Source organism: Thermostichus sp. OS-CIW-29 (assembly GCF_054058195.1).
Genome location: NZ_JBSSAB010000007.1, coordinates 1 through 55,838, shown reverse-complemented (window position 1 = coordinate 55,838; position 55,838 = coordinate 1). Strand labels below are relative to the sequence as shown.

Below are 55,838 nucleotides of genomic sequence, written 5' to 3'. Positions count from 1 at the left end.
GGATGGCGGCGTTGACGTGGGTTTTGGTAACTCCGATCACCACCCGCTCCTGGTCATCTACCCCAAAGAAAGCTCTGGGGCGAAACTCAGCAGCGCTGGCAAGGCGGAACGAGTTGATCTCCGCCGGAGAGAGGGCATGGCCATCCTTAACCAGCCACAGACCGGCCACAAACAGATCCGTGACATCCGGCATCAACTGGCGGATGTTCTCCAAGTGGGTCATGGTGTCGGGATCAAAGGGCACAAAGCGGAGGCGATCCCTGCCCAGCAGCACCAGCGGCCGGCCGCGGATTGCCTGGTCATCTTCGGGACGACCGGGGATGAAGGTCTTGTGGTTGGCAGCCATCGCCGGCCCCACCATGACATTGCTGGCAGAGTTGATCCAAGGGATGGAGAAAAAGCTGCCATTGATGCCGGCATCGGCCTGGTAGCGCTGGGCCAGGGTGCTGACCTCGTAGCGCCGCTCCGCATGCACCGTAGCCGCCCGCCCGCCGCGAAGGGTGAGAACACGCACCTGGTTGATCACTTCGTCGGTCAAGGCCAACGGTTGGGTCACATCCAGCCGGTAGTCGGGGCTGCGGTTGAGGCTAAAGGTGCGGGCGCCAATGATGGCCTCGGTGATGCGAAACTGGTTAAAGCGTCGCACCTCCAGCAAGTTGGGCGATTGTCCTGTAAAACCGGGATCCATCGTAAAAGACATCCGGTAACCGGCATCGGCCAGGTATTGCTTCACCCGCTCGTCCCGGTTGCCTTCGGGATAGGCAAAGTAGTGGATGGGGTGGCCCAGCTCCTGCTCCAACTTGGCCTTGCAGTCAAACACCTCTCGCCGCAGACGGGCATCGTCTAGCACCCGCAGGTCAGGAGGATGGTTGACGGTATGGGCGGCAAAGTCGATCAGCCCGCTGGCATCCATCTCCCGCATCTGATCCCAGGTGAAGTGATCCTTGCTGGTGGGCACGCCGACAAAGCCGGTTTGCACAAAGTAGGTGGCGGGGTAGTTGTACTCCTTCAAAAGGGGGTAGGCGTTCTCGTACAGGCCCAGGTAGGCGTCGTCAAAAGTGAGCAAAATGGCTTTTTCGGGCAAGGGATCCCCGTCCCGCAGGTGTTTGTACAGTTGGTCGATGTGGATGGGGGTCAACCCCGCCTGCTTAATGGCCTCAAAGTGTTGCCGCAGCTCCGCCGCCGTAGTGTCGAACCAGACCTGCTTGCGGCCAGCCACCACATCGTGATACATGATGGCGGGCACATAAGAAAGGCTGGCCAAGGGATCCAAAGCAAAGGGATCCCGTTCCAGTTGGGTCTCTAAGGAGATGGGCAAGCGCTGTTGAGCCGCTTTAGCGTGGGCGCGGGGGGCAGCGATCTCCGCTAGAGGTGGCGAGAGCCCCGGCAGGCGGCTGACCCAGTCGGGATGAGCAGTTGCCCAGGCCACCAGGGCCCCAGCCCCAAATCCCAGCAGGATCACCAGCAAGCTTAAGAAGGGGAGTAACCTCGGTCGAGACTTGGCCAGCGGACGTCGAGAGGAAGAGGAAAAGCTTTGTCGTGGAGTGGGCGAGGGGTACGGCTGGGATCCCCTTGCTGACCCAAAGCCTGCATGGCCTTGGGGCATCGACCCTCCCAAGCGCGTCGGCTGTCGTCGAGATGTCATGGCCTCACTCCCCACTCCCAATTGCAAAAGCTCAGCCCTCGCCGGAACGCCTTTTCCTACCCAAAGCCCACCCCCAGGACAGCAGGAAAAGGCAGCCTTCCAGGCAACGGCAAAACCAACGCCAGCCTACCACCCCATCCTCAGGTTGGGGATAGGGGAGAAATCGCCGCATGCTTTCTACAGGGATCCCTCGTTGAAATTGTTTGAACCAGAACGGCCTGGACGGGTGGCGTAAACTACCCGACCCTGACTACTTCGCAGTACAGGGCGGGCTTTCGGTAGCCCTGCAGTTGGCAAGCCAACCACGAACCTCTAGGCTGGTTTACAGCAGCCCCCAAAAGCGCAATCACATTCGCACCATTCAAATCCGCATCCCCTTCCCATCCACAGTGTCCACACTTGAACGACTTACCACTGCGATAGGATTGCGCAGGGTCGGGATGGATGTGCAAACACCGGTGGCAGGTCTGCGACGTGTAGGCAGGCGGCACCAGAATCAAAGCAACCCCCGCACGCAGAGCCTTGTACTCCAAAAATTGACGGAGTTGATAAAACGCCCAGTTGTTGGCCCGTCTACGCTCTGTCTTGCTCCGTGGCTGTTGATTGACCCTTTCCCGGATCCCTGTCAGGTCTTCCAGAGCGATAGCACTGTTGGTAGCTTTTGCCCTGGAGACAATAGCTTTGGAGATGCGATGATTGACCCACGCCTGAAAGCGCCTCTCCTTGCCAGACAGCCGTTGCAACAGTTCTCTGCATCTGCGCCGCGAACTGCGGGTGCCCTTACTGGCTTTGCGTTGGAGTGCCGCCCTCAGCTTGGAGTAGTGGTCTCGGATTCGGTTCAACTGCTGTCCATTCCAGTTATCACCCTCTGACGTATGGGCAATATCCGTCCTTCCCAAGTCCACCCCCAGCACTCTACCCGTGCGTTGCGGTGGGGATGGCTCCGCTTCCACACAGATTTGAATGGAGTAGGAGCCGTCTTTACGCTTGACCAGGGTGGCAGATTTGGGATTGGAGCCCGCCAGCCGTTCTCTCTGGTAGCGGCCAATCGCCAGCTCAAAGCGCTCCCGACCCTCCACCGTGGTCAGCGACACCGACCAGTCTTTCTCGCGGAACGAAAAGATACGAGCGTCGTAGGTAGCGAAGCCACCCTTGAACGCTTTGACGGGGCGGTTTTTCTGTTGGGCAACTTTACGGGCACCGGCCAGCCGTCTGCAGACCTGCTGAGCCAAGTTACTGGACAAGCCGAACCGGGCACGGATTTCGCGGTAACACAGAGATTGAAGTTTAACGGCGTTGGTGACTTTCTCGGGCGTGTTTTGGTTGACCCAGTTCAACGCCTGCACAAAGGCATCCAAGGTCGCGTCCAACTTTGCGGCCTGCGACTGGGACACCTTGAGCTTACAGGAGACGGTCAGGACTTGGGTCATGGTTCTATCGTAACTTCCGCATTCCTCCCGACACTGACCCTACGGGTACAGTGCGGGGCTCCTGCGATTTCTAGCTGAAAGAACCCAGAACCTCCCAGGAAGCCGCCCGCTACTCAAGGGTGCTTAGCAGATTGGACTCGGCAATGCTGACGATCTTGCCTCCCATTTGGGTGATCCGTTTCACTTCTTGGGAAAGGCGGCTGAAGGGCACTTTGTACTCGACAACACTTCTGCGCACACCTCCTCCCACGAGGCCGGATACCTTGATGGCGAAGATTTTATCGCTATTCGGCAGCCCTCCTTCTGAGCTGCTGGCCTGAGCAACCTCTGGTTCTGGGGCCGATGCCACCTGAGGCGCCGTGGCGACGCTCTCCCGCTCCAGGAGTAGCCGCCAGCTGCGGGGATAGGCAGGCGCCAAACGATAGACCACCTTATAGGAGCCGGCTATGTGGTCATCCTCGGCCTCCACCTTCACCACAGTTCCCGCTGGAATGTCCAGCTTGGCCCCCTTAGACATGACTTTAATTCCCGGCCAATTGGTGGGCACATCCGTCAGCAGCTCGACCTCAAAGGCTTGATCCCCCAACAACAACTTGGCCATCTCAACAACTCCGTTTTGCTCAGCACTCAGTGGCGAGAGAGCCGCTCACAGCCACAGCTTTACCGTCAGACATTCTACCGCTGCCAGGTGCCCACCAGAAGCTTCCCGCTGGCATGGGTCAGCTGACGTCCTCCCTTCAACGAATTGAGGGAGATCACTGATGTCCTCCCATTCTAGAATTGGGGTGTTGTAGATTTGTTAAGCAGCTGTAGATTTATTGCGGAGGTAGAGGGAGCGCCATGAACCTGTTGAGCTTGGCCTTGCCGGATCTGTCGGCAGCTTCGGATGGGTTAGCCGCCACCTTGCAGCCCGTAGCCCAGTTTTTTGCCGGCCTTAACTTGCCCCAACCCATTGTGCAATGGGGTCACCCCTTGATGATGGGGATCGTGGTGGTGGTGATGGGCAGCTTTGTCGGCCTGACTGGGTGGCGAGGACGGGCCTTGCGTCTGGCAGCCGCCTCCACAGCGCCAGAGGGATCCCTGCCGGAAGCGGCCCAGAAGCCTCTGCTTGACCACCGCAAATTGGCCCCCTGGATGGCCACCTTCATTGCCTTGGGCTACACTGGCGGCCTTCTTTCTCTGGTGATGCAAGGGAAGCCCCTGTTGAGCAGCCCCCATTTTTGGACGGGATCCCTGGTGTTGCTGTTGTTGGCGGTGAATGGAGCTTTGTCCCTCAGCGGCTTTGGGGGCAACCGCGCTGCTTTGCGCACCACCCATGCCTATGTGGGCAGCCTCATTCTATGTGTACTGTTTGCCCATGCCCTGCTTGGGCTCAAGCTGGGTTTGTCGTTGTGAGTGGCAGTAGGCTTCCCTCTGCCTGGGCAGGAACTAGCGATAAGGCTGCAGGGATTGCAGCAGGTGGAGCACGGTGAAAATGCCGATACCCAGCAGGACGACGGATCCCACCAGGTAGCTGCTGGCATTGGAGCGCTGCTCTTCCAAGAGGGCTTCAGGGGATTTGGGGGCAATCATAAACCTTTCCCCAGAAAGGGGTTTTCGGATCACGGGATCCCCTGCCTCAAAACGCACCTGCCCCATGGTAAACGCCATCGCATCCACCGGAATCACCCATTCCTTATAGATAAAAGCTCGGGTGGAGCGATTTTCTGTTCTCACTCCGGAAAGGTAGCGCTTGAGATTGAAGTTGAACCGGCTGGGCCCTTTTCCTGGAAAAATATGCTCATCCACAACCGACATAGCCTCTATCTCCGCACCTGTGGGATCCACCCTCACCCTTCCAGTTTCGTCTTCGATGAAAAAAGGGATCTGGCGAACCACCGAGTGAAGGGTTTCGTCTCTCGTTCTCGTCTCTCTTTCAAGGAGATATTCCCGACCTGTGCTCGGATCGTAATACACGTTGGCGTAGTGTTTTTGGGGAGAGCTTACTTCGGAAAACGGCGATTTTTGAGGATAGCCTGGAGAGCCAAGCTGCTGGGGGTAGCCAGGGTTGGGCTTTTGTGGAAAAGAATTAGAGTAGTCGGGATCAACCCTTTTCTGAAAAGAACCGGAGTCAGAGTAGCCCAAGCCGGGCTTTTTCCCGACCATCTCCCCCGGATAGGATTTTGCTCGGGATCCCAAGCGTAGAGCGTTCTGATATTCGCCTTCGCTGATCCGTTCGCTATACGCTACATCGCCTCGGCTATTCAAATACCTTCGATAGCATTCGATCTCGTCATACTCCCAAGAGATCTCAGACTTGTAGTAGACGCAAGGCTGTCGCGAAAGTTCCGATACCAAAGGCCGATCGCACACAACCCTGCCGTAAACTTGAGCCAAGTTTGCTCCTTTTGCCTGGGGGTTGGTCTGACCGAGATGGCGAAGCTCGGCTATCTTGAGCAACCGAGTTGCAGAGAGCTGTTGAACCAACCTTTGGGAGCGCAAATACTCAACAAACGAAAACAGAGAGGCAGGAAGACAAAGCAGACCAAGCAGCATCAGCCAGTTCATAAAGGCCTTCCTTTCCGGGGGTGGGAGTGAAGTTGGCCTCATGCTAGCAGTTACCTGTGAAACAGGATTTAAGAGAAGTTTAAGGCAATCCCGAATGCGGGCAGTTCCAAACTTTACCAAGAAGCTAGGCCTGAAGCCCCGCCCTTCCAGGACGGCTTTTGCCCTGTTAGACCTGCGATAAGATACACCCACGCTGGTCAGAGAAGCCAAACTCCTCAACGCCACTCCAGCGCAGTACCAAGCCTTGGATGACAGAGTACACCGGCCAGGTGGTGGGGCTGGATGTGGGCGACAGCAGTGGGCAAGCTGTGCCGTGTCTCCAGTTTTTGCGTCGTGCCGAAAGGAGATTGAAGCAACAGCAAAGAAGACTGAGCAGAAAGTTAGGCCCACGGCCCGCTGGCGTGAATAGGAAGGGGGTAAAACCTCAATACAGCAACTACCACAAGTAGAGGAAGCGGCTTGGCGAGGTACACTTCAACCAAATCAAAGTCTGGCGCCAGCGTAGAGACCGGGTTATTGAGCTAGCCCAGTGTGTGGGAATGTCTCACGACATTGTGGTTTATGAGGACTTGCAGGTGCAGAACTTGGTGAGAAATCACCACTTGGCCAAGTCTTTCACGCTAGCGGCGCGGAGCGCTTGGGGGAACGACTGGGGAGATAGGCACCGCCGTCGTGGAGGGGAAACCTGATACAGCTAAGTGCTGTCGCAGAACCAGGAACCAGAATCCTTGCTCTTTGGGGCGGGGGGCATGTCAATCGCGCAACACGTAGCCTACCCCGCGCACCGTCTGGATAAGGCGCTTCTCCCCTGGGCCTTCGATCTTGAGGCGCAAGTAGCGAATATAGACCTCGATGATATTGGAGTCGCCCGTGAAGTCGCAGCCCCACACATGCTCTAAGATCTGTTGGCGGGTGAGCACCTGACGGGGGTGTTCCATCAAGTAGCGCAACAGGTCGTATTCTTTGGCCGTCAGCTCCACCTGTCGCTCTCCCCGGGTTACCTCCCGCGTTACGGGATCCAGAATCAGATCCATGAACACCAACTGGCCGTCGCGGGATCGCCTTGGCTGCCGCAAATAGATCCGTATCCGAGACAGCAGCTCCTGAATGCTGAAGGGTTTGACCACGTAATCATCCGCCCCGGCATCCAACCCCGCTGCTCGATCCGACACCTCATCTCTGGCGGTCATCAACACCACCGGCACGCGGTTGCCCGTTGAGCGCAGTCGCCGACAAATTTCCAAACCTGAGATGCCGGGCAACATCCAGTCCAACAGCACCAAGTCGGGGTTTTGGTCGCAGGCTGCCCTCAACCCGGCCATGCCATCGCTGGCTACGCTGACTCGATATCCCTCACAGGTCAGCTCCGTTTCCACAAAACGAGCCAGCTTAGCTTCATCTTCGATCACCAGAATGTGGGCAGAAGAGGGTTCAGGCTCTGGCATACGCTCTCTTGCTGAATCCAAGGAAGACGCCGAAAAACTTGCTCATTGCCCCCAAGCATATCTCAACCGTATGGATTGGCAGTCGAGATGACTGAATCCGTCCCAGCCTGCAACAGCCTTGTGGAATTGCCTGGGGTTGATATCAGCAAGTGCTTTGAGTTATTCAAAAGGCATTCATGTACCTTATCACCATGAGTATCCTCAGCCATGACCCTCTCTCCTGTTCGGCTCACCCCGCCCCTACCTCCCATTCGATGGGAAAAACTGCCGGAAGACTTTCCCTTGCCGGATGAGCCTGTGGAAAGCACCTTACAGCCCCTTTTGGCTGCTGCTCTGCGTGAGGCATTGGAACTCGCTCAGATGATCCCTGCCCAGGCTTTGATCGCCTCCAACTTTGGCCTTTGCAGCACTGTCGGGGACAAGGTGGTGGTGAAAGCCCCCGACTGGGTTTATGTGCCCGCAGTACAGCCGATTCCCGAAGGAGAGATCCGCCGCAGCTATACCCCCCACCTAGAAGGGGATCCCCCGGCGATTGTGATGGAATTCATCTCCGAAACCGAGGGCGGCGAGTACTCCATCAATCCCCACTATCCCTATGGAAAATGGTATTTCTACGAGCGCATTTTGCAGGTGCCTGTCTATGTAATCTTTCATCCCAAAACCGGTGAGCTGGATGTCTACCGCCTGGAGAATGGCCGCTATACCCCTGTATCGGCGGATGAAAACCGTCGCTACTGGATCCCGGAGATTGGCTTGTTTTTGGGGGTGTGGCGGGGACAAAAAGCCGAGACCAAAGCCAACTGGTTGCGGTGGTGGACTGCCGATGGGAATTTGCTCCTATGGGGAATCGAACAGGTAGAGCAGGAGCGGCAGCGGGCCGAAGCGGCAGAAGCAGCCCTCGAACAGGCCCGTCTGGAACAGCAGCGCCTAGCCGCGAAATTGCGGGAGTTGGGCGTGGATCCCGAGGCAATAGCCGATTGAGGGCTCTCCTAGTAGGTGCGCCCGCGCCAAGAGCGGGGCCGGCTGAGGGCAGATAGGATTATCCGCAGAACGGCCAAGGGATCCGCCAGAGGCGACATCCAGAACGTCCAAGGGGGATCCTGATAGGAGCCGCGAATGCCCAGCAGTACACCTAAGCGCAGAATCAGTAAGCCTAGGTTAAGCCCCAGCAGCACCTGCTCCGTCAGGGAAAAGGGAAACCCCATCCCGGCTTTGCCCAACAGCCCTACAACCACCGGCCCAGGGATCCCTTGGGTGAGGACGAGGAGAGCTATATCCCCCCACAACTGGGCCACAGGGGTGGCATCTTTCAAATCGAGGGATCGGCCCCACTCTCGCCAAGTTTCGCCAAAAGAAGTGTACATGCGCACCTTGAGCAGGTGCCGACCGTCGTAAAAAGCTACTTTAAAGCCGGCTGCCGCAATCTGCCGCACCAGGGTCACATCGTCACAAAATGAAGCCCGCGCCACTGTGTAGCCATTCATCGCTTCCAGCACCGACCGGCGCACTAGCATACATTGCCCATTGGCCATCGTCCGTTCCGGCAGGGTGGCGGTGTCTCCGGCGGCCCCGTAGCGGTAGATCAGGGTCACCAAAAGAGCCGGCTGCAGCCAGCCTTCCCCCCAGTGCTGCAGGATAAACTGCGGTGCCAGGGTGATCAGATCCAGACCTTGGGCCTGGGCAGTTTCCAGCAGGCGCTCCACCAATCCTGGCTGGGGACGGGTATCGGCATCAATGCCCAGGATCCACTCAGAGGCCGGATCCGACTGGAGAAATCCATAGTGCAAGGCCCAGGGGCGCCCCACCCATCCGTTGGGCAAGGGATCGTCGGTTACCAGACGGAAGCGCGGATCCCGCTTGGCCATCTGCAGCACTTTTTCGGGGGTGCCATCTTGAGAGCGGCTGTCCACCACCAGCACCTCCCGCAGTACGGAGCTCTGTTGGTGCAATCCTTCTAGGCAGGGATCGATGCGCTCGGCTTCGTTGAGGGTGGGCAACAACACGCTGACCAAGCCCGGCTGCAAAGGGATCCCAGGCTGACCGGGAGGCAGAGGGGAAGGGCGCCGCAAAGAGGGCAGCAGCCGCGCCAGCAGCACCGCCAGCATCGGCACTTGCATAACCAATAGGCTCAGGGCGGCAGCATCTCCGGCCCAAGCAGGGATCCCGTTCATGCCAGTTCTAACCTGTAAGGGAAAAGTGTCCAAGAATGCTTGCAAGAGAAGCCCAGGGAGGACAAACTCATACTCATGGTGATTTAGCAATTCAAAATCAGTCTGGTTGCATCGTGCCTGTGCCCATCCCCCCTCAAACCTGCCGGGCTCTTCATGGATGTCTTCATCCGGCTCAGCCACAAGGGATCCCCTGTTACAGTTGTGAAATTGCACAGTGAAAGGCTCAACGCCGCGATTGCCCGCGAGGTACGGAAAGAGCTAAGCCAAATTCTCACCGAGAAACCGGGACATTTCTTGTTGGATCTTAGTCAGGTTAGCCTGATCGACAGCATGGGGTTGTCGGTTCTGGTTTGGGCGCATCGCCATTGCCGCACTTTAGGCTATCAACTCAAGTTCTGCAGCCTGCAGGAGCAGGTCAAGCTGCTCTTCTCCATCACCGGCTTGGATGCCATTTACGAAATCTACCCCTCTGTAGAAAAGGCGCTTGAGTCTTTTCCGTAGCTCTCCCTATCGGGTCAACTGAGAACCGTCAGGGATCAGCTTCTCAACACCTGGATTAGCCTAACGGTTGAAAACCCGCTCAGGGAGTGGGGTTATCGTTTTGCCTCTCGACCGTCTGGGGCCGGTTCACCTGAGCATAAATCTCTGCTTGCTGCTGGATTTGCTCCCGAACTTGGGGCGGGGCCAGCCGGGCTGCTTGCTCAAACAGCTCAGGCGCTTTTGCCCGTAGGTTTTCATCGGTGGCGGAGCTGAGGGCTATGGCTTTGCCCAACACGGGGGTGAAATCACTGGGATCCGCCGCAATCAACTTGTCGTAGAGGACTACAGCTTTCTCAGTCTGGTTGTTGCGGGCGTAGACAAAGGCCAAGCGCAAACGCACATCATTATCTTCCGGCGCTTCTTCAAGATGCTTCTCCAGCAGGGCAATGGCCTCAGAGGTGCGGCCCAGGGTTAGCTGCACATCCACCAACTGCTGCAGCACCTGGCGATCTTTGGGATCCCCCTCGTAAAGGATCTGGAGCTGTTCTAATGCCCCTTCAAAATCCCCCGTATCCTGCTGGATTTCGGCCAAAAAGGCTCTCAGTTGCCGATTTTCGGGCTCCAGTTCCACCAGCTTCTTCAGCGGCTCAATGGCCCCTTGCGGCTCGTTCAATTGCAGTTGGGTGTCGATCAACCCCCGCAGGGCAATGGGGTTATCCGGCTCCCGCTCCAGCACGACGCGATAGCCGTCTGCCTGGGCCCGCAGTTGCTCGGTTACCAGGCTGGCCTCTGGAGATTCGGAAGGCCCGAGGGCCTGGAATAGCGGGCCAAAGGAGAAGCCCAAGAAAGTTACCGTGCCCACCACCAGCAGCAAAATGTTGAGGAGCTTGCGGGCTGGGGATTCTTGGGGTTTGGACTGAGGCATAAAGGGCTCGCGCAGAAGACTCCTCTGTACTCTATCATCGGCGCCGGGGCAGGCTGCGGGGTGAGGTTACCCAATACCCAAAACTTTTGAAAACAGCATCCAAGGGGAGGGCAATGCCGTACTGAATTTAGGTAGTGCTGAATCTTTTTGCCACCCCTCACTCCCTCTTAACCATGCGGATCACCTGTTACCCCGACAACCTCACCTTGGAAGCCAATCCCCTGCTCACGGTTCTGGAAAATCTGCTCAAGGCGGGGGTGCGCCATGTCCATGCCTGTGGGGGCAATGCCGCCTGTTCCACCTGTCGCATTCTGATTTTGGAAGGCAGCCAAAACTGCCGCAGCATGACCCCTGCCGAGAAGAGGTTGGCCCAACGGCTGGATCTTCCCGTGCATATTCGCCTGGCCTGTCAAACCCGCATCACCGGAGATGTCACCCTGCAGCGGCTGGTGATCGATAAAGCAGATGTGGAAGTAGCTCAACATCAATTGCAGGCCCATTCGGTCGGCAGCCAAGTCACCGCCGCCATTCTCAGCGCTTCCCTGCGGGGGACGGCCAACTTCGACGAGGAGAACTTTCCCTACGATGTTGTCTACACCTTGGGTCGCTACTTCGCCCAAATGGGGGCCTTGGTGCAGCAATATGGGGGAGTACTGGCCAACCAGAGCGGGCTGAGAAGTCTGGCTTTGTTTGGTCTCAAACAACCCGAGCTGGCCGTACAGCAGGCACTGCAGGCGGGATTGGCGCTTGGACAGTCGGTGGCGGAGTTGAACAGGTGTTTGCGGCAACTCTCCTACCCGCAGGTTAAGCTCACCCTCGGGATCCACTACGGCCCAGTCCTTTTGCTGCCCCTCGATCCCCAAGATCCGCAGCGGTTGTCCGCCTTCGGGAAGTCGGTTCAGTTTGCCACCTGGCTGGAGTCGGTTGAGGATGTTTCGCAAGGGGGGGAACAGTCTGAGGAACAGAGCTCCCGGTTGCTCATCTCGGCAGCCGTGTATCGAGCCGTGGAAGGGCAACTCCTGCAGGTGGAGCCTCTTTCGGTGAAACCTTTTCCCAACGCCAAACCCATCCGAGTCTATAGGGTGCATCCCAACCCCGTCAGCTTGCCGACTGGCGAGGAGCAAGCTCCAGAAGCAACCAAGCCTGAACCGCTTGGATGGCTGGAAGCGCTCCGGGAATGGCTACAGGCTTGGTCTCGTTTTTGAGGGATCCCTTCAGGCAAAAACGCCATCCCTTTGCTGAACTTGGGCCTGCAAATAGGGGATCCCCATCCGGTGGCAGTAGTCGCCGAAGCTCTCGCCAGGACGGCGCTCCTGCTTGTAGACCTGCAGGAGAACTCTCATCAGCGGCACGATCTGGCTGATGTGTACCCGATCCTGAAACACTTGCGCCAGGCGATCCCCCTGCGGGCTGGCTCCCAGCCAAATCTGGTAGTAGCCATTGGGGGCGGATCCCACCAATCCCAGTTCCGCCAAGTAGGGTCGGGCACAGCCGTTGGGGCAGCCGGTCATGCGCACCAAAAAGGGCGAATCCTGCAGATCCAGCTCCTGCAACAGCCGATCCAACTGGCGAACCAGCCCCGGCAAAGCCCGCTCCGACTCGGTAATCGCCAACCCACAGGTGGGCAGGGCAGGGCAGGCCATCGACAGCCGCACCAGTTGGGGGATCTCTTCCTTGGAAAGCACCCCGTGGGATTTGAGGATCTGGTTGATGGCATCCCGCTGCTGCTCCGCAATGTCGATGAAAAGTAAATCCTGAGTGGGGGTCAGCCGCACGTGCAGAGAAAAGGCTTCCACAATCCGGCGCAGCGCCGTTTTGAGCTGCCGCTCTGGGGTGTCCTGGATGCGGCCATTTTCAATGGAGATGCCCAAAAACCAACGGCCATCCCCCTGCTCGTGCCAGCCTAGGTAGTCGTCGCTGTTGGGGACAAACTTGGGCATGCGCCGGAAGGGCAACAACTTCTCCCCCAGGTACTGCTCGACCACACGGCGAAACTTGCGGATCCCCCAGTCTCTCACCAAGTATTTCAACCGCGCCTGCTTGCGGTCGTGCCGGTTGCCGTAGTCCCGCTGTACCGCCAAAACCGCTTGGCAAACCCGATACACCGATTCCGGCGGGGCAAAGCAGAGCTTTTGGGCCAAAAGGGGCTGGGTTTCTTCCTTGCCGTGGGTACGCCCCATGCCCCCACCCACCACAATGTTGAAGCCCTTCAAGTTGCCCTTGCGATCCGTGAGCACAATCAAGCCCAAGTCCTGGGAGTACACATCTACCGTGTTTTCCCCGGCTACGGCGATGGCGGTTTTAAACTTGCGGGGCAAATAGACGGGGCCATACAGGGGTTCTGGGCCCTCTAACCTCACCCCGTTGCCGACAAACTTCTCGGCTTCCACCACTTCCTCATCCACCGGTGGGATGGGAACCGGCTCCCCATCCACCCAGATCTCGTAGTAGGCAGAGGTCTTCGGAGCCAACAGATCCGCCAGCTTGCGGGCATACTCTTGGGCATAGCGATAGGCAGGGCGATTTTTGTAGGGGGCAACCGGTGCCATCACGTTGCGGTTGACATCGCCGCAGGCGGCCAGGGTGGATCCCATCTGTTTGAGAATGCTGGCTATGGTGGCCTTGAGGTTTTTCTTGAGGATCCCATGCAACTGAAAGGTTTGCCGCGTTGTGGCTCGCAGGGTGCCATTGCCGTACTCATCGGCCAGCCGATCCAGGGTCAAGTAAAGCTGGGGGGGCACGTGTCCCCCTGGGATGCGGGTGCGCAACATGATGGAATAGGCCCGCTCCAATCCTTCCTGCTTCCGTTGCTGCCGCCGATCCCGGTCATCCTGCTGGTAGGCGCCATGGAACTTGAGCACCTGCACCGCCGCCTCGCTGAAATGGGTGGTGTCTTGGGCCAGCTCCTGCTGAAGGGGATCCCGTAGAAAGTGGCTGTCTGCCTTGATCTGCTCCACCTTGGAACGCTTGGCCTCGGATGGGATCATGGGGGGCATTGATAATCTCCAGTAAACCGGTCGGAATACTTGTGAATAACAGGCTATCACCTCCTTTGAAGAGCGTCCAGTTGGAAAAGTCAGCCTCTTATCCGGGTTTTGTCCCAAACCCGCAAAGCTTGTCATTTGAGTCAGCTGGAGATGTCGGCGCTGCTAGCTGGCCAGGGCTAGGCGGGCACCGTACTCCTGCACCGACCACAGTTGCCAGGCACAATTCCCCTGCAGCTCCAAGACCAAGTCGTGGTAGGCCAGGAGGGTGGGGCGATGCCCAACGCTGATGTAGGTGGTGTTCAGGTGTTGCAGTTGCAGGTAGAGCAGTTTTTCGTTGGCCACATCCAGGGCGCTGGTGGCCTCGTCCAAAATGGCGTAGCGGGGCTGGGTGATCAAAATGCGGGCAAAGGCAAGACGCTGCTGTTCCCCTAGGGAGAGAGTGCTGGCCCAGTCTTTCTCCACATCAAAGCCGCCCACCCGCTCCGGCAAGTCTCCCAGGTTCACCTGGGCCAAGACTCGGATGAGATCTTCATCGGTGAGGTCTCGGCGGCGTTTGGGATAGAGCAGTTGATCCCGCAGGGATCCCAGCAGCATGTAGGGCTTCTGGGGCAAAAAGAGCATCTCCTGAGTATCTGGGCGGGCGATGGATCCCTGGCCGTTGGTCCATAGGCCGGCAATGGCCCGTAACAGGGAACTTTTGCCGCTGCCGCTAACACCGACAATCAAAAGCCGTTGGTCGGCTTCCAAGGCGAAGGAGAGATCCCGAACCAGGGTTCGTTCTGAATTGGGGGTGAGCAAAGTGACGTGGTGCAGCGCCAATTGCTGGGCAATGCGAGTTTGAATGTTGCTTTCCCGAGCGCTGGTGTGGCGCAGCGCCGGATCTTCCAGAGACTCGTGAAAGGAGCCTAAGCGGTTGATCCCGGCGGCAAAACTGGAAATGCTTTGAATCTGGTTGGCCACAATGGAGAGGGCGCTCAACACCTGGCTGAAGGCAATGGTGGCTTGGGTAATGGTGCCGAAATCTCGCACGCCGCTGAAGTAAAGGGGGGCGACGATGACATAGGGCACAATGCGGGTGAAATAGTTGTAGGCGTATTGGAAAATATCGATGATGGCCTGCCAGATGATCAGCAAATTAAAATTGCGCAAGGCCGCACCAAAGCGATGCAAAATTTGCCTGAGTTCTTGATCCTCTCCCTGGTAAAAGGCGATGGACTCGGCGTTGTCGCGCACATGCACCAAGCTGTAGCGGAAATCGGCTTCATAGCGCAGTTGATCGAAGTTAATTTTGATCAGCTTGCGACCAGCCAAAATGGCAATGGCGGTACCAATGGTGGCATAGACCACCAGACCCAACGCCAACGGACGAGAAATGCCATAGAGAATGCCGGTGAAGGCGTAGAGGGTGAGAATCGAGTCGAGAATGTCCAACAGGAAGGAGAGGGTGGTGCCGGTAAAGGAGCGGACATCCTCTGATATACGCTGGTCGGGGTTGTCGATTTCGGTGTTGGCGGCGTTGGAATCCAGCTCGTAGTAAGCCCGCTGATTGAAGTAGCGATCCAGAAAATGATCGGTCAGCCATTCTCGCCAAAACAGCCCTAGCTTGAGGCGAGTGTAGCGGTAGATCACCAAAATCGGAATGGCTGAGATAATCAGCACTCCATAAATAATCAAAAATTGCCAGAAAGTGGGCTCTTCTTTTTGCTGCAGAGCTGTGTCGATAAACCGAAAGATAAAGCTGATCATCACGTTCAGCCGGTTTACCGTCAGCGACAGAAACAGCAAAAAGGTGAGCAGCGCCCACTGCAACCAGCGCTGGCGAAGCTGCCGCCACACTGCCCCAAAACAAAGGCTGCTCAGAGCCAAGCTGACCGAGGCCACCCACAGCACTGGCGAGGACAAGTTTCTCTTCGTTTGCGCCACCAATCCGGCTGCCACATTGGTGAAAAACTCCGGGAACAGGGCTTGACCGACCAAAGTCACCCCAATCTCCACAAAGAACATCAGGGCAACCACAAACACCATGGCCGCTGCCAGCAAGCCCAAAAAGATCCAGCCCCCATAGCGTACTCTGGGGTAAAAGTAGGGCTGGGCCACCGTGATAAACCGATCCCACAGTTTGCGGTCAAAGTTAAATTGAGAGGCTTGGGATTCCATTTTTGCGGTCGGCGGAGAGAGCAAGATCGACATCTCTCAGGCTAGCAGGCCACGGCTGCCAATCTGTGTTCAATAGGAGCAAATTCCATTGGGGGTGGAACAGGTTCGGTGTCTCTTCAACCTTGCAACCGGTTTTGCCAAGCCGATTGGGCCGCCAGCCACACCGTCTGAACCGGCACGTGAAACTCCTGGGCGCGGGCCACACAGTCGCGAAACTCCGGCTGAGCGTTGACGATGCGGCCATGGTGGCGGGCCACTTTGATGTCGACCAAGCCGTAAGGGGTTTCCACCCGCTCAATGACCCGCTCCAGTAGGGTGCGCTGCTGTTGGAAGTGGCGAATGCCCAGGGTGGTGGTCTCCCGGAAGATGAGATCTTGACACTCCGGCACCCGATCCGGCGGACAGATGACGGTAAGCAGGATCCCCGGCCGCCCCTGTTTCATGGTGATCGGCTGGGTAAACACGTCCCAGGCCCCGAGGGCCAACAACTGCTCGCAGGTGTAGGCAACCACTTGGGGGTTGAGATCGTCAATTTGGGTCTGCAACACCGATACCGTTTCCGTTAGCTCTCCCCCATCGGCTTCCCCAATCCAGAGACGAAACACGTTGGGAATGGGCAGCTCTTGGGCACCGGCCCCACGCCCCACTTTTTCCACCCGCATCGGCGGACAGGGGCCAAACTCTTCCGCCAACGCCACAGCCAAGGCTGCTCCTGTGGGGGTCACCAGCTCGGCTTCCACCCCGTTGCTGAACACCGGCACGCGGCCCATTTCCCACAACTCGATCACCGCCGGCACCGGCACGGCCAATTTGCCATGCTCTGTGCTCACCCAGCCGCCCCCAACAGGATGGGGGGATGACAACACCCGCTCCACCTGCAGCCAATCCAGGCCAATGCAAGTGCCGACAATATCCACCAAAGCATCCACTGCCCCCACTTCGTGAAAGTGCACTTTTTCCACAGGCATCTGATGGACTTTTGCTTCCGCCTGCGCCAACTTTTCAAACACCGCCAAGCTGCGGGCCTTAATGGCTGGGGAAAGCTGGGATCCCGCGATCAAAGCCTGAATCTCTGCCCAATGCCGAGCAAGGGATCCCCCACTCTGGGATCCCAGTACCTCTACCACAGCTTGCAGAGCAGGCTGCCCACACCGCTGCACCCGGCTCACCTGCAAGCCATATTCCCCCTCGATGCCCAACGCCTGGAGCTGACGGTTGAGGTACTCCAAAGGCACCCCGCAATCCAGCAGGGCTCCTAGACACATATCGCCGGCAATGCCCGCCGCACAGTCGAAGTAGGCTATTTTCATGCTGGAGAACTGGGGGTAGCCGCTGCCGCCAGAATGGACTTGGATCCCTCTTGATTGTAGGCAGCAACCGGCCTGGAAAAGGCGATGGGAGAAGAATCAAGCTTCTCCAGAGTCGGAAGATTCAGAAGATCGGGCAGCAGATTCCCGCCACTGTTGGATGACGTTGCCCAAATTGCGCCGGAATTCTCCAATGCCCAGCAGGGATCCGGGCTGGGGATCCCAGGAAGCTGAGAACACACCGTAGCTGATGCCCAAAAAACCAAGGCCAAACAAGGTCAGCGACTCTGCCAAGGTGAAGTAGGGGGGCAGAGCGACCACATGGTTGGTCAAGAGATAGTAATTCACAAAAAAGCTGCTCAGGCCCAGCCCAGAAGGGATCCCAGAAAACACCAGAATCCGCCGCACCATCCGCCGGCTGACCTCAGGGGGAATCACGGCAACAGGCTCCTTCTTGGCCGGCTTCTTCTCCACCTCAACAGAGGCGGAGGGGGAGCGACGGCGAAAGGTTTTGGACTGGCGGCTGGATTTGCCCACGAAGACAGATCTCCGATAGCGTTTTGGATGGGCTGCCTACTTTTTCACCCGGATGTTCAGCCGTTCGGCCAGCTCCCGGAAGCGGTCAGGAGAATGCTTGGCGATGTAGTTGAGCAAACGCTTGCGACGACCGATCATCATCAGCAGGCCGCGGCGGGAGTTGAAATCCTTCGGGTTTCTCTGAAGGTGCTGAGAGAGCTGGTTGATGCGACTGGTGAGCAGAGCCACCTGAACCTCGGCAGAACCGGTGTCGGTGTCGTGCAGTCGATAGCTCTCAATGATCTGCTGCTTCTCTTGTTGCAATAAGGCCATAAGATCAAGGGACTGGATGCACTGCTTCAAGATAATAACATCGGCTTTTCCTCCCTCGCTATGGCCGAGGAGGGTTATGGAGAGAATGGGATATGACAACAACCTCTGGGGATCCTCCGGCACTGCCCGCTTTGCTGGAGCTGTTGAACTCACAAGACTTGGGAAATCGGCTGCGCGCTGTTAACAAAGCCAGAGAACTGCCTGGGCCAGAAGCCCTGACATTGCTGCAGCGAGCGATTCACGACGAGAATGCCCGCGTCCGTTATGCTGCCATCAGCCAGATGGGCACCCTGTCTGGCGTCGATCCGAACCTACTGTTGCCCATTTTGCAGCGCTCTTTGCGAGAGGATCCGGAGTTCGATGTGCGGGCTGCTGCCGCCGCTGCCCTGGGGGATCTCAAGCAGCCACAGGCCCTGGCCGATCTCCTGGAAGCTTATCGGCGAGAAACGGAGTGGCTGGTACAGTTTAGCATCATCGCTGCCCTGGGAGAGCTGGGGAACCCTGCCGCCTTCGACACTCTGGTGGAAGCTTTGCAGGACAAGAGCGAGCTGATCACCACAGCCGCTGCCGCTGCCTTGGGCGATCTGGGGGATCCGCGGGCCATCCCCTACCTGGATCCCCTCATTGATTCCGACGACTGGCAACTGCGCTACCGCGTCTGCATTGCCCTGGCCAAGTTGGGAACAGAAGCCGCTCGCGCCGGACTGACCCGGCTGGCCCAGGATTCCCAAGAACAGGTGGCCGTACATGCCCGGGCTGCCTTGGGATCCCTGTAGTTCCCTAGCTCATGGCATTGATGATGTAGTCAAAGTAAGGGGCGGCTTCAGCGGCTGCCGCCGGCTCCAACAAGCTGAGGGCAGCTTCCTTCAAAAAGACAATCGCATCGATCATGCCGGCGATGGGTACGTTGAGGGCATTGTACATTTCCCGCACCCCTATCAGGCCAATAGACTCAATCGGCTCTTTGCTGCCGGCAATAATGCCATAGGTCACCAGACGCAGATACCAGTCGTAATCTCGCAAACATTGGTTGTAGCGCTTGTCACCGTAGGCATTGCCACCGGGTTGCACGTACTCGGGCCGCTTGGCGAATAGCTGCTTCTGGGCCTGGTCAATGATGCGCTTTTTGTTTTCTGCTAACACCTGAGCGATTTGCAAGCGCCTCTCGCCGGTGGTCATGTAATTCCTGATGGCTTCCAGTTCGCTAACTGAGAGGTAACGCAGCTGGTCATCCGCGGTCTCGATGATCTGGTTGATCACGCTCACGGTAGGGATTCTCCTGTTTTCTAACTTGCTTTCAATTCGGTTCATCAATTCGCAACCCATCCCCCCAGCCCAAGGTCGGCCCAAGAGATGAGCAGGTAGCTCGGCAAGCCAGCGCCGCCGGCTGCTCCCAGTTTAGGATAGGGCAAACCTTCCCTCAAGCACTTTGGCGTGACTCCATCTCGAGACTGGCCCTAGATCCGGCCTCGCAGCCATTGGGCCATCTCATTGCGGCGTGGGGCAGCCTCCAGACACACCTCTTCGGTAATCCGCCCCTCTTGGTAAAGCCTAAACAGGGATTGATTCATGGTACACATGCCCTCATAGGAGCCGTCGGCGATCAGCTCCTCAATTTCGTCCACCGCCCCCCGCTTGATGTAGTCCCGAATGGCATCGGTGTTGCGCATGATCTCGTGGGCCGCAGCTCGCTTGCCATCGGTGGTGCGCACCAGGGTTTGAGCGATGATCGCCACCAGGGTTTCTGCCAGCTGCAGACGCATCGGCTCCTGTTCTTCCGGCTTGTAAATCCCCAGCAGACGCTCGATGGTGCGGACGGCGCTGTTGGTGTGCAGGGTTCCAAAGACCAAGTGGCCCGTCTGGCCGGCCTTCAGGGCAATATCCACTGTCTCTCGATCCCGCATCTCCCCAATCAGGATGATGTCCGGATCTTCCCGCAGAGAGGCTTTCAGGGCATTGGCAAATTCCAGGGTGTGGATCCCGACCTCCCGCTGCCGCACCATCGATTTCTTGCTCTGGTGGACGAACTCGATGGGATCCTCAATGGAAATGATGTGTTTGGGAAAGTTGGAATTGATGTAGTCCACCATCGCTGCCAAGGTTGTGGACTTACCGGATCCGGTGGGGCCGGTCACCAAAACCAAGCCTTTGTGCTCTTCGGCAATGCGCTTCAAGACTTCCGGCGCCCGCAACTGCTCCAGCGTCAAAATTTTCAACGGGATCAGACGCATCACCATAGCCGGGCCAAGAAGGGAAACAAAGCAGTTGACCCGACACCGCACCAAACCCTCGTACTGGATGGCAGTATCCAGTTCCAAACATTCCTCAAACTGGCGAATTTGGCTCTCCGGCAGGCTTTCCCGCAGCCAGCCATAGAACATCTCGGTGGTGGTGACCGGGTAGTTGGTCAAAAGCATTTGCCCCCGATCCCGAAAGCGGGGCACTTCTCCTACCCCCAAATGAATATCTGAGTAGCCTTTGTCATAGGCTTCCTGCACCAGTTGGCGCAGGGTCAGGCCCGCAGGAGCAGCTGGAGCCACTGGGATCCGACCGGCAGCCGTTGGGCGAGCTGGTGGCGCAAAAGGCGGGGCAGCAGGAGTGGGGACAGGTGGCGACACTGGAGGCCGAGCAGCAGCAGCCGGAGCCGGAGTGGGCGGGGGCATTCGAGGGGGAGCGACAGGATCGGGCACAGGCACAGGCACCTGAGGGGGAGCGACAGCCACACCAGGAGGAAGGGGCCGACCCAGAATGGGGTTGGGGGGGCTTTTGGCGTTGACAGGCCGGGATCCCATCCCTTGGGAAGCTGAACCCAGCACCGGATCCAGTTGCGTTGGGGGCTCCACCGGGGGCGTTTGAGCAGCCGGACGAGGCGGACGCTGCATGACCGGCGGAGCCGGGGGCTGCCAATTGGAGTCCAAATCGGTGGGAAACTGGTTTTCGGGGCTGACCTCGCTCATGACAAGCCTCGCTTCTGGCAGGGTTTGCGTCGATCTTAGGCTAGCATTCCCCGCCTGAGCAGAGGCTTAACCCACTCACCGACAAAGCTCCGGGAAGCTCCCTAAAAATTGGACGGATGGCGAATGAGACTCAGAAACTCTTCGCGGGTACGGGGATCCTCCTGAAACACCCCCACCATCGAGCTGGTGACCGTCCAGGAGCCGGCCTTTTGTACCCCCCGCATCACCATGCACATGTGGGTAGCCTCGATAACCACCCCCACCCCGTAGGGATCCAGCACCTCCATCAAGGCCTCAGCAATTTGCCGTGTCAGGCGTTCCTGAACCTGCAGGCGGCGGGAGTACATCTCGACGATACGGGCAATTTTGCTTAGGCCCACCACCTTTTGCTTGGGGATGTAGGCAACATGGGCTTTGCCGATAAAGGGCAGCAGATGGTGCTCGCACAGGCTAAACAGAGACACATCCCGCAACAGCACCATCTCGTCATGGCCCTCATCAAAGATGGCACTGTTCAGTAGCTCCTCCAAAGACTGCCAATACCCACTGGTCAAAAACTTCAAAGCCGCAACCACTCGTTCCGGGGTTTTTCGCAGCCCCTCCCGTTGGGGATCCTCCCCGATCCCCCGCAGCAGCGTCTCCACCGCCGCCACCATAGCCGGATCTGAGACATCCGAGCTACCCAATTCTTCTTCCGCAAAAGTGGCTCGATCTCGAATCACCCGAGACTTGAAATGGGCTTTGTCATCCATTCGAGATTGCGAGCCAGATCCGGGTTTCGCAAGGGTCATAGCAGGATATTCCTTGGTTAACGAAAGGCTAAGAGAACTCGGTGCATGCAACTCAGCTCAGGTGGCATCCAGTCAAAGGCTGCGATAGCCAGAACCCTCCCAAGTCACGGGCAACCCCAAACCAGCCAGGTCTAAAAGGCTCCCACCGCAGGCATGAAGGTGAGATCTTCCACCACCGCGCCTGTGGGCAACCGAACAATGTAGGTAATCAAATCGGCTACCCATTCCGGCGAGAGCATTTTGGAACGGTCGAAGTTGACCCCTACCGTGCCCGTATCCCAGAGGGACGTGTCCACGGCACCAGGGCACAGGCTGGTGACCCGAATGCCATGCTGTCGCTCCTCTTCGGCCAAAGCTTGAGAAAAGCCCATTAGGCCGAACTTGCTGGCACAGTAAGCTCCCCAGTTGGGAAAAGCTCGCTTGCCCGCAATCGAGATGACGTTGACAATCGTGCCGAAGCGCTGCCGGCGCATTCCGGGAAGTACGGCTTGGGCGCACAGAAAAGCTGCCGTCAAGTTCAAGTCGATCACTCGCTGCCAATCCGACAAAGGTAAGGTGGCCAAAGGGCCAACGTGGGCCATGCCCGCATTATTGACCAAGACATCGCAGACGCCAAATCGATCCAGGAGAGCCTGCAACTGCTGGGGCAGAGCTGCTAAGTCGGCCAAGTCCATGGGAAAAACCGCTGCCTTGCCGCCCTGGGCTTGGATTTGGGCTTGCACCGCCAGCAGATCAGGTTGGGAACGGGCCACCAGAGCTACTGCTATCCCTTGTCGGGCTAGGGCTAGGGCTACAGCTCTGCCGATCCCTCGACTGGCCCCTGTAATCAGAGCACGTTCGGGAAACTTTGTCTCAAAACTCATTTACAACAAGCCTCTGGAGTGCGCCACACAAGCAAGCGCCGCCCAGGCCTGAGAAACTTCGTTAACTAAGTTTAACACTGATTTTCCGCTGCTTCGCTTGGAATCAGGGCGAGGCGTAGAAACCTTATTCTGTCCTGCTCAAGATCTGGCTGCTGGCTGTTGGATCTCGATCCGGTTGGACGGGATCCGGGGACATGGTAGTGTGGTAAAAATAGTGAAAATCTTTTGCAACAAAAACCGTCATGGCTGAGTTCTTGTTTTCTCCAAGTCCCACTGCCGCGCGGGAGGATCCCTCCTACATCCTTCAGCTTGAGGGCATCAGCAAGGGGTTTCCCGGCCAGCGGCAGTTGGTTTTGCGGGAAGTCGAGTTTCGCCTGCCCCAAGGAGACATCCTCAGCATTGTGGGCCCATCAGGTTGTGGGAAAACCACCTTATTGCGCACCATTGCCGGATTTGAGCAGCCGGATAGCGGGCGGATCCTGCTGGGGGGGCAGGTTGTGGCTGGGGAGGGGCAGTGGATCCCACCGGAGCGACGGGGAGTGGGGCTGGTGTTTCAGGATTTTGCCCTGTTTCCCCACTTGAACGTGTTGGCCAATGTGATGTTTGGCCTCCGACCCACTACCCCGTTTGCGTCGGCGGCAGGGGGTGGCAATCGCTCCCCCTCAACTGAGTTGCGAGCTGAGTTGCGAGGCGCTGCCCAACAGGCGCGGGAACGCGCTTACGAGGTGTTGCGGTTGGTGGGCCTGGAAGACTACACCCATCGTTATCCCCACGAGCTTTCGGGCGGGCAGCAGCAGCGGGTGGCTTTGGCGCGGGCTTTGGCCCCCAGGCCTAGCTTGATCCTGTTGGATGAGCCGCTGAGCAATTTGGATGTGCAGGTGCGCTACTACCTGCGGGAAGAAATCCGCAAAATCCTCAAGCAAACCCAGACCTCGGCCATTTTTGTCACCCACGACCAAGAGGAGGCTCTCTGCCTCTCCGACTGGGTGGCGGTGATGCGGGAAGGCCGTATTGAGCAATGGGGATCCCCGGAGGAGGTTTACCGGGAGCCGGCTACTCGCTTCGTGGCAGAGTTTATTACCCAGGCCAACTTTCTGCGCTGTGAGCGGCGGGAGTTTGGTTGGCAGGCTGAAGAGCTGCTGCACATCCCATTCCAGGCTTTGAGGGATCAGCCCGACCCCAGCTTGCGCTGCGCAGAGTTGATGGTTCGACAGGAGGAGTTGCATTTGCATCCTGATCCTCAGGGCGGCATTGTCATTCGGGATCGACAGTTTTTGGGGCGAGAGTACCGCTATTCCCTGATCACAGCAGCCGGCAAAGAATTGCACGCCCTAGCCCGGGAAGCCCTGCCTGTGGGCGCGCGGGTTCACATTGCTGTTGGGCAAGGTCGGCTGTTCCCCCTCGCTGAGGGGTCCTCCGTGGCTGAAAAAGAGCCAAATCGCGCAAAAAGTAAAAGTGTTGCCTGAGTCGGGGTTCTTTTGCACACCCTCGGCAACGCATCTTCCCCCCAGAACACGCAAGCCCTTGCCCCAGACAAGGCTTAGACCGGCAAGACGGTGGTTCATGCCGGCGGCTCCCTCTGGAGCGACAAACTGGGTAGGCTGTTGGTGGAGGATTCAGTGCCAAGCTATGCAGGGATCCCGCATCGTGGCAGGCCCATCGGAGAACCGGATCGCCTTGGCGGAGTTCCGGGTGGGCGTGGATGCGGTCATTTTCTCCATCGACACTGAGCAGAATCGCCTCCTGGTGCTGCTGGTGCGGCGGCGGGAGGATCCCTTCCGCGGTTGCTGGGCCCTGCCAGGAACACTGGTGCGGCGCTCAGAATCCCTAGAAGCAGCGGCCTACCGCATCTTGGCGGAGAAAATTCGTGTTAAAAACCTCTATCTGGAGCAGCTCTACACCTTCGGGGGGCCGGAGCGGGATCCCCGCGAGGCCGAGGATGGCTATGGAGTGCGCTACCTGTCGGTCAGCTACTTTGCCCTGGTGCGGTTCCAGGATGCTGAATTGCTGGCAGACGGAGTGGAGGGCATTGCCTGGTATCCCGCCGACCAAATTCCCTCTTTAGCCTTTGACCACGAAGAGATTTGCCGCTATGCCCGCCGTCGCCTCTGCGCCAAGTTGGAGTACAGCCCGATTGCCTTTGACATTTTGCCCGCCACCTTCACGCTAGGGGAGGTCTATCAGCTCTACGGCACCGTTTTGGGCGAGGGGTTCTCCGACTACTCCAATTTTCGCGCCCGCCTACTGAAACTGGGTATCTTGCAAGATACCGGCCAGAAAAGTTCCCAAGGAACAGGCAGACCGGCAACCCTCTACCGTTTTGATGCGGCTGCTTTCGAGAAAATCCGTCATAAGCCGATGGTGTTTGTCTGAAGGCCGTCTGAGGGATCCCGGCTCGCCAAGGCCAAGCTGGCCAGATCGGTTGGTATAGATTGGCTTTTATTCAAAGGGAGTTCCATTACATGACCACCTAGACAAAGGTTTATGCCTTGATCATGGTCATTTCAAGTTAGGCTGAGACACTTCCCAACTACTCCGCGTCGCTTCCACAACTATCCTCAACCCCTCTTCCAATGGAACAGTTTCATTCCTCGTTAAAATGACTACAGTCGTTTCAGGTTAGGGTGAGACGCCTAGGCTACTGAGAAAAGCTTTCTAGCCCTTTGCATTATTGCTCCGCAACGCTGACGCGACCAAGGTTTTAGGTGTGGGTGCAGTGTCCTAGTTTGAATCAAAGTGACCATATAGGATAGGAGCAGCCTGGTCATGACGCACTCAACTATCCCGGGAACCTTGCCAAGACAAATCTTTTGATGGATGCCGTAGAAGCCTGCTTCAGCACGGCTCAGATGCTTTCGGTGCCGTCCCCAAACTGCCTAGCGCTGCGGTTGGCTGAGCGAAGGTCTCAGGCCGGGATCCCAAGGGACAGTTCCTTTGGCGAACGCTCCGTGTAGTAGCAATGGAACAGGCTGAGGTCACCAGCAGCCTGGGGGCTGTGCTAAGATCAGAGACCGTGACAGGTGTTGTTTCAGGAGTTATCCAGGCATGTCTGCAGCAATAGATATCGCTGATGCCACCTTTGAGGCAGAGGTGCTGCGCAGCGATATTCCAGTTCTGGTTGATTTTTGGGCACCTTGGTGTGGCCCCTGTCGGATGGTGGCTCCTGTGGTTCAGGAGATAGCTGAGCAGTATGTTGGCAAAGTTAAGGTTGTAAAAATCAACACCGACGAGAACCCTCAAACTGCCAGCCAGTACGGTATTCGCAGCATTCCCACCCTGATGTTGTTCAAGGGCGGCCAGAAAGTGGATGTGGTGGTTGGCGCCGTACCCAAGGCAACTCTAACCACGATTTTGGAAAAGCACTTCGACACACCTGCCGAAGCCTGAGGGCTATGCCTTGGGTGTTTCAGAATGTAACTTTTGGGTTCTGGATTAGAACCCAGCTACCATTTTGTGCCGAGAACTGATTAAAGTAATTCCAGAGAACTTTAGGATCCCAGCTTGACCGATTCCGTTTCTTCCCTTCTGCAAGAAGTTTTTTCCAACGCTGAGACCCGCCTAAAGCAGTTGGAGTATCATCCCAACCGGACGGCCTGGCTGCGTATTTTGCAGTCGCTGCAGCGCATGGGATCCCTGGAGCTGAGCCGTTTAGATGCCAAGATCTTGGCGGCTACTCTTGAGGATCTGGAGCAGGGGTTTGCCGCCTTCCAAAACTATGCCCACCAACGCAAGATCACCGTTTTCGGGTCGGCACGACTGGGGCCAGAAAGTCCCGAATATCGCCAGGCCCAGTTGTTCGCCTACTGCATCAGTCAACGGGGATTCATGGTGATGACGGGGGGCGGCGGCGGCATTATGGAAGCCGGCAACCGAGGGGCAGGGCTGGAAAACTCTTTTGGGCTCAATATCCAGCTTCCCTTTGAGCAAATGGCCAATCCCGTTATTGCTGCCAGCGATCGGGTCATCAACTTCAAGTATTTCTTTTCGCGCAAGCTCTTTTTTGTTAAAGAAACCGACGCGCTGGTGCTTTTTCCCGGCGGTTTCGGCACTCAGGATGAAGCCTTTGAATGCCTAACCCTGATGCAAACCGGCAAAACCAAGCTCATGCCCTTGGTGCTGGTGGACAGAACAGGTGGCTGCTACTGGAAAGAATGGGACGAATACGTGCGGGAGCACCTGCTTGGTCGCGGCTTGATCAGCCCAGAAGATCTCTTCCTCTACACCCTAACCGACGACGTGGAAGATGCCTGCCAGCAGATTGTCGATTTTTATCGCGTCTTTCACAGCAATCGCTACGTGCGGGAGCTCCTGGTTTTGCGCTTGAACACCAGACTCTCACCGGAAGCCCTAGACATCTTAAACGAAGAGTTTGCCGATATTCTCGATTCGGGCCGGATCGAGCAAACTGGGGCCTTGCCGGAGGAAGCCGAGGAAGATATTGCCCATCTGCCACGGCTGGTGATGCACTTCAACCAGCGCAACTTCGGACGGCTATGGCAAATGGTGCGCCGGATCAACAAGCTTCACCCGGAACAGCCGGATCCTCTGCAAATGCGCCCTGAACAAAAGTAGATGTATCAGCGCTCTCAGAACCATCCAAGAACCAGCAGCCAATTGTTTTGGTGGTGCTCCCAATGGGCCGGTTGTTTGTCAAAATCTGCGGCATCACCCGTCAGGATCAGGCGGAGGCCATCGCCGCGCTGGGGGTGAGTGCCCTTGGGTTCATCGCGGTGCCCAATACCCCCCGCTATTTGCCCCTCTCGGAAATGGCTCGTTGGGTGGGATCCCTGCCCGGCCCTGTGGAAAAGGTGGGGGTCTTCCTGGATCAGGATCCCCGCGCCATCGCCTCCTGGGTGGAAACGGTGGGCCTCACGGCTGTCCAGTTGCATGGCCAAGAATCCCCGCAAGATTGTCAGCAATTGGGGGAATGGCTTCCCGGGATCCGCCGCATCAAGGCCCTGCGCGTCCGCCAGCCGCAAGATCTGGAAGTGGCCAATCTCTACCGAGACTGTGTGGAGATGCTGCTTTTGGATGCTTATCACCCCCAACAGGCGGGTGGAACGGGGCGAACTCTGAATTGGTCAGAACTTGCCCACCGCTCCCTGCCCTTGCCTTGGCTACTGGCTGGTGGGCTGAACCCGGACAATGTTCTGCAGGCGCTCAGCCACCTGCAGCCAAGCGGCATCGACCTCTCCAGTGGTGTGGAACGTCGGCCAGGCGATAAAGACATCGACAAAGTCCGGCACCTGCTGCAGCAGCTTGGCTCCCAAGGGTGGGAGATTGCTCCTACTCTGCCGCCGATAACGCCAAGCGCAACGGGATGATCATTTGGCTGGGTTCCTACTGCAGCGACTGAATATCCAACCCCGGCTCGAACATCAGCTCTTTCACTTCCCCAAATCGGCCCATCACTCCAAGCTCCCGGTCGTTAAAGGTCACCAACACACCGCCCGCATTGCCGGTACGCAACACGATTGACTGCTCCGCTTCCCAATTCAACTCGGCCCCTGGCTGTAAGGTGGCCTCAAAAACCGTTTGCCCATCGGCGATGACCCGCAACCAGGAAGGGCGCTCCACAACGCGAATATCCAGACGCACCGGCTTGCGCCCCGCCCCCCCTGAGTGAGCTTCCAAGACCTCGGGGAAGACGCCCTGAATGCGCGTCCATTGGTCGAGGGTGGGAAACAGTTGGCGGGCCGTGGGCTGAGCTGCCGACAGAGTGGGATCCGGGGAGTTGGCAGCAGGCGGTTGCTGGCCGGAGCCTTCCCGGCCAACTGTTGGCAGGCTCACCAGCCAACGCCCAAAAGGATTGCCTGTGCCCTCCAAAAGAGCTGATAATCCCCCCACCGTCAGCACAATCAGCACCACATAAGCGGCCCAAAGGTGGAGAGGGCGCAGGGCAAAGGCAGGTTGCTGGCCGACAACAGCAAGAGGAGCTGGCGCGCGGGGGGTTTTGGCCGATAAAAGCGGAGAGGCACGCCGAGAGAGGGTTTCGCCATCCAACCCCAAATAGTCGGCATAGCGCTTGAGAAACCCTTGCACATACACCGGCTCCGGTAACCGGCTCAAGTCAGCTTCCTCCAGCGCCTGCAGATATTGGCAGCGAATGAAGGTATCGTTAGCTACTTCTGTCAACGTCAGTCCCCGTGCCTCCCGTGTTTGCCGCAACAGGGATCCCAGGGCTTCTAAAGAGTGTGCTGGCTCTTGCATCATTTGGCCACCTGCGGAAGAAAGGAGGCTACTGTGAGAGTTTGCACTCAGTTAGAGGCTCTGACGAGCTAATCGCGTGAGCGGGCCGGAGGCCTTAGAGGGCGCTTCCCGATCGCGTAAGCGGGACGGAGTCCTTGCGAGGATAAGCTGCTGTGCCCGGTGAGAGGGGCCAGCAAAGCTTGGAGCTCATGGGGATCCAACTGGCGGAACTGGCCTGCTTTCAGGTTGCCCAAGCCCAGTGGGCCAATGGCTTCCCGATGTAAGCTGAGCACCGGATGCCCAAGACGCTCCGCCACCCGCCGAATTTGCCGGTTGCGTCCCTCAAACAACACCACCCTCAGCCAGGAGCAATTGGGATGCTCCCTTTGCCGGAAATCCGGGGCAGGACAAAACTCCACCTCCGCCGGCAGAGTGGTGTACCCCTCTAAGTCTACTCCGTCTCGCCAATGTTGCAGAGTGGCCTGACTCGGATGCCCTTGTACCTGTACCCGGTAGGTTTTGGGCAGATGATAGCGCGGATGGGTCAGCTTCAAGGTCAAGTCGCCATCATTGGTGAGCAGCAAAGCGCCACTGCTGTCCGCATCCAGCCGGCCCACCGGGTAGAGGCGGGTTTGCCGTTTCCAAGATGGGGGGAGCAGATCCAGCACCGTCTTGCGTCCCCAAGGATCTGCACAGGTTGACAAAACCCCCACTGGCTTGTGCAGGAGCAAAACATGGCGCGCCAGATCCTTGGTCAAAGGGATCACCTGACCATCCACCTCGATGCAATCCCGCTCTGGGTCGGCTTTGGAGCCCAGCTCAGTGACCACCTTCCCATTGACCCGAACGCGCCCGGCCAGGATCCAGGCTTCCACCTGGCGACGCGAGGCCAATCCCTGCTGAGCCAAGAGCTTCTGTAGCCGTTGGGGTTCTGCCATGGGGATTTGAACAGCAAAAGCAGCAACCGAAGCTGGGGGTGCTAGGCGGCAGAGCCTGGGGCCTCCGGCCCGCTTACGTGAACGGGGTTGGAGAGCCGGTCGGACAAATCAGCAGAATTGGAGGGCAACAGCAGCATCTCCGAGTAAACTACCCGACTCCGACCGCTAAAGTGGTACGGAGCGGGCTTTCAGTAGCCCTGAGCCTGCTCTGCTCTACCAGAGAACAAAACAGGCCTGAACCTCTAGGCTGGTTTACGACAGCCCCCAAAAGCGCAATCACATTCGCACCATTCAAATCCGCATCTCCTTCCCATCCACAGTGCCCACACTTGAACGACTTGCCACTGCGGTAGGACTTGCCCTGCTCAGGGTGGATGTGTAAGCACCGGTGACAGGTCTGCGACGTGTAAGCAGGCGGCACAGGAATCAGAGAAACCCCTGCAGCCCTCGCCTTGTATTCCAGAAACTGACGTAGTTGGTAGAACGCCCAACTGTTGGCCCTGCGCCGCTCGGCTTTGCTGCGGGGTTGTTGATTGACTCTTTTCCGGATCCCTGTCAGGTCTTCCAGGGCGATAGCGCTGTTGGTAGCTTTTGCCCTAGAGACAATAGCTTTGGAGATGCGATGATTGACCCACGCCTGAAAACGTCTCTCCTTGCCAGACAGCCGTTGCAGCAGTTCTCTGCATCTGCGCCGCGAACTGCGTGTGCCCTTACTGGCTTTGCGTTGGAGTACCGCCCTCAATCGGGAGTAGTGGTCTCGGACTCGGTTCAACTGCTGTCCATTCCAGTTATCCCCTTCTGACGTATGGGCAATATCCGTCCTCCCCAAGTCCACCCCCAGCACTCTGCCCGTGCGTTGCGGCGGGGATGGCTCCGCTTCCACACAGATCTGAATAGAGTAGGAGCCGTCTTTACGCTTGACCAGGGTGGCAGATTTGGGGTTGGAGCCCGCCAGCCGTTCTCTCTGGTAGCGGCCAATCGCCAGCTCAAAGCGCTCCCGACCCTCCACCGTGGTCAGCGACACCGTCCAGTCTTTCTCGCGGAACGAAAAGATACGAGCGTCGTAGGTAGCGAAGCCCCCTTTGAACGCTTTGACGGGGCGGTTTTTCTGTTGGGCAACTTTACGGGCGCCGGCCAGCCGTCTGCAGACCTGCTGAGCCAAGTTACTGGATAAGCCGAACCGGGCACGGATTTCGCGGTAGCACAGAGACTGGAGCTTAACGGCGTTGGCGACTTTCTCGGGTGTGTTTTGGTTGACCCAGTTCAAGGCTTGGCCAAAAGCCTCCAAAGTCGCGTCCAATTTGGCGGCTTGCGACTGGGACACCTTGAGCTTGCAGGATACGGTCAGGACTTGGGTCATAGTTCTATTGTAACCTCGCATTCCTCCCGGCACTGACCCTACGGGTACAGTGCGGGGCTCCTGCGATTTCTAGCTGAAGGGCAACCTGCAGGCTCGGCCAAGGCCTCCGGCCCGCTCACGCGAAGGGAAGATTTTTGCCTCAAGGCCCCCAGAGCCGCCATGAGCTGCGGCAGAGCCAGCAAAAGGTGCTGAGTGGCCTGTTGGGGTTGCCCTTTCAAGCAGGAAACCAAAGCTTCGGTAACACTCTGGTTTAGGGCCTGCAGAGCTTGGAGTGGAGTAGCACCCCCTAGAGAGGGATCCGGTTGCAGTGGGCTTTGAACATCCATGAAAAGGCAGGAAAGGCATGGACAGCAACCTTACAGCCCTTTCGCAGGTTGACCACAACAACGCCGCTGCCCTTTGGAGCAGAGCGCTCTGGTTTGCGCAAGTGTGCCGCAGACATGGAGTCCTGTACGGATAGACGATCGGGGGAAGGGCTGTATAGCTCCCTTAAGCCTAACAAATCCAAAAACTTCAGGGCCTCCGGCCCGCTTACGCGAACGTCAAAAACTTTTCTTGGATGTTGTCCGCATTGCTGCAAAGCAAAGGCCCCTCTATCTAGTGGCCATCAAGGCAGATCCTTTGCTCTCTCGTGCAAAGCAGGCTGAGCTCCAGCGCGGATCCCTCGAAATGGTGCAACTATTCGCCGCTCGATTCGTTTTCTTCGCCCTCGGCGGTGTCCTCAACCCCAGCTTGGGATCCCTCCGGTTCCTGGGCCTCAGAGGTCTGTCTCAGTTGGTTAAGCAGAGCCAAAACGCGGGATCCCCGCTCCAAAGAGCGATCCTGCAAAAACACCACCGTTGGCACCCGTCGCAGGCTGAGGCGCTGGCCGATTTCCCGCCGCACAAAGGGTGTGGCCGCTGCTAGCCCTTCCATAGCTCGGTGTTGAGCTGTCTCATCCCCATAAATGCTGACGAAGATGCGGGCGTTTTGCAGGTCATTGGAAACCTCGACATCCACAATGCTGACCATCCCTGCCCCAACCCGGTCATCTTTGATCTCCGAGAGCAGGATTTGGCTGACCTCTCGTTTGATCAGCTCTGCTACCCGTGCCACCCGTCGCGCTGTCGCCATTTTTGGATACCTAGGCTAACATCATCCGCAAGCCTGCTCTGGCTGGTGTGGAGCTCAGCCCTTGCCGGCTCGATCCCAAGAACAGTAGCCAATGCTACGAGCATCTCTTCCTTCCACCTTTATCCTGAGTCCATGTCCATCTTGCCTTGAGTATGAATACCTAAAGCCATCGATGGATGGATGGAGACGTGATGATCAAGACGCCAGAGGCGCTGCGGCGCTCCATTGAGCAGTTCATGCTGAATGTGACGGAGCCGCTTGACCCGTTGCTCTCGCTGAAGCTGACTCAGCTTGTGGTGATGTTGGGGGATACAGCTTACGCGATGGGATACAGCGATGGCCAGCAAAAGCCAGAGGAGCGCTGCCGCTATTGTCCCAGTCGGGTGTTCGACAGTCTAGAGCTTTGATAGGGTTCTTCAAGGTTCTTTAGAATGTAGCTTCTGGCCGCCCCGGCTCCCAGCCTTGGGGGGGGGTGAGTTGAAAGAGGCGGTGGCAACCGGCCAAGATGGGATCCCATTGCTTGGCAGCCTATGACTTCCCCCGTTTTGCTTTGGCATCGTCGCGATCTGCGGTTAGGGGACAACACAGCCCTGCATGAGGCAGCCCAGCGCAGCTCCCAGGTGGTGCCTGTCTTCATTTTCGACCCCCAGATCTTAGGGCGGTCGGACATGGCTCCGGCCAGGGTGGCCTTTTTGCTCCAGGCTCTGCAAGAGCTCCAAGAGCGCTACGCCCAGATGGGGATCCCACTGATCTGGCGGCTGGGGGATCCCTCGGTGGAGTTGCGGTGCTTGGCCACAGACCTGGGAGCCAGGGCCGTGTTTTGGAATGCCGATGGGGAGCCGTTCGCCCTACAGCAAGAGAGTCGAGTGCAGGCCAGTTTGGCCGCAGCCGGGATCCAGTCCTTCTCCTACCAAGATATGCTGCTGCACGGGCCGGGGGAAGTGTTGACCCAGGCGGGGGAGCCCTATTCGGTCTTCACTCCCTTCTGGCGCAGGTGGGCGAGCTTGTCCAAGCGGGATCCCTACCCGATTCCCAAAGGGCTACAACCGGTGTCCGGTCTGAAGGCGCAGCCTCTACCGACTTTGGCAGATTTGGGCTTTGTCTGCGACCAGCGGATCCCGGCAGCGGGGGAAGCAGCGGCTCAAGCCCTTTTGGAAGACTTTTGTCAGGGTTTGCGCATTTTGGACTACGAGCGAGCCCGCAACTTCCCGGCTGAGCCGGGCACTTCTCTACTGAGCCCCCACTTGTGCTGGGGAACGATCGGCATTCGCCAGGTGTGGCAAGCCACGCGGGAGGTGGAAGCCGAGGTGCGCAGCCAAGAGGCCGAAAGCAGCTTGCAAACTTGGCGGCAGGAGCTGTGCTGGCGAGAGTTTTACAAGCATGTCTTGGCCCACTGGCCCCACGTGGAAACCGGAGCCTATCGACGAGCCTTCGACGCCCTGGAGTGGGACAATCGGCAGGACTGGTTTCAGGCCTGGTGCACCGGTCAGACGGGCTACCCCATCGTGGATGCGGCCATGCGCCAACTGAACGAAACCGGCTGGATGCACAACCGCTGCCGCATGATTGTAGCCAGCTTCCTGACCAAGGATCTGCTCATCGATTGGCGCTGGGGAGAACGCTACTTTATGCAAAAGCTGGTGGATGGGGATCTGGCGGCCAATAACGGCGGTTGGCAGTGGAGCGCCAGTGTGGGCACGGATCCCAAGCCCCTGCGCATCTTCAACCCGGCCACGCAAGCAGCCCGCTATGACCCGGAAGGAGAGTACATCCGTCGCTATCTGCCGGAGCTGGCACGGCTGGATACGCCGGCTCTGCTGTGGGTGGGAGATGACCCCAAGGGAGCCTGGGCTTTGCGGGAACGGCGAAGTTGTGGCTATCCGGATCCCATTGTGGATCACAAGGTGCAGCAGCAGGCGTTCAAACGGCGCTACCAGGCGGTGCAGCAGGCCTACTCTAGGTCTGTTCGAGACGGTCTCCCCCCTCCTTCCTAGTCCTCTGTGCCGCTGCCCCCTCTCTCGACGACGGCAGACAAAAGGCAAGACAGGTGCCATTTGAAATGACCACAAAGCAGGTCTGTGTAGTTGTAGTCAATTCAGTTGACAATGAGACGGTGTTAAAGGCAAGATGACGTGGGGGTAGACCTCAGGAGGAAGCTTCATGACCTACAGCTTAGACCTGAGAGAGAGAGTCGTAGGGTATGTCCAGGAAGGGGGCAGCCCCACTGCAGCTGCACAGATGTACAAAGTCAGTCGTGCAACGGTTTATCGCTGGCTGAACCGAGAAGACCTGAGGCCGACAAAAGTCAAGACTCGGAAGCGAAAGATAGACTTGGTCGCTTTGCAGCAAGACGTAGAACAGTACCCAGAAGCTCGACTGAAGGATAGAGCCCAGAGGTTTGGCGTCCATCCCAGCGCTATTTACTATGCTCTTAGGAAGATGAAAACAACGCGAAAAAAAAGAGTTAAGGCACCGAGAGCGGGATTGGCAAGAGAGAATTCAAGAGAGAATCAACGACTCTAGGGTCTTGAGGGAGTTGGTTCAGAAGTATGGAAGTGAGAGTTTAGCTTACAATGGGCTCTGCACCGCTGACGCGAATGATGAGAGAATGACGAGACAGGGTTTGGGGAGATACGCACCTGTTTTATGCTTGGCCAAAGAGAGGGGAGAAAGTTTATGGGAAGAGAGAGAGCTGAGTAGCCGGTAGGAAGAAGGAGAGAGGGGGTTTGATAGCCCCGACGCTTTTTCAAGTAGCTCGAATGCGGAAGAACTTGAGGGACACTAAATGCCGAGTTTGGAGAGGACATCTGTATTGACTCTGGGCAATGGGCCGATTCAAAGGCCTAGGGCCTGCTCGGCGAACGGAAGGGAAGGATAAAGGATTTGATGAAAGCGGCAGGGCAGGAGGTGGTTTTTTGCTGAGGCCCTCGCCAGACTTGAATGAGATTGAGGGTGACTTTAGTGCTCTCAAGAGGGCAAGGATGCATGCTGATAGAGGAACTTCTGTGGATGAAGTGATAAGGCCTGCGGTCCGCTGTTGCAGACGGAACTGTTGTACTGGCTAGCGTCTCATTGTTATTTGGATTGACTATGGCGGCTATTCCAGCAGCAGCGAGAGGAGGGCTAGGGATCTTCAGGGCAGTTGCAGCACCTGAACGGGCGAACCAGCAGGGATCTGGGTTGTCCCTACTGGCAGCACAGCCAAGGCATTACAGCCAGCCAGACTGATGAGATTGCCGGAATTGAGGTTGGCGGCGGGCTGAAATTGGATCCCCTCAGGCCTGACCTGCAGCCGTCCCCAGAGATAGTGTTCCCGCTGACCGTCGGCATGCAGATCCACCGGGCTGAAGGCGGAGAGGATCTGCCAGTAGGGGGGCAGGGATCCGCCCATTTTTCGCAGGGCCGGGTGCAAAAAGCGCCAGAAGGTCACCAGGGCAGAGGCAGGGTTGCCCGGCAGGCCAAAGTAGAGCTTGGGGGGGCCGTGGGGATTGGGAAAACGAGCCACCGTCAGGGGTTTGCCCGGCTTGATGGCCACGCTGCGGATGAAAATCTCGCCTCCCAACTCCTCCAGCACCTTTTCCACCAGGTCAAAATCCCCCACCGATACCCCTCCGGAAGAGATCACCCCATCGGCGGAGGCCAGGGCCTGCTGGACGACCTGCCGCAACACCTGGAGCCGATCCGGCACGATGCCTAACTGGATCGGGATCCCACCCGCTGCCTTGACCAGAGCCGCTAAGCCGTACTGGTTGGAATCCACGACCTGCCCCGGCCCCGGCACCTGCTGGATGGGCACTAGCTCATCCCCTGTCGAGAACAGGGCTACCCGGGGCTGACGAAACACCGGCACCATCGCCTGTCGGATGGCGGCCAAAACGGCTAGCTCCGCTCCGCCCAAAGCCTGCCCTGCCGGCAGGAGGGGATCCCCCTGGCGGGCAAAGTCTCCCTGAGGCCGGACAAATTGGCCCCGCTGCGGACGCTGCAAGAGGCGAACGGTTCCTGGCGAAGGTTGCTGCGTGTATTCCTGCATCACCACGGTGTCCGCACCGCCGGGCAAGAGGGAGCCGGTGTAGAGACGCACCGCTTGTCCGGGCTGGAGCTCTCGGGTGGGTGCCTTTCCGGCGGGGAGAGTCTCGATCACCTGCAGCTCACAAGGGATCCCCGCTTGCACATCTTCATGGCGCACGGCATAGCCATCCATACTGGAGGTGGGATGGGCCGGAAAATCCTGGGGGCTATACACAGTTTGGCTGAGAACGCGGCCTTGGGCGGATCCCAGCTCCACCCACTCTGTGCCCAGCGGCTGAACCGCCTGCAAAATCAGGGCTTCTGCTTCGGCCACCGGCAGCATCACGGCTTTTAAACCCCCTTCTCCAACACCTTTCTTCAGCATCCAGAAGTCGGTTCCGCCAAGGCCATTAAATTACAACTTAAACTGCGAACAGCAGCCATGAATTCCGACCTTGGCATGAGAGGTGTATGACCAGGATCCCACCAAGCCCCAGAGCTGGCAAGAAGTCGCAGCAAGTTGCCCATTGGGAGCTGCAGCTCTTTCGAATTCGGGATCCCGGTCTTGTTGGGGAGATGGGGATCCCGGCAGCGTTGCAGCCGGCCACAGGCTATCTGGCTGCCGCGGCTGCGGAAGCTGGATACTGGTCACGTAGCGGGCGTAGCCTTAGAACGACTGAGCCACCAGATAGCTCGAGCGCAGCAAGCGAGGTGTCCATGTTAAGTGCCGCCGTCATCCTCACGATCTTCCTTGGCTTCTGGGGAGTCGTGGTCAAGCGCAACCTATTATTGAAGATCCTATCTATGGATGTTATGAGCACCGGGGTCATCGCCTTCCTCGTGATCTGGGCAGCCCGGAGCGGTGTGTTCACCCCCATCTACAAACCCTGGCGCGAGCTGGACTATGCCGACCCGGTGCCTCAGGGGATCATCCTCACGGCTATCGTCATTGGCCTATCGGTACAAGCCTTGATGTTGGTGGGGGTGATGAAGCTCTCCCGCAATCATCCCACCCTCGAAGTCGAGAGCATCGAACAGGCACTCGCGTCAGGGGCGCGGAGCACTTTTACCGATGACTGAGCTGACGCTGGTGTGGGTGGCATTGCCCTTTCTGCTGGCCTTCACAACCTACTTGATGCCAGCCCTAACCCGTCCCAGCCTGGTGGGGATGGCCGCGCTGACGGTGGTCTATGCGGTGCAGCAGGGGGGCTTGCCCGGCACAACCGCCACACCCCTGGAGCTACAGCTTTTGGATCACTTCGGGGTGACGCTGCGGATCGATGCCAATGGAGCAGCGATGCTCTTGGCTCACGGCCTGGTCACGCTGGGGGTGGCGCTGTATTTGGATAGACGCTTTGCGGGCAGCCGCTTTCTGGCCATGCAGCTACTGATCGTGCACGGTAGCGCCAACGCCGTCATCATCAGTGCTGACCTGATCAGCGTCTACGTTTCCCTGGAGGTGCTCAGCATCGGCGTGTTTTTGCTGCTGACCTATGGGCGGCGGGCTGAGGGCCAACCCACAGTGGAAGAAAATGCTCCGCACCGCGATCGCCAGCTCTGGGTGGGGCTGCGCTACCTTTTCATGAGCAATGTGGCCATGCTCTTCTACCTGATGGGCGCAATCCTGGTCTATGTGCGCACGGGATCCCTGGCGATGAGCAGTTTGGTTATGGCCGACCCCACGGCCTTGGCGCTGATTGCTGTGGGTCTTTTGGCCAAGGGGGCGATCTTCGTTGCCGGCCTGTGGCTGCCCCTCACCTACGTTACCGCGGATCCCGTTGTTGCGGCGGTGCTCAGCGGTTTTACGACCAAAGCAGGAGCCATGGCTTTGGTGCGCTGCAGCGAGGCTTCGCCGGTCTTGGCCCAGGGGTTGCCCTACTTGAGCGCCGGTTCAGCCGTTTTCGGGATCCTACTGGCCCTGATGGCGAGCACGCCCCAGCACCTTCTCGCCTGGAGCTCGGTATCGCAGATGGGATTTGTGATTGCTGCCCCTCAATGGGCAGGTTTGTACGGTCTTGCCCATGGGTTGGCAAAGCCCTTGCTGTTTGTTGGAACAAGCGTGACCCATCCCTGGCGTTGGCCGATGCTGCTCTTGGGGACGGCTTCCCTGGCAGGGGTACCCGGCAGTTTGGGGTATGCGGCCAAGGCCCTCAGCTTGTCTGCTCTGGATCCCTGGCACGAGTGGCTGCTGGTGGGGGTTACCGTCGGCACCACTTGTTTAGGCGTGCGAGTGCTGCGGGCACCTGTTTCTCCAATGAAGGGGGCAACCACCTCTGCAACTCCTTGGCAAGATAAAGTGGCACTGGTGCTTTGGGGTGGGGGCTTGCTCTGGGGCTGGCTACCGGCGGCCTATGGCGCTGACAATCTTCTCAAAGCCCTGCTGAGCCTAGGCGTTGGGATCCCCCTAGGCTGGTTTTGGGAGCGGATCCCTTTGAAGGGAGGGTCGGTGAACGAAGGGCTGGAAGCAGTGGTGGGCGGCTTGAGCATAGTGTTGGTGCTGGTTTGGGCTCTGTTAGCTGTGGGGAACTATGGGACGCTACCCTGAGTTGGGTCTATTGGAGATCGGCCTGCGCCTCTTGATTTGGTTTCTGCTGACGGGCAATCTGAGCTGGGACAATGTGGCCATCGGGGTGGCGGCAACGTTGCTGCTGCCGCGCCAGGCTTCCGCACCGGTGCAATGGCGGGATTGGGGGCGAGTGCTCCAGGAAATTCTTCTCGCCATCCCAAGAGCCTACTGGGAAGCCTTCGAGATGATCCTCAAGCCCCACACTGTTGAGGAAGTTGTATACAAACAAACCCTGCCCAACCGTTCAGCAGGGCTGGTGTTTCTGGATATTTTTTTAATTACCTTCACGCCCAAAACCATCGTGCTCAATTGCAATGCCCAAGGCACTTATGAAGTCCATGTGCTCAAGCCGCGGGAGGACGTGTGAACCTACTGCTGTTTCTCCTGACCCTAACGCTGTGCTTGCCCCTGTACGCCGCTTGGCTGAAGGAAGATATTTGGCAGACGATGCTCGCCTTTGCCAGCTTGGCCACAAAGACGGCCATCCTGATTTTGGTGGTGTCGGTGGTGCGGGATGATTGGATGATCGGGATTGTGGGGGTTTTGATTTTGTCGGTGGGCAATGCGGCCTTAATGCTCTTAGCTCATGTACTGAAACGGCTGGAAATGCTTTAGAAAGGCCCTGGGGGTAGGTATGGAAGTCTGGGTGGAAGGTCTGAGCTATCTGTTGTTTGGGATTGGTGTGCTGTTTTGGTTGTGGGGAACGGCGCCGCTCCTTGGGGATCGCTCGATTTTATTTAAGCTGCACGGCCTTTCGGTGTCGGACACCCTGGGCTCTATGAGCATCATGCTGGGGCTGCTGTTGCGGATCCCACGGGAATGGCCCCTGTTGGTGTTGGCACTGATCTCCCTGGCTATTTGGAATACCATTCTGGGCTATGTGCTGGCGTTTTGCTCGCAGCGCAAGTCCCTATAGGAGGGCAGGATGGAAGAGACCCTGTTGCTGGTGATGGCGTTACTCCTGCCCCTGACGGCAAGCTTGGTGGTGACCCAGACCAATCCCTATCACGCCCTGGTGATGCGAGGGATCCTGGGGACAATTGCCGCCTTGATCTACGCGCTGTTTGGGGCGGCGGATGTGGCTCTGACCGAGGCGCTGGTGGGCACTATGCTTTCCATTACCCTCTACGCCATTGCGGTGCGCTCTTCGCTGAGTATGCGCCTGGGCGTTCTTGAAGGCAGCCCTGTGCTGGAGGCCAGTACCTCAGCAGCACGGCAGTTGTTACAGCAGATGCGCCAAGGGCTACAGCGGTACCACATGCGCTTGGAGTTGGCCGCCTATGGGAGTTCGGAGGCGTTGGTGGCTGCTCTTCGCAGCCGAGAGGTACACACCATTGCCCTTGAGCCCGGTGGAGAAGCAGCAGAGTATCGCCTGGTTACACGCGTACCCCGCCTGCAGGCCATTTTGGCGCAGCAAGCTCTGGCCGCTGAGGTGATGGCGACATGAAGTGGGTGTACGGGATAGCGGTGCTGCTGGCAGCCCTACAGCTCATCGTGGGCGAGGTGGGATCCGTGTCCCCCAATCCCACAGCGGGCGTGGCCTTAGTCGAGGCGGTGGAGATTCTGGCCACCGAAAGCGGTGTGCCCAACGCGGTGACGGGTCTCATTCTGCGCAACCGCCTCTACGATACGGTCTTTGAAGTGGTGGTGTTTTCCACGGCTATTTTGGGCGCCCAATATCTGCTGGCGGATGAGCAGCCGACAGCCAATGTAGCTCAATTTACCGATATTCCCTCGATTGTGTTGGCGCGAGTGGGAGCCACCATTTCGGCTTTGATTGCGGTGGAGCTGGCCATTCGAGGGCACCTGACGCCGGGCGGGGGCTTTGCTGCCGGGGTGGCAGGAGGGACAGCCATTGGCTTGGTGGCGATCACCGCCTCTTCCGCCTGGATGGAGGCCATCTACAAACGGTGGCGGGCTGCGATGTGGGAGAAGCTGTCGGTGGTGACGTTTATCGGGGTGGCCGTGGTGGCTCTGGCCGGCTGGGAATTGCCCAGAGGGGAGTTGGGGGATCTGTTTAGCGGCGGTTGGATCCCGATTCTCAATATTCTGGTGGCGATCAAAGTGGCGCTGGGATCCTGGGCGGCAGTTTTGATCTTTATTCGCTACCGCGGCTTGTTATGAGGGTCTAAATGGGTTAATGAGAGGTACCCCTGTCCCGGCAAAATCACGGACATTGCGAGTAACCAGGGTAAGTCCGTAAACCAAGGCTGTAGCAGCCAGTTGTTTGTCAATCGCATTTTGAGAGTAAACTACCCGACACCCGCGCTACGCGCAGGGTGCGGGCTTTATCCCAATCCCTAGCGGCCCCAGAGGACAGCTAAGTTTCGGAATTTCAGGCGAGTTTACAGTCGCCCCAAGGAGAGAGATTACTTGAGCAGCGTTATGGTCAGCATCCCCTTCCCACCCACAATGTCCACACTTGAACGACTTGCCATTGCGGTAGGATTTACCCCGCTCAGGGTGGATGTGCAGGCATTTATGGCAGGTCTGACTGGTGTAGGCAGGCGGCACCAGCACCACAGGCACTCCAGCAATGGCAGCCTTGTAGGCTACAAACATCCTGAGCTGGCAGAACGCCCAGTTGTTAATCCTGCGCCGCTCAGCCTTACTCCGAATCTTCTGATTCAGGCAATCTCTGATGCCTGTCAAGTCTTCAAAAGCCAGTGCCGCACCAATAGCCTGGGCATCCCTGACCAAGGTTTTGCTGATGTTATGGTTCAGCCATGTCTGGTAGCGCCGTTCTCTCCCAGAGAGCCTTCTCAGCAGCCTCCTAGAGCTGCGAGTGCGTTTGGATTGAACCTTGGCGCGTACACGGCTGAACCGGTCACGGACGGCCTGGATGTGTTCTCCACTCCAAGAGCGTCCGTTGCTAGCGGTGGCGATATCCCGCCTGCCCAAGTCAACTCCGATTACCTTTGGAGTTTTGCCGGTTGGGGGAGTGTCCAGCTCAACAGCGATGTTGATGTAGTAGTCCCCTTGCTTGGTTTTGGACAGGGTTGCACTTGTTGGCTCCTGGCCTCGCAGAAGCGCTATCTGGTAACCACCGATCTTGAGCTTGAGCCAAACCCGTCCGCTCATCAGGGTCACGCCCACGGCCTGGTCGGACTCTCGGTACTTAAAAGTACGCGCGTCCAAAGTCAGACTGGTGGGGCGGAACTTGTGGACTTGCTTCACCGCCTTGGCATTGCTAATCACCCGACGGAGCGCCTGACAGACGTGGTTGGCTTTCAGCCCCGTTGCTGCCCTTACCGGCCGATAGACCAAGTGGTGCAGCTTGGCGGTGTTCCAGCAGTTCTTTTGTTTGGCGGTGTCGAGAATCTGGTTGCAAGCGTTTGCAAAGCCCTGCAAAGTGCGGTCAATTTCTTGACGCAACTCTTGTGGGACTATCAGCTTGCAACGTACAGAGATAGTCTGGCTCATGGGCTTATTGTAGTTCATCCAGACTTTGGCCGGCAAACCTATATAGAGGAGGGCTTTCCTCCCGACACCAAGCCTGCGGCTATGGTGCGGGCCTCCAGCCCGAAAATTTGGTGATCGGCATAGTCATCGACAACCGTTTGCAGCCACCTCTCCAGAAGGTTGGCTTGCAGATGATCGCCGCGATGGCGCATGAGTTCAACGCCTCGGCGGAGTTCGCCCAGCGTGATCACGCTGATGTAGATGCGGGCCTCTTGCTCAATGGCAGTTTGAAGAAATTCTTGAACCCCGGAGTTGGCTTGACTGTGTTTGCGCAGCTCACTGATGACGTTAGTGTCAAGCAAATACGTCATGGGCAGTGTTATCTTGCACCCGCTCAAAGTCTGAATCGTTGCCAACGTTAGGTATCGATCTGAGCACTTCGGCAAAGGACTGTTTCGCAGGCTGGAGTAAGACTTGCTCTAGGATTTTGCGGTGTTCGGCCTCTGCACTAACGCCGTGACGACTAGCCCTTTGTTTGAGAGCTTTGACAATGGCTTCGTCAACATTGCGAACAATTAACGTGGCCATAGAGCGTTTCCTCGATCGGCAGATCCCTGGGCGGCTTTGCTGCGACGATAGCATTGATATCATCTAAAGTTCAAGTTTTCCCGTCTATTGATACTGATGAAGAAGCTGCCCTTTTGCGGGTTGCCCCAGAGAACTCCTGCCTGCCAGGGATCCAAGCTCTGCCTGCTGTGCATAGCCTTTGAAAGCGCAACACTCAAAAAAGAGGGATCCCGATGAGCAACTTGACCTGCAGGTGACCTCTACAATAGAAGGCTGACTCTGCCACCTGGTGGGATCCCTATGCCGCGCCGCACCGATATCCACAAAATCTTGCTCATTGGAGCGGGGCCGATCGTCATTGGCCAAGCCTGCGAATTCGACTACTCGGGCACCCAAGCCTGCAAAGCCCTGCGGGAAGAGGGCTATGAGGTCGTTTTGGTCAACTCTAACCCCGCCACCATCATGACGGATCCCAGTATGGCGGAGCGCACCTACATCGAGCCGGTGACGGTGGACTTTGTGGCCAAAATTATCGAGCGGGAGCGCCCTGATGCTTTGCTGCCCACCATGGGCGGCCAGACGGCCCTCAACGTGGCGGTGCAACTGGCCCAGCAAGGGATCCTGGAGCAGTACGGGGTGGAGTTGATTGGGGCCAAGCGGGAGGCCATTGAAAAAGCCGAAGACCGGGATCTCTTCAAGCAAGCCATGCAGCGGATTGGCTTGGCCGTGCCCCGCTCTGGCCTGGCCCACACCCTGGAAGAAGCCAAGCAGATTGCCCAGGAGATCGGCTATCCCCTCATCATCCGCCCGGCCTACACGCTGGGGGGCACCGGTGGTGGGGTGGCCTACAACCAGGAGGAGTTTGAAGAGATCTGCGCTGCCGGCTTGGAGGCCAGCCCCGTTTCCCAAATCTTGGTGGAGGAATCGGTCATCGGCTGGAAGGAGTTTGAGCTGGAGGTGATGCGGGATCTGGCGGATAACGTGGTGATCATCTGCTCCATAGAAAACATCGACCCGATGGGGGTGCACACTGGCGACTCCATCACCGTGGCCCCGGCCCAAACCCTCACCGACAAGGAATACCAGCGGCTGCGGGACTATGCCATCGCCATCATGCGGGAAATTGGCGTAGAGACCGGGGGATCCAACGTGCAATTTGCCGTCAACCCTGCCAACGGTGAGGTGCGGGTGATCGAGATGAACCCGCGGGTCTCCCGCTCTTCTGCTTTGGCCAGCAAGGCCACCGGCTTTCCCATCGCCAAAATTGCCGCCAAATTGGCAGTGGGCTACACGCTGCCGGAGATCCCCAACGACATCACCCGCAAAACTCCGGCCAGCTTCGAGCCCACCATCGACTATGTGGTCACCAAGATCCCTCGCTTTGCTTTTGAAAAATTCCCCGGCGCAGAGCCGGTTCTCACCACCCAGATGAAATCGGTGGGGGAGGCGATGGCCATTGGCCGCACTTTTCAAGAATCCATCCAGAAGGCCCTGCGTTCTTTGGAAATCGACCGTCCCGGTTTTGGCAGCGATAGGCCGGAGGTTTTCCCCAAGCCGGAGGAAGTGCGGGCCAAGCTGCGCACCCCCAACCCCTTCCGCCTGCTCACCATCCGCACCGCTCTGCTCATGGGCTTTTCTGCCCAGGAGATTGCCCAGCTCACCCACATCGATCCCTGGTTTATCGACAAGCTACAGGAGTTGGTGGAGGTGGAGCAAGCCCTCAAGGGGCGGGAGCTGGGATCCCTGAGCGCTGACGACTTGAGACACCTCAAGCAAATGGGCTTCAGCGACCGACAAATTGCCCACCTCACTGGATCCACGGAACATCAGGTGCGGGCCTGCCGCAAAAGCCTGGGGGTGATCCCCACCTACAAAACTGTAGATACCTGCGCCGCCGAATTTGAGGCTGCTACCCCCTACCAGTACTCTACCTACGAGAGCGAGTCGGAGATTTTCCCGGCCCGCAAAGAGAAGGTGATGATCTTGGGAGGTGGCCCCAACCGCATCGGCCAGGGGATCGAATTCGACTACTGCTGTTGTCATGCTGCCTTTGCCCTCAGCCGCCTGGGTTACGAAGCGATCATGGTCAACTCCAACCCGGAAACCGTTTCCACCGACTACGACACCGCTGATCGCCTCTATTTTGAGCCGCTCACCCATGAAGAGGTGATGAACTTGGTGGATGCTGAGCGGCCGGTCGGCCTGATCGTGCAATTTGGCGGTCAAACCCCGCTCAAGCTGGCGCAGGGGCTGGCGGCAGCCCAGGCTCCCATCTGGGGAACTTCCCCCGATTCCATCGACATTGCTGAGGATCGGGGGCGCTTCGAGCGCATCTTGCGGGAGTTGGATATTCGCCAACCGGCCAACGGCATTGCCCGCAGCGTGGAAGAAAGCTTGGAAATTGCCCGCCGCATCGGCTATCCGGTGGTGGTGCGGCCCAGCTACGTCTTGGGGGGACGAGCCATGGAGATCGTCTATTCCGACCAAGACCTGCAGCGCTACATGCAACTGGCGGTGGCGGTGGATCCGGATCGTCCGGTGCTGGTGGATCAGTTCCTGGAAGAGGCGGTGGAGGTGGATGTGGATGCCATTGCCGACCGCACCGGCGCTGTTACCATCGGCGGCATTCTGGAGCACATCGAGCAGGCCGGGATCCACTCGGGCGATTCGGCCTGTGTATTGCCCAGCCGCACCCTCAGCCCCGAGGTGCTGCGGGTGATCCGCGAGTGGACGGTGAAGTTGGCCCAAGCTCTGAAGGTGGTGGGCCTGATCAACGTGCAATACGCCGTCCAAAAAGGTCAAGTCTATATCCTGGAGGCCAACCCGCGCGCCTCCCGCACCGTCCCCTTTGTCAGCAAGGCCATCGGCCATCCGCTGGCAGACTACGCCGCTCAAGTGATGAGCGGCAAAACTCTGGAAGAGCTGGGCTTTACCCAGGAGGTGATCCCCTCTCACATTGCCGTCAAGGAAGCGGTTTTGCCCTTCCACAAGTTTCCCGGCACCGACACGCTGCTGGGGCCAGAGATGCGCTCCACTGGCGAGGTGATGGGCATTGACACGGACTTTGGCCGCGCTTACGCCAAAGCCCAACTGGCGGCGGGGCAGAATCTGCCTCTCCAGGGGACGGTGTTCATCAGCGTCAGCGACCGGGATAAACAGGCGATCATCCCGGTAGCCCGCGAGTTTGTGGGGCTGGGCTTTCGCCTGTTGGCCACCGAAGGCACCCAAAAAGTTTTAGCCGAGCACGGGATCCCGGTGGATAAAGTCCTCAAGCTGCACGAGGGGCGGCCCCACGTCATCGACGCCATCAAAAACCATCAGATTCAGCTCATTATCAACACTCCTTCCGGTGTCGAGGCGCAGCAAGATGGCCAAAAGATCCGCCGCACTGCCCTGGCTTACAAGATCCCTCTGGTGACCACCTTGGCAGGGGCCAAAGCCACCGCGGCTGCCATCCGTGCTTTGCAGTCGGGATCCCTGCAGGTGAAGTGCTTGCAGGATTTTTTTCCACCCAGGAATGCCCCAAGCAAACTTCTGGAAGCCCCATGAAGAGCCCATAGGGTCTTGCCGGCAGGAGAAAAAGCGGATCCTGAACGACTTCTCTTTCTTGAACCCATTCTTGAGAAACATCTGCTCAAGCTTGGCTGCCATCAACTGCCAGTGACCGACCTTCGCCGGGAAGCTCTCAAAGACCTCCAAATTGCAACATATCGGTGCTGATTTGTATCGACAAATCCATTTTTTTCACATTCCCGTTGCGGAAGTTAGGGATCCCTGTCGGCATCCCTAAAACTGTCTAGCCTGAAAGGAGAGGATGCTTTTAGCGGTCGGCGCAAGAAGACTTTTACCCCGTTCCCGGAAGCCGACGAAGAATGCTCTTGTCTTTACCAGGAGTTGGCCTATGAGTACTGTAGTTCGCCGCTCCTTGGCTGCGCGGCAGCTCTGGAGTTGGAATGGCTTTTGCCAATGGATAACCAGCACCGAAAACCGGCTTTACATCGGCTGGTTTGGCGTATTGATGATCCCGACCTTGTTGGCAGCAGCCTTTTGTTTTGTAATCGCTTTTATTGCTGCTCCGCCGGTGGATGTGGATGGGATCCGCGAGCCGGTGATCGGCTCTTTGATAGGGGGGAACAATCTCATCTCGGCGGCGGTGGTGCCCACGTCGGCGGCCATCGGCTTGCACTTTTATCCCATTTGGGAAGCCGCCTCTTTGGATGAATGGCTCTACAACGGCGGCCCCTACCAACTGATCGTGCTCCATTTCCTGATCGGGGTGTGGTGCTACCTGGGCCGGCAGTGGGAGCTGAGCTATCGCTTGGGCATGCGTCCCTGGATTGCGGTGGCGTTTTCCGCTCCGGCGGCGGCGGCTACGGCAGTGCTCTTGGTCTACCCCATCGGCCAGGGCAGTTTCTCGGAAGGCTTGCCCCTGGGGATCGCCGGCACCTTCTACTTCATGCTGGCTTTCCAGGCGGAGCACAATATCCTCATGCACCCTGCTAGCTGGCTGGGGGTGGCCGGCGTCTTTGGCGGCGCTCTGCTGGCCTCCCTGCACGGCTCCCTGGTGATCTCCAGCCTAATCCGCGAGACCTCGGAAGAAGAGTCACAAAATGCCGGCTACCGCTTCGGGCAGGAGGAAGTCACCTACAACTTCCTGGCCGGGCACTACGCGTTCTTGGGGCGGCTGGGGTTCCCCGGCCTGGGCCTGAGAAACAGCCGTTCCGTCCACTTCTGGATGGCGGCCCTGCCCACGGTGGGGATCTGGGCGGCGGCGATAGGTATCGGCCTGATGGCCTTTAACTTGAACGGCTTTAACTTCAACCAGTCCATCCTGGACAGCCAGGGCCGCTTCATCCCCACCTACGCCGATCTCCTCAACCGCGCCAATCTGGGGATCCAGGTGATGCACGCCCCCAACGCCCATCATTTTCCCTTGCTGCTGGCGGCTCAACCCTAAGGCAGGCTAGGGGCAGTCCAGCCGGAAAGCGCGGTGAATAGCTTGCAAGGCCGGGATCCCTCGATCCCGGCGCACTACACAGCTCACCTTGATCTCCGAGGTGGCGATCATCTCGATGTTGATTCCGGCTTCGGCTAGGGCTGCAAACAGGCGAGCAGCCACGCCAGGGTAGGTTTCCATCTCGGCGCCGACAATGCTGACCTTGGCAATGTCGTGATCTGCGTCAACGCCTGCCGCCTGGAGCTCTTCGGCCACCTGCCGACAGACTGCCTCAGCAGCCATCGCTTGATCCTGAGGCACGGTAAAGGCAATGTCGGTACTGGGGATCCCGTTGTGGTAGCCCCGCTGGCTTTGGATGATGGTGTCCACGATGATCCCGGCAGCCGCCAAGCGCCCAAACAAATGGGCGGCAGTTCCCGGACGATCCGGCACTTTGCGAAGGCCCAGCCGCGATTGCTTCAAATCCAAGGCAACACCGCGTACCGGGTGGCTGTCTTGAGGAGCAGCCGGCATCTTTGCCCGATGCAAGTGGGGGATCACCTGGAACGACTCTCCCAGAGCCAAGGCGGCATCCCCGGCCCGCTCCGCAGCCACCACACAGCTCACCTTGATCTCTGACATGGAGATCATCTGCAAATTGATCCCGGCCTCGGCCAGCACCTGGAACATTTGCGCCGCAATTCCGGGTCGGCCCATCATCCCCACCCCGGCAATGCTGACTTTGGCCACCGCCTCATCCACAATCACCGCTGCACACTGCAGCTCTTGGCCAATCTGCCGGGCAACGGCTGCAGCCTCGGCCACCTGCGACCGACTGACCGTAAAGGCAATGTCATTGGTGGGCTGGGGCACGGATCCCTGCGGCAAGGAGTCCGTCCCGCTGGCGCAAGAGGCTGTGAACTGGAGGGACTGCAAAATCAAATCCACATTCACCCCTGCTGCCGCGATCCCCTGAAAGAGTTGGGCGGCAATGCCAGGGCGATCCGGCACCCCCACCAACACCAACTTGGCCTGATCCCGATCCAGCTCCACCGTATCCACCGCCAGGCCCAGCTCGATACTGCTGTCGGCAGCACGAGGACGGGGGGGAGGAGAAAGAATGAGAGTGCCCTCGCATCCCGCCTGCAATGGCTCCAAGCTGGAGCGCACCCGCAGCTTCACACCGTAGTTGCGGGCAATTTCCACCGAGCGGGGATGCAGCACCTGGGCCCCCAAGCTGGCCAGCTCCAACATTTCATCACTGGTGATCTCCGGCAACAGCCTGGCCTCAGGCACCTTACGCGGATCCGTGGTGAAGATCCCCGGCACATCGGTGTAGATCTCACACAGCTCTGCTCCCAAAGCCACTGCCAAGGCCACCGCCGTGGTGTCGGATCCCCCCCGACCTAGGGTGGTGATCTCCAGCTCCGCCAGGCTGGTGATGCCCTGAAACCCGGCCACCACCACCACCTCTTCCCGCTCCAGGTGCTGCCACAGGCGGTCGGTGTGGATGTGCAAAATGCGGGCCCGGCTGTGATCCCGAGTGGTGACAATGCCCACCTGGGCTGCCGTCAGGGAAAGGGCAGGACACCCCAAGCGTTGCAGCGCCAAGGCCACCAGGGCAATGCTCACCTGCTCACCGGTGGAAAGGAGCATATCCCATTCCCGCAACTGGGCCGGCGTGGTCGGGGATCCCTGCAAGATCTGCTCCCCCAAGCCCACAAGGCGATCGGTTTCATCCCCCATCGCCGAGACCACCACCACCACCCGATGCCCTGCCTTCACCGTGTGGGCCACCCGTTGGGCCACGGCTTGGATACGCTCGACAGAGCCGACAGAGGTACCGCCGTACTTTTGAACGATTAAGCTGCGTTCCATGAGAGAAGAACGAGGTCAGGGGCGGTTTGGATCCTACCCCGGATCTAGGCCAAGCCCAGCCCATTTTGCAAAAACGGCGGCACCGGCAGCAGGATCAGCACCAGCAGCGTGAGCATCCCCAGCCCCAGCAGATCTCGGGCCTCGTCCAGTTCCGTCACATCGTTGAGGGCCGGCTCGTCGGCACTGGAAATCACAAACAGCAGCAGCGCCCAGAGCAACAGCCAAGGCTGCACCGTCAAGGCCAGCAGCAGCACCAACCAGCGGGCTACCCGGCCTACATTCGCTCCCATCTGCTGTCCATACACTGCGTGGACAATGTGCCCTCCATCCAGTTGGCCCACCGGCATGAGGTTAAAGGCAATCACCACCAAGCCCAGCCAGCCGGCAAAGGCCAGCGGGTGCAGCTCGATCACCTGCCCCGGCTGCAACTGATCCCCCAGCACCATGCGGGCCAGAATTGCCAGCAGCACCGATAGGCGCGGGTCAATGCGATGAAAACTAATCGGGGTCGGCTGCCCCTCCGGCACCGCGGGAGGATCTGCAGGCGCTGAAAACAACAGCCCCAGCAACAGCATGCCCAAAGCAACAAGACTCCCTGCCAGCGGCCCAGCGGCGGCGATATCAAACAACACCTTGCGGTTGGGCACCGGCTCTTTCAACTGGATAAACGCCCCAAAAGTCCCTAGGACAAAAGGCACCGGGATGAAATAGGGCAGCGAGGTTTTGATGTGGTGGCGGCGGGCCACCCAGTAACGAGTCCACTCATGGGATCCCAAAATGGCAAGGATCCCGACCGCATAGGGCAATCCTTTCATCAGAGAGGGCAAATGCAGCAGCCGGTCAGGGCTAACCCCAGCCGCGTGGGCCCCAGCACTGAGGGTCGTCCAGAAGGTGAATAGCAACAGCCCCAAAGCCAGCAGCGGCAACTCTCGACTGTCCGCCAGGGAGCGCCGCGCCGCCGGGTTGGGCACCAAGGCAAAAAAGGGCTTACCGGCAAACCCCTCCTGCAGCACCACCAAAAAGCGTTTGCCGAAAGTGGTTTCCACGTTTTGCTGCACCCGCTCATAGGCTTCACTGGGATCCGCCCGCAAGTTGCCCCGGCAGATGATCGCCTGGGGGCGGTACTCCACATTTTGCAAATAAAAGACGTTCCAGGGGAAGCAATGGCTCAGCTTCTCCCGCGGCACTTCGGAGATGGGGGTGTGGGCAAGAGCCAGCGAGACCGGATCTGCGGCGCCGTCTTCCTCCTCTTCCTCTGGCTCAGGTTCCCCAGCCGGCGAGGGATCCGCTTCTGGAGAGGAGTTTTCCACCTCTGGCCGAGGGCCTCCGGTTGAGGGTCGAATACCCCCTCGTCTCACCAAGGTCATGCTGGTAAAGTAGGAGGTGAGAAACAGCAGCAACATCAGCAAGGGAGGCAATTCGTACTGAAACACCTGACGCCCCAGCACCCAAACCAAAGGGGGCAGCATCATCACCAGCCACAGGATCCGCCACGGCACCTTCGAAAGGCGGGCCACACTTTTTTGCAGCAGCAGGTAGGTTGCAGAACCCACCAGCGCCAACAGGATCCAATCTGCCATGAGTTCAAAAAACGGAGGAGAACACCTCTACCAAGCTAGCGGCAAATCCAATCCCCTCGCTACAGCTTGCAGCCGGGATCCCTGAAGAGCCAGTTGAGGCTTGGCCTGCCCATAGACCGCCACCATTCCGGGGCAAACTTTTCATTCGCGCGAGCGGTGCGGAGCACTTTACTTCTTGTCAGCAGTGGGGCGAAAAAGAGGGATCCCCTTGAGGCGTGCTTATGCTGCCGGCGTCCACTGCACAGCTTCGCCCATGGGCCCCAACCTCAACCCAGTATCTATTCTGGCCAAAAGGTATTCCCTGTCATGCCTCGCAGGGTGAAATAAACAAATAGAAGCAACAAAAGGGATCCCAGCGTAACCATAGCCGCCGCTGTTGGACTTTTGCGATACAGGCCGACAAAAGGCTGGAGGCCGGCCCAGATCCCCCCCAGCAAAACGGTAATAAAGTAAGTGGGATAACGGGAGACATTCTCCACAAACTGGTCTTCCAGTCTTCTGGGGGGCTGCGGTTGTGGCATAAGAGGCTGGGGCTCCAACTCCTTTTTTCTCAGTGTGCCATAGGTAGCTGTCAACCATCTGGAGGCTGGCCATCTTCAGGGAACTGGCGGCAACTCAAAAAGTGTAGTCATCTCAAACTAGATTGAGACACTCCCCAAACGCTCCGCGCCGCTGCCGCGACCCCCCAGCTCATCTCTCTGGGAGAGGGGGGTTGGAGAGCAAGGCAACGGAAATGTTTTATTCCTATTCAAAATGACTATAAATCTCCTCCATTGGCGCTCTTTTGGCAGCCGAGCAACCTCGGCTCCCCAGCCGCTGTGGCACCAACCGACCGGTAAGCAGCCTCTCTGCTGCTTGGCTCACAGCCTCCGCGAGGGAGAAAGTCCATCGTCCCCTCATATCAAAAAGAACATCTACTTCACGAAGAGTGGTTGGAGCGAAGGGGAGACTGCGCAGATTCAGGAAACCGAGAACCTGATATGGTAGGCGTTATCCTGCCTGATCTGCTCTTTTGCTCAGTGCAGCCTCCCCTCTTCATAGACTGATGCGAGAATTGCCCTCTGATCCTTCCAATCGTGCCGGCGTACCCTTTGGGGATCAGACCCTGGCTCTGATGCGCGTCCAGGAGGCCCTGGATCAATTGGAGGCAGCCATTCTCAGTAGCCCTCGCCTGTTTTGGTCTCGCACCCTTATTGAAGAGGAAAAGATTCTGGAGCAGTTAGACTTTATCCGCCTGAACCTGCCGACAGCCCTGGAGGAAGCGGAGGAACTGCTGCGCCAGCGGGATCGGATCTTGGCAGAGGCCAATCGCTACGCCCAAGAAATTGTGGCCGCGGCCCAACGTAGGGCTGAGCAGCTCCTCAACGAATCGGCGATTCTGCGACAGGCCCAAGCTCAGGCGGAGCAGTTATTGCAACAAGCCTATCAACATAGTGAGGAGGTGCGGCGACAGACACTGCAGGAATCGGAGCGCCTGCAGCGGGAGGCCCACCGTTACGTGGATCAGGTGTTGCAAGACTTGGAGTTGCGGTTGGTGGAGTCCTTACGGGTGATCCGCAACGGGCGGCAAAATCTGCAGACCTAACAGAGAAGAGTCAGACTGGGGCTTGAGCGCTGCCTTCAACCTGTGCCAGGAGCATTTTTATCCCGCGTTGTGCAAGTCTTTTGGAGCGGTGGGTTAGGGATCTCCTGAGCAGGCGAGGGACGGCTCCCCTCGCTAGACTTGAGCAGAAGACGTTCCCCAGCGGCCCTTGACATCCTCTCTGCCCATCATCCTTGGCGTATCAGGCGCTTCAGGGATGCTCTATGCTGTGCGCGCTCTGCATGTTCTGCTCAGCCTGGACTACCGCGTCGAAGTGGTGGCCTCCAAAGCGGCCTATCAGGTGTGGCAGGGAGAACAAGGGGTGCTGCTGCCGACAGACCCCCGCAAGCAGGCCCACTTTTGGCGACAGCAAGCCGAGAGCAGCGGTGGATCCCTAGTTTGTCATCGCTGGCAGGATGTGGGGGCAACCATTGCCAGTGGCTCCTATCGCACGCAGGGGATGTTGGTGATCCCGTGCAGCATGGGTACAGTTGCCAAGTTGGCTGCCGGCTTGAGCTCGGATCTGCTGGAGCGGGCTGCTGATGTGCAGCTCAAGGAGGGACGACGCTTGGTGGTGGTGCCGCGGGAAACCCCCTTTAGCCTGATCCACCTGCGCAACTTGACCACTCTGGCAGAAGCGGGGGCGCGCATTGTTCCGGCCATTCCAGCTTGGTACCACCAGCCGCGTACCATCCTAGATTTGGTGGATTTTGTGGTGGTGAAGGCGTTGGATCAGTTCGGTATTGATGGCGATCTCATTCGCCGCTGGCAGGGGATGCGCCAGCATCAGATCCTCAAGCTGCCCCCTGATCTCTGAGCGGGATCCCTTTTCCCGGCGGCAGGCTGGGATTTGGCTTGGGGGTGTTCCAAGCTGGGGGGGGCCCTGTGCCGATAGCCCTCACTTGTGGCACCTTGCCGGGAATAGCTCAGATCACTTGCTGAGCTAGCCGACTCGGGGATCCCGCTGAAGGGGGGTGGGCAAGTCAGGGCAGGTCTCCAGACTGGCCGCCCATTCCCCGATGAGGGTGTTGACCCAGTGAGGCAGCTCGTCGTGGGCGCAGTGGCCTACTCCCGGCAGCTTCACCAAGGTGAGGGCAGGTTGCCAGCGCTTAAATTGGTCTGCCAAAAAACTGGGCACTGCCGGATCTTCTCGGCCCCAAAGTAGCAAGATAGGCATTTTTAGGGTGGGCAGCAGGCGTTTGGGGCTGTCGAAGCGGCGGCAGAGAATGGCCCTCAGACCGTCCAAAAACACGTGGGCTGCCCCCGGCTCAAAGGCCGGTCTCTGGAAGATCTGCACCAGCTCGTCATCCACCTGCTCATCCCGCTTGTAGACATTCTTGATCCAAGCTCGTAGCACCTCGGTTTGTCGCAGCCAGTTGAAGAGGTGGGGATAAGTGAGGGGGCACCCCAGCAACGACAGAATCCCTTCGCAGAGGGCTCGCACCAGAGCATCCCAGGGAGGGGGTAATTCTTCGGGGTGAGGCCCATCGGCACAACTGATCAAGCACAAGCCTTTCACCATTTGGGGATAGCGGGCGGCGGCAATGACTCCCACCAAGCCCCCGATGGAATGGCCCACCAGGATGCTGGGCTGCTGAATGTGAGTTTGCCAAAACTCGTGTACCTGCTCCACCCACAGATCAACGCTGTAGGCAATCTCCGGCTTGGCACTCTTGCCAAATCCCAGCAGGTCGAGGGCATAGACGGAGCGCTGGGATCCCAGAGGGAGAATGTTGTGGCGCCAATGACCCACTGACGCTCCAAATCCATGGATTAAAAGGGCCGGAGCTGCCGTCAAGTTGACGACACCGGCAGGGGTTTGGGCACGACTGGGGGTGTAGGTGAAATGGATGGGCCAGCCCCGCCAATGCCAGGTTTGGGAGTAGCCGTAGCGAGGCAAAGCCGACAAGGGATCCCTGTCGCTACCCGTTGGGGAAGAGGAGGGCGCATCAACAGAGGAGAAACCGGGATTGCCGACGGAATTGGCGCTGACCCGAGCAGAAGGGGAAGGATGGGAGTTGAGTCTGTGCAAGGGAGGAGTGGGTGACAACAATAGGCTCATCTCCAATTTAGGCTAGACCAATCTTAGTGGTTTTCTCGGCTCGCCCAAAGCTACTTTGCTACCGGTTCTTCTTTAGGACATGCCAGCATGACTGTGCCCCTGACTCCAGACCCAATGAATGAAGCCTTCCAGGTAGACCCAATCACTGCTGCCAGCTTCCGCCAGATCGATCAAGAGATTGGCCCCCACCCCTGGCAAGGGATCCCTTATGAGGTGGTGCGCCGCGCCATTCATGCCACTGCCGACTTTGAGCTACGGGATCGCTTTTTCTTCGGCCCCAACGCCGTCGAACAAGCCCTGGCAGCCCTGCGGCAAAAGCGGCCTGTCGTTGTCGATGTCAGGATGGTGGCAGCTGGGATCCAGTCAGGTCTGAAAGCCCAAGGGATCCCCCTCTACTGTGCTTTGGACTGGGTGGAGGAGCCCCGTTGGCCCGGTCAAACCCGCGCCGCCAATGGGATGGTGAACTTGGCACGCCGCTATCCAGAAGCCCTGTTTGTCGTTGGCAATGCCCCCACCGCGTTGCTGGCTTTGGTGGAGGAGATTCGGGCACAGCGGGTCAAGCCGGCTTTGGTGATCGGAGTGCCGGTGGGATTTGTGGCGGTGGAAGAGGCCAAGCAGGCGTTGGCGCAAACGGATGTTCCCCAGATTCGGGTGGAGGGCCGCAAAGGCGGATCCCCAGTTGCTGCTGCCATTGTCAATGCCCTTCTCTTGGCAGCTCAACGGGATCCCATCCCCAACTGACTAGAATTGAAGGGATATCTTCAGACCTTTCCCATGACCCCAGAACAAGAGGAGTGGCTGATTCGCAACCTTCAGCAACAACAAGAACAAATCCAAGAAATGCGGGCCGAGCAGCAGCGGTCGGCTGAGCGCTTTGAGGCTCAGATGGTTGAGATGCGGCAGGGCTTTGCAGCCCAAATCTCCGAGATCCGGGCTGAGCAGCAGCGGTCTGCCGAGCGCTTTGAGGCCCAGATGGCCGAAATGCGAGCCGAGCAGCAGCGGTCGGCTGAGCGCTTTGAGGCTCAGATGGTTGAGATGCGGCAGGCCTTTGCAGCCCAAATCTCCGAGATCCGGGCTGAACAGCAACGATCTGCCGAGCGCTT

The 55,838-nt window shown here is 58.3% G+C and carries 52 protein-coding genes and 5 pseudogenes (1 of these 57 running past the window's edge); 27 read left to right on the top strand and 30 right to left on the bottom strand.

Annotated features, from left to right (window positions below):
- From ACVWZJ_RS04165 to ACVWZJ_RS04155, 3 genes are all read right to left on the bottom strand, one after another.
- Positions 1–1,645 carry the 5' portion of a polysaccharide deacetylase family protein gene (locus ACVWZJ_RS04165; RefSeq protein ID WP_457394809.1) on the bottom strand. 710 nt of this gene lie to the left of the window's left edge, so 1,645 of the gene's 2,355 nt are visible here — the first part of the coding sequence; its start codon is at positions 1,643–1,645; its stop codon lies off the left edge, out of view.
- Positions 1,646–1,881: 236 nt separating this feature from the next.
- Positions 1,882–3,075 carry an RNA-guided endonuclease InsQ/TnpB family protein gene (locus ACVWZJ_RS04160; RefSeq protein ID WP_457394806.1) on the bottom strand — a complete coding sequence of 398 codons (1,194 nt, stop codon included), beginning with the start codon at positions 3,073–3,075 and terminating at the stop codon, positions 1,882–1,884.
- A 109-nt stretch (positions 3,076–3,184) separates the two neighbouring features.
- On the bottom strand, positions 3,185–3,676 hold the full coding sequence (locus tag ACVWZJ_RS04155) for a phycobilisome linker polypeptide (RefSeq protein WP_071818135.1): 492 nt from the start codon (positions 3,674–3,676) through the stop codon (positions 3,185–3,187).
- A gap of 239 nt (positions 3,677–3,915) precedes the next feature.
- Here ACVWZJ_RS04155 and ACVWZJ_RS04150 point away from each other — a divergent pair, with 239 nt between their 5' ends.
- Complete coding sequence (locus tag ACVWZJ_RS04150) at positions 3,916–4,470, top strand: DUF4079 domain-containing protein (protein WP_011431843.1); 555 nt, start codon at positions 3,916–3,918, stop codon at positions 4,468–4,470.
- Positions 4,471–4,503: 33 nt separating this feature from the next.
- Here the strand turns inward: ACVWZJ_RS04150 and ACVWZJ_RS04145 are convergent, their stop codons facing one another.
- A complete protein-coding gene (locus ACVWZJ_RS04145; protein WP_255344545.1) occupies positions 4,504–5,220 on the bottom strand; it encodes an E3 ubiquitin ligase family protein in 717 nt (238 codons plus the stop codon).
- A gap of 941 nt (positions 5,221–6,161) precedes the next feature.
- Between ACVWZJ_RS04145 and ACVWZJ_RS04140 the strand changes: the two genes are divergently transcribed.
- Positions 6,162–6,311, top strand: a complete 150-nt coding sequence (locus ACVWZJ_RS04140; protein ID WP_187147255.1) for a hypothetical protein — start codon at positions 6,162–6,164, stop codon at positions 6,309–6,311.
- A 63-nt stretch (positions 6,312–6,374) separates the two neighbouring features.
- Here the strand turns inward: ACVWZJ_RS04140 and ACVWZJ_RS04135 are convergent, their stop codons facing one another.
- Positions 6,375–7,067, bottom strand: a complete 693-nt coding sequence (locus tag ACVWZJ_RS04135) for a response regulator transcription factor (protein WP_011431845.1) — start codon at positions 7,065–7,067, stop codon at positions 6,375–6,377.
- A gap of 207 nt (positions 7,068–7,274) precedes the next feature.
- On the opposite strand from ACVWZJ_RS04135, the gene ACVWZJ_RS04130 reads away from it, so the two are divergent.
- Positions 7,275–8,048 carry a Uma2 family endonuclease gene (locus tag ACVWZJ_RS04130; RefSeq protein WP_011431846.1) on the top strand — a complete coding sequence of 258 codons (774 nt, stop codon included), beginning with the start codon at positions 7,275–7,277 and terminating at the stop codon, positions 8,046–8,048.
- Between the two features lie 8 nt (positions 8,049–8,056).
- On the opposite strand, the gene ACVWZJ_RS04125 is transcribed toward ACVWZJ_RS04130, so the two are convergent.
- Positions 8,057–9,238 (bottom strand): glycosyltransferase, encoded by a 1,182-nt coding sequence (locus ACVWZJ_RS04125; protein WP_011431847.1) that lies wholly within the window; start codon positions 9,236–9,238, stop codon positions 8,057–8,059.
- A 153-nt stretch (positions 9,239–9,391) separates the two neighbouring features.
- On the opposite strand from ACVWZJ_RS04125, the gene ACVWZJ_RS04120 reads away from it, so the two are divergent.
- Positions 9,392–9,739 (top strand): STAS domain-containing protein, encoded by a 348-nt coding sequence (locus ACVWZJ_RS04120; RefSeq protein WP_011431848.1) that lies wholly within the window; start codon positions 9,392–9,394, stop codon positions 9,737–9,739.
- 79 nt (positions 9,740–9,818) lie between these two features.
- On the opposite strand, the gene ACVWZJ_RS04115 is transcribed toward ACVWZJ_RS04120, so the two are convergent.
- Complete coding sequence (locus ACVWZJ_RS04115) at positions 9,819–10,643, bottom strand: tetratricopeptide repeat protein (RefSeq protein ID WP_011431849.1); 825 nt, start codon at positions 10,641–10,643, stop codon at positions 9,819–9,821.
- A gap of 134 nt (positions 10,644–10,777) precedes the next feature.
- Between ACVWZJ_RS04115 and ACVWZJ_RS04110 the strand changes: the two genes are divergently transcribed.
- A complete protein-coding gene (locus ACVWZJ_RS04110; protein ID WP_049749547.1) occupies positions 10,778–11,848 on the top strand; it encodes an adenylate/guanylate cyclase domain-containing protein in 1,071 nt (356 codons plus the stop codon).
- A 9-nt stretch (positions 11,849–11,857) separates the two neighbouring features.
- On the opposite strand, the gene ACVWZJ_RS04105 is transcribed toward ACVWZJ_RS04110, so the two are convergent.
- From ACVWZJ_RS04105 to rpsO, 5 genes are all read right to left on the bottom strand, one after another.
- Complete coding sequence (locus tag ACVWZJ_RS04105; protein WP_011431851.1) at positions 11,858–13,639, bottom strand: NADPH-dependent assimilatory sulfite reductase hemoprotein subunit; 1,782 nt, start codon at positions 13,637–13,639, stop codon at positions 11,858–11,860.
- 153 nt (positions 13,640–13,792) lie between these two features.
- Entirely contained in the window at positions 13,793–15,820 is a 2,028-nt protein-coding gene (locus ACVWZJ_RS04100) for an ABC transporter ATP-binding protein/permease (RefSeq protein WP_011431852.1), read from the bottom strand.
- 83 nt (positions 15,821–15,903) lie between these two features.
- A complete protein-coding gene (gene larC / locus ACVWZJ_RS04095) occupies positions 15,904–17,097 on the bottom strand; it encodes a nickel pincer cofactor biosynthesis protein LarC (RefSeq protein WP_457394796.1) in 1,194 nt (397 codons plus the stop codon).
- 96 nt (positions 17,098–17,193) lie between these two features.
- On the bottom strand, positions 17,194–17,631 hold the full coding sequence (locus ACVWZJ_RS04090) for a PAM68 family protein (RefSeq protein WP_457394793.1): 438 nt from the start codon (positions 17,629–17,631) through the stop codon (positions 17,194–17,196).
- 36 nt (positions 17,632–17,667) lie between these two features.
- The gene (rpsO, locus tag ACVWZJ_RS04085; protein WP_011431855.1) at positions 17,668–17,943 is read right to left on the bottom strand and encodes a 30S ribosomal protein S15; all 276 of its coding nucleotides are present in this window, start codon (positions 17,941–17,943) and stop codon (positions 17,668–17,670) included.
- Positions 17,944–18,035: 92 nt separating this feature from the next.
- Here rpsO and ACVWZJ_RS04080 point away from each other — a divergent pair, with 92 nt between their 5' ends.
- Positions 18,036–18,719: a HEAT repeat domain-containing protein gene (locus ACVWZJ_RS04080; protein ID WP_457394790.1), complete on the top strand. Its 684-nt coding sequence runs from the start codon at positions 18,036–18,038 to the stop codon at positions 18,717–18,719.
- A 4-nt stretch (positions 18,720–18,723) separates the two neighbouring features.
- Here the strand turns inward: ACVWZJ_RS04080 and apcD are convergent, their stop codons facing one another.
- The 4 genes and pseudogenes from apcD to ACVWZJ_RS04060 form a co-directional block, all read right to left on the bottom strand.
- Entirely contained in the window at positions 18,724–19,209 is a 486-nt protein-coding gene (apcD, locus tag ACVWZJ_RS04075; RefSeq protein WP_011431857.1) for an allophycocyanin subunit alpha-B, read from the bottom strand.
- Between the two features lie 191 nt (positions 19,210–19,400).
- Positions 19,401–20,900 (bottom strand): PilT/PilU family type 4a pilus ATPase, encoded by a 1,500-nt coding sequence (locus ACVWZJ_RS04070; RefSeq protein ID WP_457394787.1) that lies wholly within the window; start codon positions 20,898–20,900, stop codon positions 19,401–19,403.
- A 101-nt stretch (positions 20,901–21,001) separates the two neighbouring features.
- Positions 21,002–21,571: pseudogene (gene folE / locus ACVWZJ_RS04065) on the bottom strand (GTP cyclohydrolase I FolE); the annotation flags it as partial.
- A gap of 251 nt (positions 21,572–21,822) precedes the next feature.
- The gene (locus tag ACVWZJ_RS04060) at positions 21,823–22,554 is read right to left on the bottom strand and encodes an SDR family oxidoreductase (protein ID WP_457394784.1); all 732 of its coding nucleotides are present in this window, start codon (positions 22,552–22,554) and stop codon (positions 21,823–21,825) included.
- Positions 22,555–22,796: 242 nt separating this feature from the next.
- On the opposite strand from ACVWZJ_RS04060, the gene ACVWZJ_RS04055 reads away from it, so the two are divergent.
- From ACVWZJ_RS04055 to ACVWZJ_RS04035, 5 genes are all read left to right on the top strand, one after another.
- Positions 22,797–24,020 (top strand): ABC transporter ATP-binding protein, encoded by a 1,224-nt coding sequence (locus ACVWZJ_RS04055; RefSeq protein WP_457384699.1) that lies wholly within the window; start codon positions 22,797–22,799, stop codon positions 24,018–24,020.
- Positions 24,021–24,183: 163 nt separating this feature from the next.
- Positions 24,184–24,927 carry an NUDIX hydrolase gene (locus ACVWZJ_RS04050; RefSeq protein ID WP_414417307.1) on the top strand — a complete coding sequence of 248 codons (744 nt, stop codon included), beginning with the start codon at positions 24,184–24,186 and terminating at the stop codon, positions 24,925–24,927.
- Between the two features lie 672 nt (positions 24,928–25,599).
- Entirely contained in the window at positions 25,600–25,941 is a 342-nt protein-coding gene (trxA, locus tag ACVWZJ_RS04045; protein WP_011431863.1) for a thioredoxin, read from the top strand.
- A 114-nt stretch (positions 25,942–26,055) separates the two neighbouring features.
- Positions 26,056–27,126, top strand: a complete 1,071-nt coding sequence (locus ACVWZJ_RS04040) for an LOG family protein (protein ID WP_414417306.1) — start codon at positions 26,056–26,058, stop codon at positions 27,124–27,126.
- Between the two features lie 62 nt (positions 27,127–27,188).
- The gene (locus ACVWZJ_RS04035; protein WP_457384717.1) at positions 27,189–27,878 is read left to right on the top strand and encodes a phosphoribosylanthranilate isomerase; all 690 of its coding nucleotides are present in this window, start codon (positions 27,189–27,191) and stop codon (positions 27,876–27,878) included.
- A gap of 16 nt (positions 27,879–27,894) precedes the next feature.
- On the opposite strand, the gene ACVWZJ_RS04030 is transcribed toward ACVWZJ_RS04035, so the two are convergent.
- The 5 genes and pseudogenes from ACVWZJ_RS04030 to rbfA form a co-directional block, all read right to left on the bottom strand.
- Positions 27,895–28,557 (bottom strand): DUF4115 domain-containing protein, encoded by a 663-nt coding sequence (locus ACVWZJ_RS04030; protein WP_414382536.1) that lies wholly within the window; start codon positions 28,555–28,557, stop codon positions 27,895–27,897.
- Positions 28,555–28,764: pseudogene (locus ACVWZJ_RS04025) on the bottom strand (helix-turn-helix domain-containing protein); the annotation flags it as partial. The pseudogene ACVWZJ_RS04025 and the gene ACVWZJ_RS04030, both read right to left, overlap by 3 nt.
- 68 nt (positions 28,765–28,832) lie before the next feature.
- A complete protein-coding gene (locus tag ACVWZJ_RS04020) occupies positions 28,833–29,681 on the bottom strand; it encodes a pseudouridine synthase (RefSeq protein ID WP_457394779.1) in 849 nt (282 codons plus the stop codon).
- A gap of 148 nt (positions 29,682–29,829) precedes the next feature.
- A complete protein-coding gene (locus ACVWZJ_RS04015) occupies positions 29,830–31,041 on the bottom strand; it encodes an RNA-guided endonuclease InsQ/TnpB family protein (protein WP_457394777.1) in 1,212 nt (403 codons plus the stop codon).
- A 678-nt stretch (positions 31,042–31,719) separates the two neighbouring features.
- Positions 31,720–32,154 (bottom strand): 30S ribosome-binding factor RbfA, encoded by a 435-nt coding sequence (gene rbfA / locus ACVWZJ_RS04010; RefSeq protein WP_414328963.1) that lies wholly within the window; start codon positions 32,152–32,154, stop codon positions 31,720–31,722.
- Between the two features lie 191 nt (positions 32,155–32,345).
- Between rbfA and ACVWZJ_RS04005 the strand changes: the two genes are divergently transcribed.
- The 3 genes and pseudogenes from ACVWZJ_RS04005 (at position 32,346) to ACVWZJ_RS03995 (ending at position 35,219) form a co-directional block, all read left to right on the top strand.
- Positions 32,346–32,561, top strand: a complete 216-nt coding sequence (locus ACVWZJ_RS04005; protein WP_238376842.1) for a hypothetical protein — start codon at positions 32,346–32,348, stop codon at positions 32,559–32,561.
- A gap of 123 nt (positions 32,562–32,684) precedes the next feature.
- On the top strand, positions 32,685–34,148 hold the full coding sequence (locus ACVWZJ_RS04000) for a cryptochrome/photolyase family protein (protein WP_457394773.1): 1,464 nt from the start codon (positions 32,685–32,687) through the stop codon (positions 34,146–34,148).
- Between the two features lie 166 nt (positions 34,149–34,314).
- Positions 34,315–35,219, top strand: a pseudogene (locus tag ACVWZJ_RS03995) (IS630 transposase-related protein).
- A gap of 68 nt (positions 35,220–35,287) precedes the next feature.
- Here ACVWZJ_RS03995 and ACVWZJ_RS03990 read toward each other — a convergent pair.
- On the bottom strand, positions 35,288–36,547 hold the full coding sequence (locus ACVWZJ_RS03990; protein ID WP_457394770.1) for a molybdopterin molybdotransferase MoeA: 1,260 nt from the start codon (positions 36,545–36,547) through the stop codon (positions 35,288–35,290).
- 332 nt (positions 36,548–36,879) lie between these two features.
- Between ACVWZJ_RS03990 and ACVWZJ_RS03985 the strand changes: the two genes are divergently transcribed.
- From ACVWZJ_RS03985 to ACVWZJ_RS03955, 7 genes are read left to right on the top strand one after another with little or no spacing between them, the layout of a single operon-like run.
- A complete protein-coding gene (locus ACVWZJ_RS03985; RefSeq protein ID WP_457394871.1) occupies positions 36,880–37,242 on the top strand; it encodes a cation:proton antiporter subunit C in 363 nt (120 codons plus the stop codon).
- Complete coding sequence (locus tag ACVWZJ_RS03980) at positions 37,235–38,707, top strand: cation:proton antiporter (protein ID WP_457394767.1); 1,473 nt, start codon at positions 37,235–37,237, stop codon at positions 38,705–38,707. Before ACVWZJ_RS03985 ends, ACVWZJ_RS03980 begins: the two co-directional genes overlap by 8 nt.
- Positions 38,691–39,095 (top strand): Na+/H+ antiporter subunit E, encoded by a 405-nt coding sequence (locus ACVWZJ_RS03975; RefSeq protein ID WP_041436089.1) that lies wholly within the window; start codon positions 38,691–38,693, stop codon positions 39,093–39,095. The genes ACVWZJ_RS03980 and ACVWZJ_RS03975 overlap by 17 nt, the downstream gene beginning before the upstream one ends.
- Positions 39,092–39,343 carry a hypothetical protein gene (locus tag ACVWZJ_RS03970; RefSeq protein WP_011431878.1) on the top strand — a complete coding sequence of 84 codons (252 nt, stop codon included), beginning with the start codon at positions 39,092–39,094 and terminating at the stop codon, positions 39,341–39,343. The genes ACVWZJ_RS03975 and ACVWZJ_RS03970 overlap by 4 nt, the downstream gene beginning before the upstream one ends.
- A 19-nt stretch (positions 39,344–39,362) precedes the next feature.
- On the top strand, positions 39,363–39,644 hold the full coding sequence (locus ACVWZJ_RS03965) for a monovalent cation/H(+) antiporter subunit G (protein ID WP_011431879.1): 282 nt from the start codon (positions 39,363–39,365) through the stop codon (positions 39,642–39,644).
- A gap of 9 nt (positions 39,645–39,653) precedes the next feature.
- Positions 39,654–40,175: a DUF4040 domain-containing protein gene (locus tag ACVWZJ_RS03960; protein WP_414357736.1), complete on the top strand. Its 522-nt coding sequence runs from the start codon at positions 39,654–39,656 to the stop codon at positions 40,173–40,175.
- Positions 40,172–40,852 carry a Na(+)/H(+) antiporter subunit B gene (locus ACVWZJ_RS03955; protein WP_457394764.1) on the top strand — a complete coding sequence of 227 codons (681 nt, stop codon included), beginning with the start codon at positions 40,172–40,174 and terminating at the stop codon, positions 40,850–40,852. The genes ACVWZJ_RS03960 and ACVWZJ_RS03955 overlap by 4 nt, the downstream gene beginning before the upstream one ends.
- On the opposite strand, the pseudogene ACVWZJ_RS03950 reads toward ACVWZJ_RS03955, so the two are convergent.
- From ACVWZJ_RS03950 to ACVWZJ_RS03935, 4 genes and pseudogenes are all read right to left on the bottom strand, one after another.
- Positions 40,847–40,969: pseudogene (locus ACVWZJ_RS03950) on the bottom strand (VapC toxin family PIN domain ribonuclease); the annotation flags it as partial. The gene ACVWZJ_RS03955 and the pseudogene ACVWZJ_RS03950 overlap by 6 nt on opposite strands.
- A gap of 27 nt (positions 40,970–40,996) precedes the next feature.
- Positions 40,997–42,151 (bottom strand): RNA-guided endonuclease InsQ/TnpB family protein, encoded by a 1,155-nt coding sequence (locus ACVWZJ_RS03945; RefSeq protein WP_457394761.1) that lies wholly within the window; start codon positions 42,149–42,151, stop codon positions 40,997–40,999.
- A 38-nt stretch (positions 42,152–42,189) separates the two neighbouring features.
- Complete coding sequence (locus ACVWZJ_RS03940) at positions 42,190–42,501, bottom strand: PIN domain-containing protein (RefSeq protein WP_457394758.1); 312 nt, start codon at positions 42,499–42,501, stop codon at positions 42,190–42,192.
- The gene (locus ACVWZJ_RS03935) at positions 42,485–42,718 is read right to left on the bottom strand and encodes a FitA-like ribbon-helix-helix domain-containing protein (RefSeq protein ID WP_071818136.1); all 234 of its coding nucleotides are present in this window, start codon (positions 42,716–42,718) and stop codon (positions 42,485–42,487) included. Before ACVWZJ_RS03935 ends, ACVWZJ_RS03940 begins: the two co-directional genes overlap by 17 nt.
- Before the next feature lie 279 nt (positions 42,719–42,997).
- Between ACVWZJ_RS03935 and carB the strand changes: the two genes are divergently transcribed.
- A complete protein-coding gene (gene carB, locus ACVWZJ_RS03930; RefSeq protein WP_457394755.1) occupies positions 42,998–46,246 on the top strand; it encodes a carbamoyl-phosphate synthase large subunit in 3,249 nt (1,082 codons plus the stop codon).
- Positions 46,247–46,598: 352 nt separating this feature from the next.
- Positions 46,599–47,654, top strand: a complete 1,056-nt coding sequence (gene psbA / locus ACVWZJ_RS03925) for a photosystem II q(b) protein (protein ID WP_457394752.1) — start codon at positions 46,599–46,601, stop codon at positions 47,652–47,654.
- 6 nt (positions 47,655–47,660) lie between these two features.
- Here psbA and ACVWZJ_RS03920 read toward each other — a convergent pair whose 3' ends face one another.
- From ACVWZJ_RS03920 to ACVWZJ_RS03910, 3 genes are all read right to left on the bottom strand, one after another.
- On the bottom strand, positions 47,661–49,511 hold the full coding sequence (locus tag ACVWZJ_RS03920) for an aspartate kinase (protein ID WP_011431884.1): 1,851 nt from the start codon (positions 49,509–49,511) through the stop codon (positions 47,661–47,663).
- Positions 49,512–49,555: 44 nt separating this feature from the next.
- Entirely contained in the window at positions 49,556–51,091 is a 1,536-nt protein-coding gene (locus tag ACVWZJ_RS03915; protein ID WP_414522441.1) for a site-2 protease family protein, read from the bottom strand.
- A gap of 278 nt (positions 51,092–51,369) precedes the next feature.
- Positions 51,370–51,612, bottom strand: a complete 243-nt coding sequence (locus ACVWZJ_RS03910) for a DUF751 family protein (RefSeq protein WP_041436092.1) — start codon at positions 51,610–51,612, stop codon at positions 51,370–51,372.
- A gap of 524 nt (positions 51,613–52,136) precedes the next feature.
- Between ACVWZJ_RS03910 and ACVWZJ_RS03905 the strand changes: the two genes are divergently transcribed.
- Both ACVWZJ_RS03905 and ACVWZJ_RS03900 read left to right on the top strand, forming a co-directional pair.
- Positions 52,137–52,676 (top strand): ATP synthase subunit B family protein, encoded by a 540-nt coding sequence (locus ACVWZJ_RS03905; RefSeq protein ID WP_414380997.1) that lies wholly within the window; start codon positions 52,137–52,139, stop codon positions 52,674–52,676.
- A gap of 166 nt (positions 52,677–52,842) precedes the next feature.
- A complete protein-coding gene (locus ACVWZJ_RS03900; protein WP_011431889.1) occupies positions 52,843–53,490 on the top strand; it encodes a flavin prenyltransferase UbiX in 648 nt (215 codons plus the stop codon).
- Positions 53,491–53,616: 126 nt separating this feature from the next.
- On the opposite strand, the gene ACVWZJ_RS03895 is transcribed toward ACVWZJ_RS03900, so the two are convergent.
- On the bottom strand, positions 53,617–54,735 hold the full coding sequence (locus ACVWZJ_RS03895) for an alpha/beta fold hydrolase (RefSeq protein ID WP_011431891.1): 1,119 nt from the start codon (positions 54,733–54,735) through the stop codon (positions 53,617–53,619).
- Between the two features lie 87 nt (positions 54,736–54,822).
- On the opposite strand from ACVWZJ_RS03895, the gene ACVWZJ_RS03890 reads away from it, so the two are divergent.
- Positions 54,823–55,476, top strand: coding sequence for a cobalt-precorrin-8X methylmutase (locus ACVWZJ_RS03890; protein ID WP_369791760.1), 654 nt, complete (start codon positions 54,823–54,825; stop codon positions 55,474–55,476).
- 33 nt (positions 55,477–55,509) lie between these two features.
- Positions 55,510–55,838 (top strand): annotated as a pseudogene (locus ACVWZJ_RS03885) (hypothetical protein); the annotation flags it as partial.

Coding starts and splice junctions, on each gene's coding strand:
- ACVWZJ_RS03920 (WP_011431884.1), bottom strand. CDS start 49,511: ATGGAACGCAGCTTAATCGTTCAAAAGTACGGCGGTACCTCTGTCGGC.
- ACVWZJ_RS04035 (WP_457384717.1), top strand. CDS start 27,189: ATGGGCCGGTTGTTTGTCAAAATCTGCGGCATCACCCGTCAGGATCAG.
- ACVWZJ_RS04055 (WP_457384699.1), top strand. CDS start 22,797: ATGGCTGAGTTCTTGTTTTCTCCAAGTCCCACTGCCGCGCGGGAGGAT.
- ACVWZJ_RS03935 (WP_071818136.1), bottom strand. CDS start 42,718: ATGGCCACGTTAATTGTTCGCAATGTTGACGAAGCCATTGTCAAAGCT.
- ACVWZJ_RS04020 (WP_457394779.1), bottom strand. CDS start 29,681: ATGGCAGAACCCCAACGGCTACAGAAGCTCTTGGCTCAGCAGGGATTG.
- ACVWZJ_RS04115 (WP_011431849.1), bottom strand. CDS start 10,643: ATGCCTCAGTCCAAACCCCAAGAATCCCCAGCCCGCAAGCTCCTCAAC.
- ACVWZJ_RS04135 (WP_011431845.1), bottom strand. CDS start 7,067: ATGCCAGAGCCTGAACCCTCTTCTGCCCACATTCTGGTGATCGAAGAT.
- ACVWZJ_RS03890 (WP_369791760.1), top strand. CDS start 54,823: ATGACTGTGCCCCTGACTCCAGACCCAATGAATGAAGCCTTCCAGGTA.
- ACVWZJ_RS04130 (WP_011431846.1), top strand. CDS start 7,275: ATGACCCTCTCTCCTGTTCGGCTCACCCCGCCCCTACCTCCCATTCGA.
- ACVWZJ_RS03910 (WP_041436092.1), bottom strand. CDS start 51,612: ATGCCACAACCGCAGCCCCCCAGAAGACTGGAAGACCAGTTTGTGGAG.
- psbA (WP_457394752.1), top strand. CDS start 46,599: ATGAGTACTGTAGTTCGCCGCTCCTTGGCTGCGCGGCAGCTCTGGAGT.
- ACVWZJ_RS03905 (WP_414380997.1), top strand. CDS start 52,137: ATGCGAGAATTGCCCTCTGATCCTTCCAATCGTGCCGGCGTACCCTTT.
- ACVWZJ_RS03940 (WP_457394758.1), bottom strand. CDS start 42,501: ATGACGTATTTGCTTGACACTAACGTCATCAGTGAGCTGCGCAAACAC.
- rpsO (WP_011431855.1), bottom strand. CDS start 17,943: ATGGCCTTATTGCAACAAGAGAAGCAGCAGATCATTGAGAGCTATCGA.
- ACVWZJ_RS04120 (WP_011431848.1), top strand. CDS start 9,392: ATGGATGTCTTCATCCGGCTCAGCCACAAGGGATCCCCTGTTACAGTT.
- ACVWZJ_RS03945 (WP_457394761.1), bottom strand. CDS start 42,151: ATGAGCCAGACTATCTCTGTACGTTGCAAGCTGATAGTCCCACAAGAG.
- larC (WP_457394796.1), bottom strand. CDS start 17,097: ATGAAAATAGCCTACTTCGACTGTGCGGCGGGCATTGCCGGCGATATG.
- ACVWZJ_RS03915 (WP_414522441.1), bottom strand. CDS start 51,091: ATGGCAGATTGGATCCTGTTGGCGCTGGTGGGTTCTGCAACCTACCTG.
- ACVWZJ_RS04155 (WP_071818135.1), bottom strand. CDS start 3,676: ATGGCCAAGTTGTTGTTGGGGGATCAAGCCTTTGAGGTCGAGCTGCTG.
- ACVWZJ_RS03975 (WP_041436089.1), top strand. CDS start 38,691: ATGGGACGCTACCCTGAGTTGGGTCTATTGGAGATCGGCCTGCGCCTC.
- ACVWZJ_RS04070 (WP_457394787.1), bottom strand. CDS start 20,900: ATGAGCGAGGTCAGCCCCGAAAACCAGTTTCCCACCGATTTGGACTCC.
- trxA (WP_011431863.1), top strand. CDS start 25,600: ATGTCTGCAGCAATAGATATCGCTGATGCCACCTTTGAGGCAGAGGTG.
- ACVWZJ_RS04125 (WP_011431847.1), bottom strand. CDS start 9,238: ATGAACGGGATCCCTGCTTGGGCCGGAGATGCTGCCGCCCTGAGCCTA.
- ACVWZJ_RS03985 (WP_457394871.1), top strand. CDS start 36,880: ATGTTAAGTGCCGCCGTCATCCTCACGATCTTCCTTGGCTTCTGGGGA.
- ACVWZJ_RS03960 (WP_414357736.1), top strand. CDS start 39,654: ATGGAAGAGACCCTGTTGCTGGTGATGGCGTTACTCCTGCCCCTGACG.
- ACVWZJ_RS03965 (WP_011431879.1), top strand. CDS start 39,363: ATGGAAGTCTGGGTGGAAGGTCTGAGCTATCTGTTGTTTGGGATTGGT.
- carB (WP_457394755.1), top strand. CDS start 42,998: ATGCCGCGCCGCACCGATATCCACAAAATCTTGCTCATTGGAGCGGGG.
- rbfA (WP_414328963.1), bottom strand. CDS start 32,154: ATGGCGACAGCGCGACGGGTGGCACGGGTAGCAGAGCTGATCAAACGA.
- ACVWZJ_RS04150 (WP_011431843.1), top strand. CDS start 3,916: ATGAACCTGTTGAGCTTGGCCTTGCCGGATCTGTCGGCAGCTTCGGAT.
- ACVWZJ_RS04000 (WP_457394773.1), top strand. CDS start 32,685: ATGACTTCCCCCGTTTTGCTTTGGCATCGTCGCGATCTGCGGTTAGGG.
- ACVWZJ_RS03955 (WP_457394764.1), top strand. CDS start 40,172: ATGAAGTGGGTGTACGGGATAGCGGTGCTGCTGGCAGCCCTACAGCTC.
- ACVWZJ_RS04015 (WP_457394777.1), bottom strand. CDS start 31,041: ATGACCCAAGTCCTGACCGTATCCTGCAAGCTCAAGGTGTCCCAGTCG.
- ACVWZJ_RS04060 (WP_457394784.1), bottom strand. CDS start 22,554: ATGAGTTTTGAGACAAAGTTTCCCGAACGTGCTCTGATTACAGGGGCC.
- ACVWZJ_RS04005 (WP_238376842.1), top strand. CDS start 32,346: ATGATCAAGACGCCAGAGGCGCTGCGGCGCTCCATTGAGCAGTTCATG.
- ACVWZJ_RS04160 (WP_457394806.1), bottom strand. CDS start 3,075: ATGACCCAAGTCCTGACCGTCTCCTGTAAGCTCAAGGTGTCCCAGTCG.
- ACVWZJ_RS04050 (WP_414417307.1), top strand. CDS start 24,184: ATGCAGGGATCCCGCATCGTGGCAGGCCCATCGGAGAACCGGATCGCC.
- ACVWZJ_RS04105 (WP_011431851.1), bottom strand. CDS start 13,639: ATGCCCCCCATGATCCCATCCGAGGCCAAGCGTTCCAAGGTGGAGCAG.
- ACVWZJ_RS04080 (WP_457394790.1), top strand. CDS start 18,036: ATGACAACAACCTCTGGGGATCCTCCGGCACTGCCCGCTTTGCTGGAG.
- ACVWZJ_RS04100 (WP_011431852.1), bottom strand. CDS start 15,820: ATGTCGATCTTGCTCTCTCCGCCGACCGCAAAAATGGAATCCCAAGCC.
- ACVWZJ_RS03980 (WP_457394767.1), top strand. CDS start 37,235: ATGACTGAGCTGACGCTGGTGTGGGTGGCATTGCCCTTTCTGCTGGCC.
- ACVWZJ_RS04140 (WP_187147255.1), top strand. CDS start 6,162: ATGTCTCACGACATTGTGGTTTATGAGGACTTGCAGGTGCAGAACTTG.
- ACVWZJ_RS04145 (WP_255344545.1), bottom strand. CDS start 5,220: ATGGTCGGGAAAAAGCCCGGCTTGGGCTACTCTGACTCCGGTTCTTTT.
- ACVWZJ_RS03895 (WP_011431891.1), bottom strand. CDS start 54,735: ATGAGCCTATTGTTGTCACCCACTCCTCCCTTGCACAGACTCAACTCC.
- ACVWZJ_RS03990 (WP_457394770.1), bottom strand. CDS start 36,547: ATGCTGAAGAAAGGTGTTGGAGAAGGGGGTTTAAAAGCCGTGATGCTG.